The sequence below is a fragment of the Limnohabitans lacus genome (assembly GCF_030053395.1).
Classification (GTDB): Bacteria; Pseudomonadota; Gammaproteobacteria; order Burkholderiales; family Burkholderiaceae_C; genus Limnohabitans_A; species Limnohabitans_A lacus.
The window spans coordinates 1-55,121 of sequence record NZ_JASGBH010000012.1 but is presented as its reverse complement, the minus strand read 5'-3'; the positions used below and the strand labels follow the sequence as shown (position 1 = coordinate 55,121).

The 55,121-nt window shown below is 58.7% G+C and carries 60 protein-coding genes (1 of these 60 running past the window's edge); 23 read left to right on the top strand and 37 right to left on the bottom strand.

From position 1 onward, the window contains the following. The 10 genes from QLQ16_RS14645 to QLQ16_RS14600 all read right to left on the bottom strand — a co-directional run. Positions 1–418 carry the beginning of a serine/threonine protein kinase gene (locus QLQ16_RS14645; RefSeq protein ID WP_283225412.1) on the bottom strand. Its footprint begins 1,028 nt before the window's first position, so the window shows 418 of its 1,446 coding nt (coding positions 1–418); the start codon lies at positions 416–418; the stop codon falls past the left edge of the window. Continuing rightward, complete coding sequence (locus QLQ16_RS14640; RefSeq protein ID WP_283225411.1) at positions 415–1,173, bottom strand: metallophosphoesterase family protein; 759 nt, start codon at positions 1,171–1,173, stop codon at positions 415–417. The genes QLQ16_RS14645 and QLQ16_RS14640 overlap by 4 nt, the downstream gene beginning before the upstream one ends. A 65-nt stretch (positions 1,174–1,238) precedes the next feature. After that, on the bottom strand, positions 1,239–1,880 hold the full coding sequence (locus QLQ16_RS14635) for a 2-hydroxychromene-2-carboxylate isomerase (protein ID WP_283225410.1): 642 nt from the start codon (positions 1,878–1,880) through the stop codon (positions 1,239–1,241). Between the two features lie 35 nt (positions 1,881–1,915). Beyond that, positions 1,916–2,173 (bottom strand): DUF1289 domain-containing protein, encoded by a 258-nt coding sequence (locus tag QLQ16_RS14630; RefSeq protein WP_283225409.1) that lies wholly within the window; start codon positions 2,171–2,173, stop codon positions 1,916–1,918. Then, positions 2,170–2,682, bottom strand: a complete 513-nt coding sequence (locus tag QLQ16_RS14625) for a YbaK/EbsC family protein (protein ID WP_283225408.1) — start codon at positions 2,680–2,682, stop codon at positions 2,170–2,172. The genes QLQ16_RS14630 and QLQ16_RS14625 overlap by 4 nt, the downstream gene beginning before the upstream one ends. A gap of 3 nt (positions 2,683–2,685) precedes the next feature. Next, on the bottom strand, positions 2,686–3,594 hold the full coding sequence (locus tag QLQ16_RS14620; protein ID WP_283225407.1) for a hydroxymethylglutaryl-CoA lyase: 909 nt from the start codon (positions 3,592–3,594) through the stop codon (positions 2,686–2,688). Positions 3,595–3,603: 9 nt separating this feature from the next. Next, entirely contained in the window at positions 3,604–4,524 is a 921-nt protein-coding gene (locus QLQ16_RS14615) for a 2-hydroxyacid dehydrogenase (RefSeq protein ID WP_283225406.1), read from the bottom strand. A gap of 127 nt (positions 4,525–4,651) precedes the next feature. Continuing rightward, positions 4,652–6,736, bottom strand: coding sequence for an acetyl-CoA carboxylase biotin carboxylase subunit (locus QLQ16_RS14610; protein ID WP_283225405.1), 2,085 nt, complete (start codon positions 6,734–6,736; stop codon positions 4,652–4,654). A 99-nt stretch (positions 6,737–6,835) separates the two neighbouring features. Next, positions 6,836–7,618 (bottom strand): enoyl-CoA hydratase/isomerase family protein, encoded by a 783-nt coding sequence (locus tag QLQ16_RS14605; RefSeq protein ID WP_283225404.1) that lies wholly within the window; start codon positions 7,616–7,618, stop codon positions 6,836–6,838. A 10-nt stretch (positions 7,619–7,628) separates the two neighbouring features. Continuing rightward, complete coding sequence (locus QLQ16_RS14600) at positions 7,629–9,236, bottom strand: carboxyl transferase domain-containing protein (RefSeq protein ID WP_283225403.1); 1,608 nt, start codon at positions 9,234–9,236, stop codon at positions 7,629–7,631. Between the two features lie 98 nt (positions 9,237–9,334). On the opposite strand from QLQ16_RS14600, the gene QLQ16_RS14595 reads away from it, so the two are divergent. The 3 genes from QLQ16_RS14595 (at position 9,335) to QLQ16_RS14585 (ending at position 12,529) form a co-directional block, all read left to right on the top strand. Continuing rightward, entirely contained in the window at positions 9,335–10,348 is a 1,014-nt protein-coding gene (locus tag QLQ16_RS14595) for an AraC family transcriptional regulator (protein ID WP_283225402.1), read from the top strand. Between the two features lie 148 nt (positions 10,349–10,496). Beyond that, positions 10,497–10,805, top strand: a complete 309-nt coding sequence (locus QLQ16_RS14590) for a DUF485 domain-containing protein (protein ID WP_283225401.1) — start codon at positions 10,497–10,499, stop codon at positions 10,803–10,805. Between the two features lie 8 nt (positions 10,806–10,813). Next, a complete protein-coding gene (locus QLQ16_RS14585; RefSeq protein WP_431310425.1) occupies positions 10,814–12,529 on the top strand; it encodes a cation acetate symporter in 1,716 nt (571 codons plus the stop codon). 64 nt (positions 12,530–12,593) lie between these two features. Here QLQ16_RS14585 and QLQ16_RS14580 read toward each other — a convergent pair whose 3' ends face one another. Together QLQ16_RS14580 and QLQ16_RS14575 are read right to left on the bottom strand one after the other, a co-directional pair. Then, positions 12,594–12,770: a DUF2256 domain-containing protein gene (locus QLQ16_RS14580; protein ID WP_283225399.1), complete on the bottom strand. Its 177-nt coding sequence runs from the start codon at positions 12,768–12,770 to the stop codon at positions 12,594–12,596. Positions 12,771–12,780: 10 nt separating this feature from the next. Then, on the bottom strand, positions 12,781–13,317 hold the full coding sequence (locus tag QLQ16_RS14575; RefSeq protein ID WP_283225398.1) for an RrF2 family transcriptional regulator: 537 nt from the start codon (positions 13,315–13,317) through the stop codon (positions 12,781–12,783). Positions 13,318–13,424: 107 nt separating this feature from the next. On the opposite strand from QLQ16_RS14575, the gene QLQ16_RS14570 reads away from it, so the two are divergent. The 5 genes from QLQ16_RS14570 to QLQ16_RS14550 all read left to right on the top strand — a co-directional run bounded on the left by QLQ16_RS14570 (position 13,425) and on the right by QLQ16_RS14550 (position 19,024). Next, positions 13,425–14,426, top strand: coding sequence for a MerR family transcriptional regulator (locus QLQ16_RS14570; RefSeq protein ID WP_283225397.1), 1,002 nt, complete (start codon positions 13,425–13,427; stop codon positions 14,424–14,426). Between the two features lie 15 nt (positions 14,427–14,441). Further along, complete coding sequence (locus QLQ16_RS14565) at positions 14,442–14,951, top strand: hypothetical protein (RefSeq protein ID WP_283225396.1); 510 nt, start codon at positions 14,442–14,444, stop codon at positions 14,949–14,951. A gap of 15 nt (positions 14,952–14,966) precedes the next feature. Then, positions 14,967–16,493, top strand: a complete 1,527-nt coding sequence (locus QLQ16_RS14560; RefSeq protein ID WP_283225395.1) for a cryptochrome/deoxyribodipyrimidine photo-lyase family protein — start codon at positions 14,967–14,969, stop codon at positions 16,491–16,493. A gap of 1 nt (position 16,494) precedes the next feature. Further along, positions 16,495–18,042, top strand: coding sequence for a cryptochrome/photolyase family protein (locus tag QLQ16_RS14555; RefSeq protein ID WP_283225394.1), 1,548 nt, complete (start codon positions 16,495–16,497; stop codon positions 18,040–18,042). Positions 18,043–18,214: 172 nt separating this feature from the next. Beyond that, positions 18,215–19,024, top strand: a complete 810-nt coding sequence (locus tag QLQ16_RS14550) for a MipA/OmpV family protein (RefSeq protein ID WP_283225393.1) — start codon at positions 18,215–18,217, stop codon at positions 19,022–19,024. Positions 19,025–19,056: 32 nt separating this feature from the next. Here the strand turns inward: QLQ16_RS14550 and QLQ16_RS14545 are convergent, their stop codons facing one another. After that, on the bottom strand, positions 19,057–20,043 hold the full coding sequence (locus tag QLQ16_RS14545; RefSeq protein ID WP_283225392.1) for a sodium-dependent bicarbonate transport family permease: 987 nt from the start codon (positions 20,041–20,043) through the stop codon (positions 19,057–19,059). Between the two features lie 95 nt (positions 20,044–20,138). Between QLQ16_RS14545 and QLQ16_RS14540 the strand changes: the two genes are divergently transcribed. Then, positions 20,139–21,041, top strand: a complete 903-nt coding sequence (locus QLQ16_RS14540; protein ID WP_283225391.1) for a LysR family transcriptional regulator — start codon at positions 20,139–20,141, stop codon at positions 21,039–21,041. 84 nt (positions 21,042–21,125) lie between these two features. On the opposite strand, the gene QLQ16_RS14535 is transcribed toward QLQ16_RS14540, so the two are convergent. Next, positions 21,126–21,773, bottom strand: a complete 648-nt coding sequence (locus tag QLQ16_RS14535; protein WP_283225390.1) for an HAD family hydrolase — start codon at positions 21,771–21,773, stop codon at positions 21,126–21,128. A gap of 60 nt (positions 21,774–21,833) precedes the next feature. Here QLQ16_RS14535 and gloA2 point away from each other — a divergent pair, with 60 nt between their 5' ends. Next, positions 21,834–22,250, top strand: coding sequence for an SMU1112c/YaeR family gloxylase I-like metalloprotein (gene gloA2 / locus QLQ16_RS14530; RefSeq protein ID WP_283225389.1), 417 nt, complete (start codon positions 21,834–21,836; stop codon positions 22,248–22,250). On the opposite strand, the gene QLQ16_RS14525 is transcribed toward gloA2, so the two are convergent. From QLQ16_RS14525 to QLQ16_RS14485, 9 genes are all read right to left on the bottom strand, one after another. Continuing rightward, complete coding sequence (locus QLQ16_RS14525; RefSeq protein ID WP_283225388.1) at positions 22,226–22,618, bottom strand: YchJ family protein; 393 nt, start codon at positions 22,616–22,618, stop codon at positions 22,226–22,228. The genes gloA2 and QLQ16_RS14525 overlap by 25 nt on opposite strands. A gap of 115 nt (positions 22,619–22,733) precedes the next feature. After that, a complete protein-coding gene (locus tag QLQ16_RS14520) occupies positions 22,734–23,165 on the bottom strand; it encodes a rhodanese-like domain-containing protein (protein ID WP_283225387.1) in 432 nt (143 codons plus the stop codon). 12 nt (positions 23,166–23,177) lie between these two features. Then, complete coding sequence (locus tag QLQ16_RS14515; protein WP_283225386.1) at positions 23,178–24,305, bottom strand: acyl-CoA dehydrogenase family protein; 1,128 nt, start codon at positions 24,303–24,305, stop codon at positions 23,178–23,180. Between the two features lie 20 nt (positions 24,306–24,325). After that, positions 24,326–25,003: an SDR family oxidoreductase gene (locus tag QLQ16_RS14510; RefSeq protein WP_283225385.1), complete on the bottom strand. Its 678-nt coding sequence runs from the start codon at positions 25,001–25,003 to the stop codon at positions 24,326–24,328. 92 nt (positions 25,004–25,095) lie between these two features. Continuing rightward, positions 25,096–26,277, bottom strand: coding sequence for an acetyl-CoA C-acyltransferase (locus QLQ16_RS14505; protein ID WP_283225384.1), 1,182 nt, complete (start codon positions 26,275–26,277; stop codon positions 25,096–25,098). A gap of 44 nt (positions 26,278–26,321) precedes the next feature. Then, positions 26,322–26,990: a carbonate dehydratase gene (can, locus tag QLQ16_RS14500; protein WP_283225383.1), complete on the bottom strand. Its 669-nt coding sequence runs from the start codon at positions 26,988–26,990 to the stop codon at positions 26,322–26,324. 46 nt (positions 26,991–27,036) lie between these two features. Next, positions 27,037–28,218 (bottom strand): isovaleryl-CoA dehydrogenase, encoded by a 1,182-nt coding sequence (locus tag QLQ16_RS14495; protein ID WP_283225382.1) that lies wholly within the window; start codon positions 28,216–28,218, stop codon positions 27,037–27,039. 19 nt (positions 28,219–28,237) lie between these two features. After that, positions 28,238–28,672 carry a PaaI family thioesterase gene (locus tag QLQ16_RS14490; protein ID WP_431310424.1) on the bottom strand — a complete coding sequence of 145 codons (435 nt, stop codon included), beginning with the start codon at positions 28,670–28,672 and terminating at the stop codon, positions 28,238–28,240. A gap of 69 nt (positions 28,673–28,741) precedes the next feature. After that, positions 28,742–29,146, bottom strand: coding sequence for a MerR family transcriptional regulator (locus tag QLQ16_RS14485; RefSeq protein ID WP_283225381.1), 405 nt, complete (start codon positions 29,144–29,146; stop codon positions 28,742–28,744). Positions 29,147–29,269: 123 nt separating this feature from the next. On the opposite strand from QLQ16_RS14485, the gene QLQ16_RS14480 reads away from it, so the two are divergent. Beyond that, entirely contained in the window at positions 29,270–30,358 is a 1,089-nt protein-coding gene (locus QLQ16_RS14480; protein WP_283225380.1) for an MBL fold metallo-hydrolase, read from the top strand. Here the strand turns inward: QLQ16_RS14480 and QLQ16_RS14475 are convergent. From QLQ16_RS14475 to QLQ16_RS14440, 8 genes are all read right to left on the bottom strand, one after another. Next, a complete protein-coding gene (locus QLQ16_RS14475; RefSeq protein WP_283225379.1) occupies positions 30,349–31,278 on the bottom strand; it encodes a M48 family metallopeptidase in 930 nt (309 codons plus the stop codon). The two genes, QLQ16_RS14480 and QLQ16_RS14475, sit on opposite strands and share 10 nt — an antisense overlap. Before the next feature lie 18 nt (positions 31,279–31,296). Next, positions 31,297–32,040, bottom strand: a complete 744-nt coding sequence (locus tag QLQ16_RS14470) for a lysophospholipid acyltransferase family protein (RefSeq protein WP_283225378.1) — start codon at positions 32,038–32,040, stop codon at positions 31,297–31,299. Positions 32,041–32,048: 8 nt separating this feature from the next. After that, positions 32,049–32,618, bottom strand: coding sequence for a D-glycero-beta-D-manno-heptose 1,7-bisphosphate 7-phosphatase (gmhB, locus tag QLQ16_RS14465; RefSeq protein WP_283225377.1), 570 nt, complete (start codon positions 32,616–32,618; stop codon positions 32,049–32,051). Between the two features lie 7 nt (positions 32,619–32,625). Next, complete coding sequence (gene glyS, locus QLQ16_RS14460; RefSeq protein WP_283225376.1) at positions 32,626–34,815, bottom strand: glycine--tRNA ligase subunit beta; 2,190 nt, start codon at positions 34,813–34,815, stop codon at positions 32,626–32,628. Between the two features lie 11 nt (positions 34,816–34,826). Then, a complete protein-coding gene (gene glyQ, locus QLQ16_RS14455; RefSeq protein ID WP_089952531.1) occupies positions 34,827–35,732 on the bottom strand; it encodes a glycine--tRNA ligase subunit alpha in 906 nt (301 codons plus the stop codon). Between the two features lie 96 nt (positions 35,733–35,828). Then, positions 35,829–37,382 (bottom strand): apolipoprotein N-acyltransferase, encoded by a 1,554-nt coding sequence (gene lnt, locus QLQ16_RS14450; RefSeq protein WP_283225375.1) that lies wholly within the window; start codon positions 37,380–37,382, stop codon positions 35,829–35,831. Continuing rightward, positions 37,379–38,266 carry a CorC family transporter gene (locus tag QLQ16_RS14445; RefSeq protein ID WP_283225374.1) on the bottom strand — a complete coding sequence of 296 codons (888 nt, stop codon included), beginning with the start codon at positions 38,264–38,266 and terminating at the stop codon, positions 37,379–37,381. Before QLQ16_RS14445 ends, lnt begins: the two co-directional genes overlap by 4 nt. 74 nt (positions 38,267–38,340) lie before the next feature. Beyond that, a complete protein-coding gene (locus QLQ16_RS14440) occupies positions 38,341–39,072 on the bottom strand; it encodes a GNAT family N-acetyltransferase (RefSeq protein WP_283225373.1) in 732 nt (243 codons plus the stop codon). 161 nt (positions 39,073–39,233) lie between these two features. Between QLQ16_RS14440 and QLQ16_RS14435 the strand changes: the two genes are divergently transcribed. Genes QLQ16_RS14435 through QLQ16_RS14425 form a run of 3 tightly spaced genes read left to right on the top strand, consistent with a single transcriptional unit; the run spans position 39,234 to position 42,271 of the window. Beyond that, on the top strand, positions 39,234–40,919 hold the full coding sequence (locus tag QLQ16_RS14435; RefSeq protein WP_283225372.1) for an AMP-binding protein: 1,686 nt from the start codon (positions 39,234–39,236) through the stop codon (positions 40,917–40,919). A 15-nt stretch (positions 40,920–40,934) separates the two neighbouring features. Continuing rightward, positions 40,935–41,858 (top strand): MBL fold metallo-hydrolase, encoded by a 924-nt coding sequence (locus QLQ16_RS14430; protein WP_283225371.1) that lies wholly within the window; start codon positions 40,935–40,937, stop codon positions 41,856–41,858. Positions 41,859–41,887: 29 nt separating this feature from the next. Then, a complete protein-coding gene (locus QLQ16_RS14425; RefSeq protein ID WP_283225370.1) occupies positions 41,888–42,271 on the top strand; it encodes a BLUF domain-containing protein in 384 nt (127 codons plus the stop codon). A 269-nt stretch (positions 42,272–42,540) separates the two neighbouring features. Here the strand turns inward: QLQ16_RS14425 and QLQ16_RS14420 are convergent, their stop codons facing one another. Beyond that, entirely contained in the window at positions 42,541–42,981 is a 441-nt protein-coding gene (locus QLQ16_RS14420) for a DUF6641 family protein (protein ID WP_283225369.1), read from the bottom strand. A gap of 195 nt (positions 42,982–43,176) precedes the next feature. Here QLQ16_RS14420 and QLQ16_RS14415 point away from each other — a divergent pair, with 195 nt between their 5' ends. The 9 genes from QLQ16_RS14415 to QLQ16_RS14375 all read left to right on the top strand — a co-directional run bounded on the left by QLQ16_RS14415 (position 43,177) and on the right by QLQ16_RS14375 (position 49,900). Beyond that, on the top strand, positions 43,177–44,166 hold the full coding sequence (locus tag QLQ16_RS14415; protein WP_283225368.1) for a dienelactone hydrolase family protein: 990 nt from the start codon (positions 43,177–43,179) through the stop codon (positions 44,164–44,166). 229 nt (positions 44,167–44,395) lie between these two features. Then, the gene (locus QLQ16_RS14410; RefSeq protein ID WP_283225367.1) at positions 44,396–45,520 is read left to right on the top strand and encodes an FG-GAP repeat domain-containing protein; all 1,125 of its coding nucleotides are present in this window, start codon (positions 44,396–44,398) and stop codon (positions 45,518–45,520) included. A 668-nt stretch (positions 45,521–46,188) separates the two neighbouring features. Then, positions 46,189–46,551: a hypothetical protein gene (locus QLQ16_RS14405; protein ID WP_283225366.1), complete on the top strand. Its 363-nt coding sequence runs from the start codon at positions 46,189–46,191 to the stop codon at positions 46,549–46,551. A 9-nt stretch (positions 46,552–46,560) separates the two neighbouring features. Continuing rightward, entirely contained in the window at positions 46,561–46,743 is a 183-nt protein-coding gene (locus QLQ16_RS14400) for a hypothetical protein (RefSeq protein ID WP_283225365.1), read from the top strand. A gap of 302 nt (positions 46,744–47,045) precedes the next feature. Next, entirely contained in the window at positions 47,046–47,396 is a 351-nt protein-coding gene (locus QLQ16_RS14395; protein ID WP_283225364.1) for a site-specific integrase, read from the top strand. Positions 47,397–47,421: 25 nt separating this feature from the next. After that, a complete protein-coding gene (locus QLQ16_RS14390) occupies positions 47,422–47,583 on the top strand; it encodes a hypothetical protein (protein WP_283225363.1) in 162 nt (53 codons plus the stop codon). 68 nt (positions 47,584–47,651) lie between these two features. Continuing rightward, on the top strand, positions 47,652–48,350 hold the full coding sequence (locus QLQ16_RS14385; RefSeq protein ID WP_283225362.1) for an AAA family ATPase: 699 nt from the start codon (positions 47,652–47,654) through the stop codon (positions 48,348–48,350). 105 nt (positions 48,351–48,455) lie between these two features. Continuing rightward, entirely contained in the window at positions 48,456–49,238 is a 783-nt protein-coding gene (locus QLQ16_RS14380) for a hypothetical protein (RefSeq protein ID WP_283225361.1), read from the top strand. 302 nt (positions 49,239–49,540) lie between these two features. Next, entirely contained in the window at positions 49,541–49,900 is a 360-nt protein-coding gene (locus QLQ16_RS14375; protein WP_283225360.1) for a DUF6876 family protein, read from the top strand. A gap of 94 nt (positions 49,901–49,994) precedes the next feature. Here the strand turns inward: QLQ16_RS14375 and QLQ16_RS14370 are convergent, their stop codons facing one another. Genes QLQ16_RS14370 through QLQ16_RS14350 form a run of 5 tightly spaced genes read right to left on the bottom strand, consistent with a single transcriptional unit; the run spans position 49,995 to position 54,727 of the window. After that, a complete protein-coding gene (locus QLQ16_RS14370) occupies positions 49,995–50,720 on the bottom strand; it encodes a DUF6339 family protein (RefSeq protein WP_283225359.1) in 726 nt (241 codons plus the stop codon). Next, entirely contained in the window at positions 50,713–51,546 is an 834-nt protein-coding gene (locus tag QLQ16_RS14365) for a hypothetical protein (protein WP_283225358.1), read from the bottom strand. The genes QLQ16_RS14370 and QLQ16_RS14365 overlap by 8 nt, the downstream gene beginning before the upstream one ends. Then, on the bottom strand, positions 51,536–53,443 hold the full coding sequence (locus QLQ16_RS14360) for a hypothetical protein (RefSeq protein ID WP_283225357.1): 1,908 nt from the start codon (positions 53,441–53,443) through the stop codon (positions 51,536–51,538). Before QLQ16_RS14360 ends, QLQ16_RS14365 begins: the two co-directional genes overlap by 11 nt. Beyond that, positions 53,443–54,486, bottom strand: coding sequence for a DNA cytosine methyltransferase (locus QLQ16_RS14355; RefSeq protein ID WP_283225356.1), 1,044 nt, complete (start codon positions 54,484–54,486; stop codon positions 53,443–53,445). Before QLQ16_RS14355 ends, QLQ16_RS14360 begins: the two co-directional genes overlap by 1 nt. Beyond that, on the bottom strand, positions 54,458–54,727 hold the full coding sequence (locus QLQ16_RS14350) for a hypothetical protein (protein ID WP_283225355.1): 270 nt from the start codon (positions 54,725–54,727) through the stop codon (positions 54,458–54,460). Before QLQ16_RS14350 ends, QLQ16_RS14355 begins: the two co-directional genes overlap by 29 nt. Between the last annotated feature and the right edge of the window lie 394 nt (positions 54,728–55,121).

The window sequence follows — 55,121 nt, the reverse complement described above, 5'->3', positions numbered from 1 at the left end:
CGTTTTGCTGGTGCAGGCTGTGCGCCGCACGTGCCATGGCCGCGCCCAATGCGGCGATGTCCTGCACAGCCAAGGGCTGGGGCCCATCCAACCAATGCTGCAAAGTCTGGCCTTCGACATATTCCATGACCAGATAAGGCACGCGCGACAAATCGCCCGCCGCCACAAAGCGCGGCACATGCGTGCCCTTGAGCTCGGACAGAATTTGCAGCTCGATTTCAAAGCTGACGATGTTTTCTGCGCCATCGCCCGCGGTCATGCGCGGAATCTTCATGGCCATGGGGAACTCGCTGGCACGGCGGCTGCCATCGGCCGCCGGTGCATAAACCACTTTGTACACATGGGCCATGCCGCCCGCGTGCATGCAGGCCTCAATCTCAAAGCCGTCGATCTCGTGTCCGGGGTTCAGCAGTTTCAACGGCCACGCTCCAGTCGCTGTGCAAAAAATTCCGGCATGCCGGCCTGGCGAATCGCCGCCGCCGCTTCGGTGTGGTTGTAGGGCACGCGGTAAAAAGTGATCTTGCGCGCACCCAGGTCATAGACGGTGTACATGGCACGCGGGTCCCCGTCACGCGGTTGACCGCACGAGCCGACACAAGCCACCAGTGGGCGGTGCGGTGACATGGGCACGGCCAGCCCCGGCTTAGGTTCAAACCTCATCAACAATCGGCCCGCACCTTGGTAATACAAGGTCTGGTGGTGCACATGCCCCACCAGCACATGCGCGGCGCCCTGGGCCTGCGCGGCATCCAGACAATGGCCAGCGGCACGTTCGCTGTCCACATAGCGCCAAGTCGCGGGTTGATCGGCGCTGGCGTGTACCAGCAGCAAGGCCTCGCGCTGGATCGTCAAGGGCAATGCGGCCAAAAACGCCTGATGCTCGGCGCCCAGTTGGGCGTGCGTCCATTCCGCGCCTTGGCTGCCCTGCGTCGCTTCGCCACCTTGGGCGGCGGGCGGGTTCAGCGCCATGGCGTCGTGGTTGCCCTGCAGCACCCACGCACCTTGCGCGGCCAATGCCATCACGGTGTCCAGCACCGCCACAGGCTCGCCGCCATAACCCACCAAGTCGCCCAAAAAAGCGAATTGGTCAACACCTTGCTGGCGTGCGTGCGCCAAGCAGGCCTGCAAGGCTTGCCGGTTGGCGTGGATGTCGGAGATCAGGGCCAGTCTCATGGGAGTCTCTGTGGCCATGATGACAGGGCGGGCTGATGCAAAGCTTGCACCAGATCAAACAAGCCTCAGGGCTTGCGCTGCACGCCCACGGGCAGCTGGGCCACACCGGTCCAGTCGGGCGACTGGAACCAAGCATCGCCTTGCAAATACGCGCGCAGCATGGGCAGTGCGTCGTTGCCCCAAAACACCTGACCGTCGACCACCATGCTGGGCACGCCAAACAGGTTCAGCGCAATGGCTTCTTCGGTGTGGGCTTTGAGTTGTTGCTTGACGGTGTCGCTGGCCACATCACCAGTGGGTTTCAGGTCGGCGTTCAAGGCCGCCAGGCGCTCGGCATCGGCTGCCTCTAGGCCGCTGCACCACACATGGCGGAAGATTTTGTCGCACACAAAGCGGTTGGGCGTGCCGTCTGCGTCGCACGCGGTGGCCAAGCGCAGCAAAGCGAGGGAATTGAAGGGGTGGCTGGCGGGCAGCTGCAAGGGGGTGCCTTGGGCGCGGGCTTGCCACTGCACTTGGCGGTAAGTCCAGTCGCGCTTGGACGGGATCTCGGCCGGGCCCAACTGGCCGTGGTGCTTGAGCATGGCGCCAAACACCACCGGCTTGAACACCACGCGGTGGCTGATGCCCTCCAGCGCTTGAGGCAAGGCGTCAAAAGCCAACCAAGCGTAAGGCGAAATGAAGTCCAGATAGAAGTGGATGGTTTTCATGGTCGGGCCTTGGCCTGGGGTGTCAATGATGGGACTCAGAGGTCGCTGGCTTGTTGCTCGCGCAGGCGCTGCGGAATGGCTTGCCAGACGGCGAGCTTTTCGGCGTCGGTGGCGCGGCTCCAGCCGCCGATTTCGGGCAGCGTGCGCAGGCAGCCTTCGCACCAGCCGCCGCTGGGGTGCATCAGGCACAGCGACACGCAAGGCGATGGCACCGAGTTGGGCGCAGGCGGTGTGGGCTGGGCCAACACTTGCTGGGCCAGGGTGCTGAGTTTTTTCCAGTAATGCTTGTTCATGGGGCGACCTCGGGTGCCGATTGCACCACATCGGCCACGTCTGCGCCGGTCAGGGGTTTCAGGTCTTCAGGCAACAAGCGAAAGACCGCGTGCGGATGGCCCGCTGCGGCCCAGATCTCGTCAAAGCGCCACAGGTCTTGGTCGAGCAGCGTGACGGGCGGGAACAGGTGCGCCACGGGCGAGACGCCACCGATGGTGAAGCCGGTGTGCGCTTTGACAAAGTCGGCATCGGCGCGGCCGATTTTGCCGACCAAGGCCGAGACCTTTTTCTCGTCCACCCGGCGGTCGCCCGAGGTGACCACCAGCACGGCCACGCCGTCTTGCTTGCGCTTGAAGATCACGCTCTTGGCGATCTGTCCCAGCTGCACGCCCAGGCCGTCGGCGGCCTCTTGGGCGGTGCGGGCGGCGCCATCCAGCATGAGCGGCGTGTGCGGGTGGTTGGCATCTTGCAAAGCCCTGGCCACGCGTTGAACGCCTTCGGGCAGGGCATGGAGTTCAGCGCCGCACATGGTTCAGCCCAAGCGTTTGTTGAGGATGGCTTTGGCCACGTTGGAGTTGGGCTGGCGGCCCAGAAAACCGCTGATGAACGCGCCCGCGTCGACCAGCTTGTCCAGATCGATGCCCGTCTCGATGCCCATGCCGTGCAGCATGTAGACCACGTCTTCGGTGGACACATTGCCCGTGGCACCTTTGGCGTAAGGGCAGCCCCCAAGGCCTGCGACGGAAGACTGGAAGTTCCACACGCCCATTTGCAGCGCGGCCAGGGTGTTGGCCAAGGCTTGGCCATAGGTGTCATGAAAATGCCCGCAGATGTGGTCCACATCGAAATACGGCAAGGTGGCCTCGATGGCTTTTTGCACCTTGAGCGGCGTGCCTGCACCGATGGTGTCGGCCACGTCCACGCGCTGCACGCCGATCTGCTTCATCAGGCCCGCCAGATAGGCCACGCGCTCGGGGGCGACCTCGCCCTCGTAGGGGCAGGCCACGGTGCAGCTCATGGCACCGCGCACCGCGATACCCGCCGCCAATGCGGCCTGCACCACGGGGGCAAAGCGCTCGATGCTTTCGGCGATCGAGCAGTTGATGTTTTTGTGGCTGAAGGCTTCGCTGGCGGCGCCAAACACCACGATCTCGTCGGGCCGTGTTTTGCTGGCGGCTTCAAAGCCTTGCGCATTGGGCGTGAGCACCGAGTAGCGCACGCTTGCCTGGCGCTGGATGCCGTTCATGACCTCGGCGTTGTCGGCCATTTGTGGCACCCATTTGGGGGACACAAAACTGGTGACTTCGATCTCGGTCAGGCCTGCAGCTTGCAGGCGGTGCACCAGCTCGATCTTGACCGCAGCGGGCACGGGCTGCTTTTCGTTTTGCAAGCCGTCGCGGGGGCCGACATCGATGAGTTGAACGCGTGAAGGAAGTGTCATGGTGTGCTTTCAATAACCGCGCTGAGGATCGACCACGCCGTTGATCGGCTCCCCGCGCTGCAAGGCTTGGATTTTGCCGACGATTTGCGCGATGCTTTCTTCGCGCAGCGTGCGGGCAGAGGTGTGCGGGGTGACGGTGATCTTTGGGTGTTGCCAAAAAGGGTGAACGGCCGGCAAGGGCTCGGTGCGGAACACATCCAGGGTGGCCCCAGCCAGGTGGCCACTGTCAATCAGATGGATCAGGTCCTCTTCGACCAAATGTTTGCCGCGTGCCACGTTGATGACATAGCCGCCTTTTTGCAACTGCGACAAGGTGGTCTGGTTCAGGATATTTTCGGTCTCGGGCGTGAGGGGCATCAGGTTGACCAGCACCCGCGTGGAGGCCAGGAATTCGGACAAGCCCTGCGCCCCGCTGAAGCAGCGGATGCCGGGCAGGTCTTTGGCGCTGCGGCTGTAGCCGTTGACGGGAAACTCGAACAGCTGCAGGGCTTTGGCCACACGCTCGCCCAACACGCCAAGGCCCATGACGCCGACCGCAAAGTCAGCGCGGCTGCGCGGCTTGCGGTAGGACCATTTTCCCGCTTGGGTGTCGGCGTCGTAGCCGTCGAACTCGCGAAAGTGGCGAATGACCGCGTGACAAACGAATTCGGCCATCTGCACCGACATGCCCGCGTCGTCCAGGCGCACCACTTTGAGGCTTGGCGGCAGCTTGAGCTGGAGCAAGGCGTCCACACCCGCGCCGATGTTGAACAGGGTTTGCAAGCCAGTCTGCTCGTCGATGAACTGCTGGGACGGCGCCCAAACGATGGCATGGTCGGCGGGCGCTGCGCCCGGCGTCCAGGCCGACACCGTTGCGCTGGGGAAAGCGTGTTGCACAGCCTGAACCCAGGACTCAGGCGGCAGGCCGGCAAAACAGATGGTGATGTTCATGGGTGGATTTTGTCAGCAAGGCCATGACCGGGATGTCGCATGCGTTGGCCGGCGACTGATCGCTTGCAGGGCAAGCTCCTACACGTGGGAGCCAGCCCTGCTGGCGATCAGTTGGCGAGGTGGGAGCTCACGCGGCCAGTTTGAGCAGTTCGGCGCCTTCGGTCACTTGGTCGCCTGGGGCGTAGAGCAACTCGGCCACGGTGCCATCTTTCGGGGCGCTGATGGTGTGCTCCATCTTCATGGCCTCCATCACCGCCAAGGCTTGACCGGCTTTGACCTTGTCGCCCGCCTTGACGGCGAACGACACCACCTTGCCGGGCATGGGCGCTGTCAGGCGGCCGCCTTCTTGCGCGGCCTCACCGGCATGGGCCAGCGGGTCGAGCAGATGGATGCGGCTTGCGCCTTGCGGGGCGAACACATGGCGCACCTCACCTTGCGCGTGCACCGTGCTGTGGATGCGCTGGCCGTTGAACTGCACCCACAGGCCATCGCCCTGGGGCGTGAACTCCAAAACGGATTCAGCGCCCTCGCCCACTTGCAAGCGCAGCTGCGGGCCGTAAGTCAGCACCGAACGCACGGGCTGGCCGTCGTATTCGAGCTCGAAGCGCCGGCGCGTGGTGCCGTGCGACTGCCAGCCGTCACGGCGGCTGAAGGGGTCTGCGCCTTGGGCGGCGGCTTCGGCCTGCAAAGCATCGGCGATCACCGCCGCTGCAGCGGCTTGCAGGCCCACGTGGTCTTGCTTGAACAGCACGGCGCTCTCGCGCTGGATGAGTGCGGTATCGAGTTGGGCCGTGGCAAAAGCGTGGCATCGCACCACATGGCGCAGAAACTGCACATTGGTGTTCAGGCCCACGATCTGGGTCTGCGCCAATGCGGTGTCCAGTCGTGCCAAGGCCTGCTCACGCGTGTCGCCATGCACGATGAGCTTGGCCACCATGGAGTCGTAAAACGGGCTGATGGTGTCGCCTTCACGGACGCCGTCGTCGATGCGGATCGTGCTCCGTTCAAAGCTGGCCGCTTGTGGCTTGCGGTAGACCTGCAAGGAGCCGGTCGCGGGCAAGAAGTTGTTGTCGGGGTTCTCGGCGCAGATGCGCGCTTCGATGGCGTGGCCCGTCATGCGGATCTCGCTTTGCTGCAGCGGCAGCGGCTCGCCACTGGCCACGCGCAGTTGCCACTCCACCAAATCGAGGCCCGTGATCGCTTCGGTCACCGGGTGCTCCACCTGCAAGCGGGTGTTCATTTCCATGAAGAAAAATCGTGCCCCCACGCTCCCCTCTGCGTGTGGTTCGCTGCCCCCCGAGGGGGCTGTTTCGCCTTGGGGCGGCCCGGCGGTGAAACCTTCATCGGCTCCGGCCAGTCCGTAAGCGCCGACCTGCTCGACGATGAATTCCACCGTGCCCGCGCCCACGTAGTTCACGGCTTTGGCTGCGGCCACAGCGGCTGCGCCCATCTGCGCACGCAGGGCTTCGGTCATGCCGGGGGCCGGGGCTTCTTCGAGCACCTTTTGGTGACGGCGCTGCACCGAGCAGTCGCGCTCGAACAAATACACACAGTTGCCCTGCGTGTCGCCAAACACCTGGATCTCGATGTGGCGTGGGCGCTGCACGTACTTTTCGATCAGCACCGCATCGCTGCCAAAGCTGTTGATGGCTTCGCGCTTGCAACTCGCGAGCGCTGCGGCGAAGTCTTCAGACTTCTCAACCACGCGCATGCCCTTGCCACCGCCACCGGCGCTGGCTTTGATGAGGGCGGGGTAGCCGATGCGGTCGGCCTCGCGCTGCAGCAGCGCGGGGTCTTGATCAGCCCCGTGGTAGCCGGGCACCAGCGGCACACCGGCCGACTCCATCAATCGCTTGGACTCTGCCTTGAGGCCCATCGCCAAAATGGCCGAGGCAGGTGGACCGATGAACACCAAACCGGCCGCAGCACAGGCTTTGGCAAAGTCTTCGTTCTCGCTCAAAAAGCCGTAACCGGGGTGCACCGCCTCTGCGCCGGTGTCCTTGGCGGCTTGCAAAATACGCTCCCAACGCAGGTAGCTGTCTTTGGGGGCTGAGCCGCCCACATGCACCGCTTCGTCGCAGGCTTGCACATGCTTGGCGCTGGCGTCAGCGTCGGAATACACCGCCACGGTTTGGATGCCCATGCGGCGGGCAGTGGCCGCGACGCGGCAAGCGATTTCGCCACGGTTGGCGATCAAGATTTTTTTAAACATCGAAAACCTCATTCAGTGTTCTGTAGGAGCGAGCCCTGCTCGCGATGGGCGCCAGATGCAGATCGCTTGCAAGGCAAGCTCCCACATAGAGAAACTGGGTCAAGCCAGCCAACCGGGCTGACGCTTGTCCAGAAAGGCCGAGAGGCCGTCTTGCGCTTCAGGGGTGGCACGCAAACCGGCGATGCGCTGTGCGGTGTCTTCCACCACGGCGTCGTTGATCGGTTGGTTGTCCACGGCGCGGATCAGGTCTTTGGCGGCAGCTTGCGATAGCGGCCCGCCCTGGATCAGTGCGTCCACAATCTCTTGGACCTTGGCGTCCAGCTGCTCGGGCTCGACCGCTTCGTGCACCAGGCCCAGCTCACGCGCTCGCACAGCATCGATGCGCTCGGCCGATTGGAAGTAACGGTAGCTTTGGCGCGCACCGATGGCCCGCACCACATAAGGGCTGATGGCGGCGGGGATGATGCCGAACTTGACCTCGGACGTGGCAAACACCGCCTTGGTCGACGCCACGGCGATGTCACACGCGGCGGTGAGGCCCGTGCCGCCGCCCAGCGCAGCGCCTTGCACGCGGGCAATGGTGGGCTTTTTCATTTCGGCCAACACGCGCAGCATGCGGGCCAGTGCGCGGGCGTCACGCAAGTTGTCTTCCACGCCGTTTTGTGCGGCGCGTTTCATCCAGTTCAGATCAGCACCGGCCGAAAAGCTCTTGCCGCGCCCGGCCAACACGACCACACGCACGCTGGCATCTTGGTCCAGCGCTTCGCAAGCAGCGGTCAGCTCAGCGATCAGGGTTTCGTCAAAGGCGTTGTGCACATCGGGGCGGTTCATCCACACGGTGGCGACGCGGTTGCTGCGTTCGATTTCGAGGGTTTGGTACATGGTGAACTCCTTACATGCGGAACAGGCCGAACTTCGTCTCAGGGATCGGTGCATTCAGTGATGCACTCAAGCCCAGCGCCAGCACGCGGCGGGTGTCGGCGGGGTCGATCACGCCGTCGTCCCACAGGCGGGCGGTGGCGTAGTAGGGGTGGCCCTGCACCTCATACTGTTCTTTGATGGGGGCCTTGAAGGCGGCTTCTTCGTCGGCGCTCCACTGGCCGCCTTTGGCTTCGATGCCGTCACGCTTGACGGTGGCCAAGACGCTGGCGGCCTGCTCGCCGCCCATGACGGAGATGCGGGCGTTGGGCCACATCCACAAAAAGCGGGGGCTGTAGGCGCGGCCGCACATGCCGTAGTTGCCCGCGCCAAAGCTGCCGCCAATGATGATGGTGAACTTGGGCACAGCGGCGGTGGCCACGGCGGTGACCATCTTGGCGCCGTTGCGGGCGATGCCTTCGTTTTCGTATTTGCGCCCGACCATGAAGCCGGTGATGTTTTGCAAAAAGACCAGCGGGATCTTGCGCTGGCAGCACAGCTCGATGAAGTGCGCGCCCTTCAAGGCCGACTCGCTGAACAAGATGCCGTTGTTGGCGATGATGCCCACCGGCATGCCTTCGATGCGGGCAAAGCCGCAGACCAAGGTGGTGCCAAAGCGCGATTTGAATTCATCAAACTCCGAGCCATCCACGATGCGGGCGATGATCTCGCGCACATCAAAAGGCTTGCGGGTGTCGGTCGGGATCACACCGTAGAGCTCTTTGGCCTCGTATTTGGGCGGCACGGGCGCGTGTGTGGCGATGTTGGGCGCCTTTTGGGCGTTCAGGTTTTTGACCGCCTGACGCGCCAAAGACAAGGCATGCACATCGTTTTGAGCCAAATGGTCGGCCACGCCCGACAGGCGGGTGTGCACGTCGCCGCCGCCCAAATCTTCGGCACTGACCACCTCGCCGGTGGCGGCTTTGACCAGCGGTGGGCCGCCCAAAAAGATGGTGCCCTGGTTCTTGACGATGATGGTCTCGTCGCTCATGGCGGGCACATAGGCGCCACCGGCTGTGCACGAGCCCATGACCACGGCGATCTGCGCGATGCCTTGGGCGCTCATATTGGCTTGGTTGAAGAAGATGCGGCCAAAGTGGTCGCGGTCGGGGAAGACCTCGTCCTGGTTGGGCAGGTTGGCACCGCCCGAGTCAACTAAGTAAATGCAAGGCAAGCGGTTTTGCTGCGCGATCTCTTGCGCGCGCAAATGCTTTTTGACGGTCATGGGGTAGTAGGTGCCGCCCTTCACTGTGGCGTCGTTGCAGACGATCATGCAGTCCACACCAGCCACGCGGCCGATGCCCACGATCACGCCCGAGCTGGGCGCATCGTTGTTGTACATGCCCAGCGCAGCCAGTGGCGCGACTTCGAGGAATGGTGTGCCGGGGTCGAGCAGCATTTGCACACGGTCTCGCGGCAGCAGCTTGCCTCGGGCGGTGTGCTTGGCGCGGGCGGCTTCGCCGCCGCCTTGGGCCACGCGCTCCAGGTGGGCACGCAGGTCATCGACCACGGCCTGCATGGCGGCGGCGTTGGCCACGAATTCGGCCGATCGGGCATTGAGTTGGGTTTGCAAAACGGTCATGGTGTTTCCAGTGGATTCGCTTGTAGCCGCCAGCATAAGGGGCCGCCTGCGCTGGCGGATGCCAAGCAGGTTGCAAATCCTGCCAAAATACGCACCATATGGCCACCACCCTCTCCTCGCGCGCAGAGACCCCCATCGCCTTCATCAAGGCCATGGTGCAAGCCTACGACTTGCGCGGCATGGACCCCTCTGGAGCCTTGAAAAAGGCACAAATTGCGCCAAAAACTTTGCAGCAAAGCGATGCCCGCGTGACGGCGTTGCAGATGGAGTGGATGAGCGAGGCCGCCATGCGCGAGCTGGACGACGAAGCGCTGGGCTGGTTTCGCCGCCGGCTGCCTTGGGGCAGTTACGGCATGTTGGTGCGCGCATCGCTGACCGCGCCCACCTTGGGCGTGGCGCTCTCGCGTTGGTGCCGCCACCACAACCTGCTGACGGACGACATTGCCTTGGTGCTCACGCAGTCCGAAGGTTTGGCGCACATCGAGCTGCATGAACAGCACGACCTGAAAGGGCTGCGCGAGTTTTGCACCGTGTCGGTCTTGCGCAATGCGCTGGGCGTGGCCTGCTGGTTGACCGACTCGCGCATTCCGCTGGCCGCCACCCACTTGCACTTTGCCCCGCCGCCGCATGTGGAGAGTTACCAAGTGTTGTTTGACGGGCCCAGCCACTTTCATGCGCCGCACAGCCGCCTGAGCTTTGACGCGGGTTACCTGCAGCTGCCCCTGCGCCGTGACGAAGCCGCGCTGCAGCGCATGCTGCAACGCGCCCTGCTGCTGACCGTGCGCCCCTACCGGCGCGACCGCTTGCTGGTCGAAAAAGTGCGTCAGACCCTGGCCGAACACCCCCAGCACAGTCGAAACGCCGACGACCTGGCCGCTTGGCTCAACCTGTCGCCCCGCACGCTGCACCGGCAGCTCAAAGAAGAAGGCGCCAACTTGCAAGCCCTCAAAGACAGCGTGCGCCAGCAACGCGCCCGTGAGTTGCTGCTGCGCACGTCCAAACCCCTCAAACAGATCGCCGCCGAGGTGGGGTTTCACAACGAAAAGAGTTTCATGCGGGCCTTCAAGGGCTGGACGGGCCATGCACCCGATGCTTTTCGACAAATTTCTTGACGTAAATCAAGAGCAAAAACCCTTGGAGTAAGCCGAAGGTCAGTCCCCTCTGCGACATTAGCCAGCAGGCAGACATACAAATCACTCAGATTGAAAAATCGGGTGACTTGGGTGTCTGCCTTTTTTGTTTTTTAAGCAGGACATAACAATGATTGACCCCGTGATCGCCAAGATCCAAAGTCACCCAAAGTACGCACAGCTGCGCAAGCAGCGCAATACTTTTGGCTGGCTCCTGACTGTGTTGACCCTGGTCGTGTACTACGGCTTCATCGCACTGATCGCCTTCAACAAACCTTTTCTCGCACAGCCCTTGGGCACTGGCGTGACCACGATTGGCATTCCGCTCGGCATGGGCGTGATTGTGTTCACCATCGTGATCACCGGCATCTATGTCAACCGCGCCAACAAGCGCTATGACGCGCTGACGCAAGCCATTTTGAAGGACGCCACCAAATGAACAAGGAGATGCAATTTTTCCTGGGCGCTTTGGCCCTGATCGCGGGCAATGCCGCTCTGGCTGCGGGCGCGGACATTGGCGACGCGGCCAAACAGTCCACCAACTGGACCGCCATTGTGATGTTCGGCACCTTTGTGGTCGGCACGCTGTGGATCACCAAATGGGCAGCGGCCAAAACCAAATCAGCTGCAGACTTTTACACCGCCGGTGGCGGCATCACCGGTTTCCAAAACGGCTTGGCGATTGCGGGCGACTACATGTCGGCCGCGTCTTTCCTGGGCATTTCGGCAGCGGTGATGGCTTCGGGCTATGACGGCCTGATCTACTCCATCGGCTTTTTGGTCGGTTGGCCTGTGATCACCTTCTTGCTGGCCGAGCGCCTGCGCAACCTGGGCAAGTTCACCTTTGCCGACGTGGCCGGTTACCGCTTCAAGCAAGCGCCCATCCGCGCGTTTGCCGCTTCGGGCACTTTGGTCGTGGTCGCGTTCTACCTGATCGCCCAAATGGTCGGTGCTGGTCAACTCATCAAGCTGCTGTTTGGCCTGGAGTACTGGATGGCAGTGGTCATCGTCGGTGCGCTGATGATGGTGTACGTGCTGTTTGGCGGCATGACCGCCACCACCTGGGTGCAGATCATCAAGGCTTGCTTGCTGCTGTGCGGCGGCACCTTCATGGCCATCATGGTGTTGGCGCAGTTTGGCTTCAGCCCTGAAGCGCTGTTTGCCAAAGGCGTGGCTGTTAAATCTGCCATCGCTGAAGCCGGTGGCAAGACCCCCGAAGAAGCGGCCAAAGCTGGTCTTTCGATCATGGGCCCCGGTGGTTTCATCAAGGACCCAATCTCGGCCATTTCGTTTGGCATGGCGCTGATGTTCGGTACCGCCGGTTTGCCCCACGTGCTGATGCGCTTTTTCACGGTGCCTGATGCCAAGGAAGCCCGCAAGTCGGTGTTCTGGGCGACCACTTGGGTGGGCTACTTCTTCATCTTGATCTTCATCATCGGCTTCGGCGCGATCACCCTGGTGCTGACCAACCCCGAGTTGGCCGACACCGCCAAGGGCGTGATCAAAGGCGGCGCGGGCACCGCCAACATGGCAGCCGTGCTGGTGGCCAAGACGGTGGGTGGCGATGTGTTCTACGGCTTCATCTCGGCCGTGGCGTTTGCCACCATTTTGGCGGTGGTGGCGGGCCTGACGCTGTCGGGGGCATCGGCCGTCTCGCACGACCTGTACTCGACCGTGTTCAAGAAAGGCAATGCCGACAGCGCGTCTGAGTTGCGTGTCTCGCGCATCACCACCTTGGCTTTGGGTGTGATTGCAGTGGGTCTGGGCATCGCGTTTGAAAAGCAGAACATCGCCTTCATGGTGTCGCTGGCTTTTGCGATCGCGGCTTCGGCCAACTTCCCGGTGCTGTTCTTGTCGGTGCTGTGGAAAGACTGCACCACACGCGGCGCGGTCGTGGGCGGCTTCTTGGGCTTGATCTCTTCCGTGGGCCTGACCGTGGTGTCGCCTGCGGTGTGGGAAGTGACCTTGGGCAACCCCAAGGGCTCGGCCTGGTTCCAGTACAGCTCGCCAGCCTTGTTCTCGATGACCATTGGCTTTGTGGGCATCTGGCTGTTCTCGGTCCTCGACAAGAGCGAGCAAGCCAAAAAAGAACGCGCAGCCTTCCCGGCCCAACAAGTGCGCTCCGAAACCGGCTACGGCGCTGCCGCCGCATCGGACCACTGATTTTTCAGCCCACGCTGAAAAAAACCAAGGGCGCTTCGGCGCCCTTTTTTCATGGCCAAGCAGGTCAGGCCTTGGCCCGCAGCGCCGCTGGGCGCTTGGCGGCGCTGCGGCAGGCGTCAGAGCAGTATTTGACCTCGTCCCAGTTCTTGGCCCAGGCCTTGCGCCAAGTCATGGCCCGCTGGCATTGCTGGCAGGTTTTGCTGGGCAATTGCACTTTGTTGCCCTTGAAGCTTGCGGCCATGCGCGAGCCTTCAAACGCGCCAGGCCGCTGCCGGTTTGGCCACGGGCTTGACCACGAATTGCGACAACTGGAACACCGAGTTGGGGGCCTCTGGCCGCCAAGGCTGCACCATGGGCTTGAAGCCAAAGTCCCAGACCTTGGCCTTGCGGGGCAGTGACAAGGCGCTGTCTTCGTTGGCGTAGTCTGCGATGAAGGTGTTGCTCAGGAAAGCTTTCAGCTCGCGCTCGATCGACTGACCCAGGGCTTGTTCCAGATCGATTTGCGCATCGCCTTCGAGCGCTGGCGTCTGGGGGTAAGGGTCCAGCGCGTCCACCACCGACCACACGCTCATGCGCTGGGCCGACATGGCCAGGTCATAACCGCCACCGGGGCCGCGTGTCGCACGCACAAAACCATGCTCGCGCAGCGCTTTGAGCAGGCTTTCCACATAGGACACCGACAAGCCCACTTGGCTGGCCAACTCGGCGGTGGTGATGGTGTTGCCCGCAGGCAGACAGGCCATGACCACCAAGGCATTGACGGCGTGAAAAACTTTTTTGCTCAACATGGAACCTCCTCAAGTTGACGCGAATCTATCACCCATCACCCCAATATCTACTCAATTTTTAATTTATTCATAAAATCCAACTCAATATCTACTCAAAATACCCAACCATGAGCCAAGCCATCGCCAACCACCGCATCGGTGCCATCTCGGCCCTCAGTGGCGTGCCTGTGTCCACCCTGCGGGTTTGGGAGGTGCGGCACGGCGCGTTCACCCCCGCCAAATCAGAGGGTCGCCACCGGCTGTACTCGGACGAAGACGCGCTGCGGGCGTCCTTGATCCGGCAGCTGACCGACAGCGGTCACAGCATCAGCACCCTGGCCAAGCTGCCCGCCACCCAGCTCAATGAACTGCTGCACCAGCAGCGCAACACGGGCCAACGCAGCCGCCCTGCCGCCGCGCCGCAGTCCGCCATCACCGTGGCGGTGGTGGGGGTGGGCATGGCCGCGCGCATGGCCTCTGGCCAACTGGGGCTGGGCTTGAGCGACAAGCCGATCCAGATCACCGAGATCTTGGAAGACCTGGACGAAGCGGCCAAAGCCCCCATGTCCTCGCGCCCGCAGGTCTTGGTGGTGCGGGTCAACTCCTTGCACGTGCTGGCGGGCAACGACATCCAGCGTCTGGTGCATGCCCACCCCTTTCAGCAGGCCATCGTGCTCTACAACTTTGGCCAAGAGCCGGTGATTGCGGGCCTGAAAATGGCCGGCATCAAGGTGCGCAGAGAGCCGATCTCGAATGCCGAGCTGGGCGAGTTGATCAATTCCGTTTTGTGGCTGGACCACACGGCAGAAGCCAGCGATGTGCAGCGCAGCGGCCTGGTGCCCCCGCGCAAATACAGCGACGCCACTTTGCAGCAGGTGGCCAACAGCCCCAACCAGGTGCTGTGCGAATGCCCACGGCACGTGGCCGAGCTGATCTCGCAACTGGCGAGCTTTGAGCAATACAGCCAAGAGTGCCTGAACAAAAGCGCCGAAGACGCCCATTTGCACGCCTACCTGAGTTCGGTCTCGGGCTCAGCCCGCGCCCTGTTTGAAAAAGCCTTGGAGATGGTGGCCCAGCACGAGAACATCACGCTGCCGCAAATCCCATCTTGGGGCGCGCAGTCGTCTTGACGGCCATCGCTTGCCATGAAACGCCATGTTGCCCTGACTGCCCTCGCCCTCACGGCGCTGGGGGTGGGCCTGAGCCATTTGCAGTGGATGCCCACAGACAACGGCCACTTGCTGGCCATCGACGGGCGTGCGGTGGATGTGCAAGGCTGGGTGTCCGACACCGCCAATCGGCTGCAGCGCGACTGTGCAGTGGTGCAAAAACTGAACGCACAAGACGCCTTGCACGCGCAGGCCTTGGCTGCGGTGCGGGCCTACAGCCCACCCGCGTCCAACTCGGCCCGCTTTCAGGCAGCGTGGCGTTCAGGCCCATGGGTTTTGGTGGAGGCGCAGTTTGACGCGCTGCTGCCCTCGGTGGTGCTGTTGCGCGATGTGGCAGGGCTTGTGCAGATCGAGCCGCAAGGCATCTGGAGTGGCCAGACCCACCCTTGGCGTGCTGCGCCTTTGATCCGCCGCTATCTGGCGCAACAAGTGCCCACGGCGCCACCGGCGCTGCTGGCTTGCTTTGAGCCGCAGCTGGTGCATTGAAGGGCAGCACCCACCATGGGCACTCAACTGGTTTGGTTCAAACGAGATTTGCGCGTGCATGACCACGCCGCTTTGGCGCAAGCGGCCGCACAGGGGCCGGTGCTGTGCCTCTACATCATCGAGCCCTCGTATTGGTCGGCGCCCGATGCCTCGCAAAGGCAGTTCGACTTTGTGCGCGAATGCCTGCGTGACCTGTACCGCCAGCTCAAGGCCTGCGGCCAAGTGCTGCATGTGCTGACCGGTGAAGTGACCGAGGTGCTGGAACAACTTCACCAGCAGCAGGCCTTCAGCCATTTGCACTCGCACCAAGAAACCGGCAACGGCCTGACCTACCAGCGTGACCTGGCGGTGGCGCAGTGGTGCCAAGCACGGGGCGTGGTGTGGCAAGAGCAGCGCCAACACGGCGTGGTCCGCCGCCTGCCCAGCCGCGACGTGTGGAGCGATCACTGGCAGCAGCTGATGGCCGCGCCGCCAGTGCCCACACCCGCCCTGCAAAGCGCCCAGTGGCCTTGGGCGCCACAAGCCTTTCCTGAATGGCAGGCCTGGGGTCTGCCCACAGACCAAGCTCCTGAGCGCCAAACCGGTGGGCGCAGCGAAGGCTTGCGCACACTGCACAGCTTTTTGCAAGATCGCAGCAGCCAGTACCGAGGCGGGATTTCCTCGCCCCTGAGCGCCGAAACGGCTTGCTCTCGGCTCTCGCCCTATTTGAGCTGGGGCTGCCTGAGCCTGCGCGAGGTGGTGCAAGCCACCGAGCAAACCTTGCGCGCACCCAGCACTGACGCATGGACGCGCAAGGGGCTGAACGCCTTCATGAGCCGGCTGCATTGGCACTGCCATTTCATGCAAAAGCTCGAAAGCGAACCCGCCATCGAGCACCGCAACATGCACCGAGGCTACGACGGCCTGCGCGAAAACGACTGGAACGCAGAACACTTTGAACGCCTGCGCACCGCCACCACAGGCTGGCCGCTGGTCGATGCCTGCGTGACCATGCTGCAACACACCGGCTGGCTCAACTTCAGGATGCGCGCCATGCTGGTGTCGGTGGCCGCGTATCCGCTGTGGCTGCACTGGCGCGAAGTGGGCCACTGGCTGGCCAGGCAATTTGTGGATTACGAACCGGGCATCCACTGGAGCCAGATGCAGATGCAGTCGGGCACCACCGGCATCAACACCACACGGGTGTACAACCCGATCAAACAAGCGCAAGACCAAGACCCGCAAGGCGTGTTTGTGCGGCGCTGGCTGCCGGTGCTGCGCCGAGTGCCCGACACCTGGCTGTTCGAGCCTTGGAAAATGCCGCCTTCGGTGCAGGCGCAGTGCGGCGTGACGGTGGGCCGCGATTGGCCCTTGCCCGTGGTGGACCTGGCCGAGGCCACACGCAGCGCCAAGGCGCAATTGCATGCACGGCGCAACACCGCGCCGGTGCGCCAAGCCAAACAAGCGGTGGTCGACAAGCACGCTTCACGCAAACGCCCAGAGGGCACCCGAAAACGCCGACCACCCACCGCGCCCAAGGCGCAAACCACACTGGACTTTTGAGATGCAACACCCCACCCCGCCGATACGCCACCTGGTTCTGGTACTGGGCGATCAGCTGGACCTGAACGCCAGTGCGCTGCAAGACTTTGATCCACTGCGTGACGTGGTCTGGATGGCCGAGGTGATGGAAGAGTCCACCCATGTGCCCTCAGCCAAGCAGCGCACCGCTTTGTTTTTGAGTGCCATGCGTCACTTTGCGCAAGCCCTGCGAGCGCAAGGCTGGCCCGTGCATTACACCGAGCTGGACGACCCGCACAACACCGGCACGCTGGCAGGTGAGTTGGCCCGGGCCATCGCCCATTGGCAGCCCGAGGCCCTGTGCATGGCCGCGCCGGGCGACTGGCGCGTGCTGCAGGCTCTGCAGGCCACCGCCAAGGTGCAGGGCAAGCCCTTGGCGATGCGCGATGACCTGAGTTTTTTCACCACGGTGCGCGACTTTGCGGCGCACGCCAAAGGCCGCAAACAACTGCGCATGGAGTATTGGTACCGCGAGCAACGCCAGCGCTTTGGCGTGCTAATGGACGGCGGCAAGCCCGTGGGCGGTCAGTGGAATTACGACGCGGACAACCGCGCATCTTTTGGCAAACAAGGCCCGCAAAACCTGCCCGCACCCCAGCGCTTTGCGCCCGACGAAACCACGCAAGCGGTGATCGATCTGGTGACGCGGGCCTTGCCCGATGCACCTGGGCAACTGCAAGACTTTGCCTGGCCCGTGACACGCGCCCAAGCACTGCAAGCCCTGGACGACTTCATCACCCACCGGCTGCCGCTTTTCGGGCAGTACGAAGACGCCATGTGGGCGGGCGAGCCGTGGCTTTACCACTCGATGTTGTCGGCGTGTTTGAACCTGAAACTGCTCTCAGCGCAAGAGGTCGTGCAAGCGGCCGAGCAAGCCTGGGCCCATGGCCAAGCGCCCCTGGCGGCGGTGGAAGGTTTTGTGCGGCAGATCCTGGGTTGGCGCGAATACGTGCGCGGCATGTACTGGACGCAGATGCCCAACTACCTGACGCGCAACGCTTTGGACGCACAAGAAGATTTGCCAGCCTTCTTCTGGACCGGCGAGACCGACATGGCCTGCCTGCGCGACGCCCTGCAGCAAACCCTGCGCCTGGGCTATGCCCACCACATCCAGCGGCTGATGGTGCTGGGGCTTTACGGCCTGATGCGGGGCGTGCACCCGCAACACATGCACAGCTGGTTTTTGAGCGTCTATGTGGACGCGGTGGAATGGGTGGAACTGCCCAACACCCTGGGCATGTCGCAGTTTGGCGATGGCGGGCTGATGGCCAGCAAGCCCTATGTGGCCACGGGCAAATACATCCAGCGCATGAGCAACCACTGCCAAGGTTGTCGCTATGACCCCGCGCAATCCACAGGCCCCAAGGCTTGCCCGTACACCACGCTGTATTGGGATTTTTTGATGCGCCACGAGACGCTGCTCAAGACCAACCCGCGAATGGGGATGCAGCTGAAAAACTTGTCGCGCTGGACCGAAGAAGCTCGGCAGGCTGTGCAGCTGCAGGCCAAAGCACACCGCGACAACGCTTGACCCATCGAGGAAATCTGGCAGACAGATCGATGCCGGTGGCTGCACCCAGCAGCAGGGTTCACGCTTGCATCATCCAACTTTACACAAGCCGTACAAGGCCTTGACTTGGGTCAAACACAATCGCCGTCGATCACTGCAACTGTCTTGCGGCGACACAACACCCAGAGGTTCCATGCCATCACCCACACCCCCCACCCTCACACACGCCAAGCTCTTGCTGGCCATCAGTTGCATCGGTTTGACAGTGGCTGCACACGCGCAAGCTGTGGATGAAGAAGCCTGGCGATTCAGTGTCGGCATGGGCCTCATCTCGCAACCCAAATACCCGGGCAGCAGCGAAACACGCGTGGGCGCCATGCCCACCTTCAGCGCCAGTCATGGCCGATGGCAGATCGGCGCCTTGCCCGGCGCCGGTGTGCCCGTGGGTGTGAGCTACACCTTGATGCAAGACGGCCCATGGCGTTTGGGCGTGGGCGTAGGCACCAGCTTGGGCAACCCGCGCAAGGGCAACGAGAACAACAACTTTTCTCAACTCGGCACGATCGAGCAAACCACCTTGGGCACCCTCACGGGCAGTTACACCGAGGGCGCCTGGGCAGCAAACGCCAGCATCGTCAGCGATGTGGGCGGACACGCGCAGGGCACACGGGCCATGTTGGATGTGATGTACCGCATCCGCCCCACCGACCGCTTGTCTTTGAGCGTCGGCCCAGGATTAACGTGGGTGGACAGCCGCTACGCCAGCACCTATTACGGCGTGAGCGACACACAAAGCGCCAACACCGGCTATGCCGCCTACAAAGCCGGTGCGGGCTTGAGCGCACTGCGCCTGTCCGCCGGGGCCGACTACCAACTCACCCGTGAATGGAGCCTATCGGCCAAGCTGGGCCTGACCCAGCTGCAAGGCGATGCAGCAGGCAGCCCCACGGTGGACAAGAAGAATCAGGCCAGCTACGGCCTGTTTGCCAACTACCGTTTTTGAGCCACCCCGGCGCGCACGCAGGGCCTGCCGACTCAAGCGCCCAATGCCCAAGCAGCGAGGCGCGTGTACAACGCGATCCCCAACAAAATGTTGAAGGGGAACGTCAGCCCCAAGGACAAGCCCACATACAAGGACGGGTTGGCCTCGGGGATGGCGTAGCGCAGCACGGCGGGCACCGCGATGTAGGAGGCACTGGCGGCCAGTACCATCAAAAGCACCGCATCGCCCACCGGCACCGCCAGCAGCCAGCACAAACCCAGGGCCACCGCTGCGTGGCACAAGGGGGCCAACAGGCCATAGGCCACCAACCACACCGACTGCCCACGCAAGCCCGGCAGATTGCGCGCGGCCATCAGGCCCATGTCGAGCAAGAAAAAGGCCAGCATGCCTTTGAACAAGTCCACTGAAAAAGGTTGCATGGCGGCACGTCCCGACTCCCCGCTGAACATGCCGATCAGCATCGCGCCCAAAAGCAGCAACTGCGCGCCATCGGTGAACGATTCATGCAAGATCTTGCCCATCGACACGTGGCTAGTGGCGGGCTTGCCGTGCGCCACGCCTGCGAGTTCGGTCTGCTTGCGCAAGCGGTTGGCCATGAGCACCGCAAAGATGATGGCCGGCGACTCCATCAAGGCCATGGCTGCAGCCATGTGCCCGCCGTAGCTCAGGCCATGGCTTTCCAAATGGTTCATGGCCGTGATGAAAGTCACGGCACTGACCGAGCCATAAGTGGCGGCCAAGGCAGCGGCATCAAAGCCACCCAAGAACCGGCGCAGCACGGTGTAGCTCACCCAGGGCACGGCCATGGCCAAGCCCACCGCCAGACTCAAGCCGATGGCGACCTGGGCCGTCAGGCCCGATTGGGCCAAGGCAAAGCCCCCTTTGAGGCCCAAGGCCATGAGCAGGTAGAGCGAGAGAAAACGGGAAATGGCCGGTGGGATTTCCAGATTGGATTTGACCAGTCCGGCGAACACGCCGAACACAAAAAACAAAATCGCGGGGTCAACAAGGGCAGGCATCGGACATTCTCATGTTTGGTTTTGCCTGCGATTTTGGTCAAATAAATTCATCAAGTAAAATCGATTTTTAAATACATATACATCAGTAAAAATCTATGAACATCACTTTCCGTCAATTGCGCCTGTTTCTGGCCACGGCGGAAACCGGCAGTGTCAGCGCCGCCGCACGCGCACTGCACGTGACGCAACCGACCGCATCGATGCAGCTGCGCGAGATCACCGAGTCGGTGGGCATGCCGCTGTACGACATCATCGGGCGCAAGCTGTACCTGACCGATGCTGGGCAAAAGCTCGCCCAGACGGCGCGCCAGATCGTGGACGAGTGGGAGCGCTTTGAGCAAAACATCCACGCCATGCAAGGCCTGACGCAAGGCCGTCTGCGTGTGGCGGTGGTGAGCACCGCCAAGTACTTCGTGCCGCGCTTGCTGGGCCGCTTTTGCGAAAGCCATCCGCACATCGACATCTCACTCGAAGTGCTCAACCGCGATGGGGTGGTGCAGCGTCTGCGCGACAACCGCGATGACCTGTACGTGATGAGCACACCCCCTGCCGACATGGAACTGGAAGACCAAGTATTTCTGGACAACCCTTTGCTGCTGATCGCCCCGCATGGACACCCCTTGGCTGCGCGCAAGCGGCTGACGCTGGGTGCGCTGAAAGGCGAGCGGTTTTTGTTGCGCGAACGCGGCTCGGGCACACGCCTGGCGACCGATCGGTTTTTCGAGTCACAAGGTTTTGAGCCCGATTCAAGGCTGGAACTGGGCAGCAACGAAGCCATCAAAGAAGCGGTGGCGGGCCACTTGGGCGTGGCCGTGATTTCCAGACACGCCCTGAAAAAAACCGAGCTCAGCAAAGACCTGTGTCTGCTGCCCGTGAGCGGCACACCGATCCCCTCGCAATGGCACTTGGTCTATCCCAAGGCCCGGCAGATTTCGCCGATTGCGGCGGTTTTTCGCAGCCACTTGATGCAAGAAGCCCAGCGCTGGGCCAAGGGCTGAGCACTCGGCCATTGAGCGGCCATTGAGCGGCCATTGAGCGGCCATTGAGCGGGCATGTACGCTGGCATGACCAGCGTCAGACCTTCAGGACAAACGCAGCGCGTGCATGCCCGTGAACACCCGCGCAGCACCGGCTTGCAGCAGTGGCTCGTGCGGCGCTGGTGGCGCGGCATAAGCCCACACCGTGGCGCCAGCGGCCACACCCGCCGTGATGCCCACTGTGGTGTCTTCGACCACCAGGCAGTGTGCCGGGTCCACTTGCAAATGCGCGGCAGCGGCCAGATACACATCGGGGTGCGGCTTGCTGCGCGGCATCTCGTGGCCGCTGAAAATGCGGCCTTCAAAAAAATCATGCAGGCCCACCTGCTTGAGCATCATCTCGACCTTGAAACGGTCAGCGCCCGAAGCCACCGCGATGCGGCCCTGGCAATGGTCATGCAAATGCGCCACCGCTTCGTGCACGCCTTCGATGGCGGTGATGCTTTCTTGCAAGCGCACATTGCGGCGCTCAAAAAACTGCTGCAACCATTCATCGGTGAGCGGCTGGCCGGTGTTCGCCTCGATGGTCACGCGCTGGCTTTTGACGGTGTGGCCCACAAAGCGCTGCATGCACTCGGCCAGGGTCATGCGCCAGCCTTGCTCTTCAAACATGTCGCGCAGCACGCCGCAGGTGATGGCTTCGCTGTCCACCAGCACGCCGTCGCAGTCAAACAAAATGGCTTGGAATGTCATGCGGGGATCATAAGGGCTGCGCTTGCAGGCACACTACGGGGCTGACTTGTTGACCAGCCCATGACGCCTCTGCTTCGCATCCACCACGCCGCCATCATTTGCTCGGACTATGCGCGCTCCAAGCGCTTTTACACCGAGGTGTTGGGTCTGAAGATGCTGGCGGAGAACTACCGCCAGGCACGAGACTCCTGGAAGCTGGACCTGGCGCTTCCCGATGGTGGACAGGTGGAATTGTTCTCTTTCAAAGGCGCGCCAGCCAGGCCCAGCTACCCCGAAGCACAGGGCCTGCGGCATTTGGCGTTTGCGGTCAACGATGTGGACGCATGGCAGGCGCATCTGGCATCACATGGTATCGCCGTTGAAACCATTCGCACCGACGAATACACCGGCCAGCGCTTTGTGTTTTTTGCAGACCCAGACGGGCTGCCGCTGGAGCTGTACGAAGTGCCCGCTCAGAGCACGTCGCCATCGACGTAATACCAGCGGCCCTCTTCCCGCACGAAGCGGCTGCGCTCGTGCTGACGGATGGCCTTGCCGCCCACACGAAAGCGGGCGACGAATTCCACCTCAGCGGTGTGCTCACCTGTGATGCGGTGTTGTTTGATCTCAAGACCCAGCCATTTCGCACCCGCTTCCAGTTCGAGCGTGGCGGGCCGCTGGCTGCCGTGCCAAGTGGCCAGCAGATACGGCACATCGCCTCGCACAAAGGCGCTGTAGCGTGAGCGCATCAGGCTTTCGGCATCGGGCGCGGCTTGGCCTGCGTGGTAGGGGCCGCAGCAAGCCTCCAAGCTCAGTACTTGGCCTTTGGGGTTCGTGCGACCACAGGGACAGGGTGTCAAATTCATGGGCTGGATTCGTCGTTAATTTCAGGCTGAGCTGTAGGTCGGCGGCTTCAGACCCGACGAATTTGGGTGGTTCAGCTTGTCGGGGCTGAAGCCGCCGACCTACGGGGATCAGACATCAAGCGCCTTTGCGCGAAGCGCTCTCGGCCTTGTGCTGCTCGAGCGTGACCATCGGCGCGTGGGCTTTTTTCCAGGCGGCGTAACCGCCGTCGATGTGGGCGACATTGGTCATGCCCATGTCTTGCAAGGTTTGGGTGGCCAGCGCACTGCGCCAGCCCGCGCCGCAAAACAAGATGAACTCTTTGCTTTCGTCGGCAAACACCGGCTTGAAGTACGGAGACGCCGGGTCCACCCAGAATTCGAGCATGCCGCGCGGCGCGAGCAAGGCGCCGGGCACTGTGCCTTCGCGCTCCAATTCGCGCACATCGCGGATGTCCACGATCTGCACATTCGGCTCGGCCAAGCGGGCACGGACTTGGTCCACGCTGTAGGTCGTGACCTGGGCCATGGCCTCGTTCACAAGCGCCTGAAAACCTTTGGTGATGGGCATGCTGGGCTCCTCTTACAGCGCGCGCTGGATGATGATTTTTTGCACGTCGCTGGTGCCTTCGTAGATCTGGCACACGCGCACGTCGCGGTAGATGCGCTCGACCGGGAAGTCGCTCACATAACCGTAGCCGCCCAGGGTCTGGATGGCAGCGGAGCAAACCTTTTCGGCCACTTCGCTGGCGAACAGTTTGGCCATGGCGGCTTCTTTCAGGCAAGGACGGCCCGCGTCACGCAGGCTGGCCGCATGCCAGATCAGCTGGCGTGCGGCTTCGAGTTGCGTGGCGCAGTCGGCCAAGCGAAAACCCACGGCCTGGTGGTTGAAGATGGCGGTGCCGAAGCTCTCGCGCTGCTTGGCGTAGTCAATCGCCACATCAAGTGCGCTGCGGGCCATGCCCAGGCTTTGCGCGGCGATGCCGATGCGCCCGCCTTCCAAGCCGCCCAGGGCAATGCCATAGCCTTCGCCTTCTTTGCCAATCAGGTTTTCAGCCGGGATGCGGCAGTTGTCAAAGTTGATCTGTGCGGTGTCGCTGCTGTGTTGGCCGAGCTTGTCTTCCAGACGCGCCACCACATAGCCTGGGGCATTGGTGGGCACCAGAAAGGCGCTCATGCCTTTTTTGCCTGCGCCCTTGTCGGTGACGGCGATGACGATGGCCACATCACCATTCTTGCCACTGGTGATGAACTGCTTGACGCCATTGATGACGTAGCTGTCGCCGTCTTTCACCGCCGTCGTGCGCAAAGACGACGCATCGCTGCCCACATGCGGCTCGGTCAGGCAAAACGCGCCCAGCATGTCGCCGCGCGCCAGAGGTTCGAGCCACTGCTTCTTTTGCTGCGCGTTGCCAAACTTCATCAAGATGGCGTTCACGGGACAATTGGTCACACTGATGACGGTGCTGGTGCCGCCGTCACCGGCCGCGATCTCTTCGAGCACCAGCGCCAGCGTCACATAGTCAAGACCTGCGCCGCCCAGCTCTTCGGGCACGCAGATGCCATAAGCGCCCAATTCGGCCAGACCCTTGTGCACGTCTTTGGGGAAGTGGTGTTTTTTATCCCACTCGGCGGCATGGGGCCACAGCTCGCGTTGTGCAAAGTCGCGCACGGCGTCGCGGATCATTTCCTGGTCGGAGGTCAACAGCATGTCGGTCTTTCTTTATCGGCTCACCACGGCAGCGGCTGGCCGTGGTGGTTCAAAAATGCGCCTCGGTGTTTCGGGTCGCGTTGTTCAAGAATATGGTTCAAGGTCTGCCGCAAGCTGCTCGCGCTTTGCTCAGGCGTGAGGGGCGCTTGTGCACCGCCCATGTCGGTCTGCACCCAGCCGGGGTGGATGGCCAACACGGTGATGCCCGGCTGCTCGGCCTGCGTGCAACGCACCACCATGTTGAGCGCGGCCTTGCTCACGCGGTAAAGCGCAGCATGGCCGCTGGTGGTCTCTTGCATGCTGCCCATGATGGAGCTGATGCAGGCGATCACGCCTTGCGCCTCTTGCACCATGGGCACGATCTGGGGGATGACCTGCATCGCACCCATCACATTGGTGTGCATCACGGCATCAAAGCTGTCGCGGGTGGGCGGCGTGCTGGCACTGGCGCGGTCCATCGCGCCCGCGACGTAGATGGCCAGGTCGATTTTTTCACCGTCGAGTTGCCAAGACAGGCCCGAGTTGCTGGCCGGGTTGGCCACATCGAGACGCAGGGTTTGCGCGCCGAGCGCCTTGAGGCTCGAAAGCCCTTCGTCAGAGCGGGCCGTGGCGATCACGCGCCAGCCGTCTGCAAGGTACTGACGGGCCAGTTCGTGGCCGATGCCGCGTGAGGCGCCGATGAGGAGGACGGTGTTCATGTTGGCTTGTTTTTGTAGGAGCCAGCCCTGCAGGCGATGGGTATCGGATAAACCACCCATCGCCTGCAGGGCAGACTCCTACAAGAAAACCATCAAACCAATTCCAGCGCCACCGCCGTGCCTTCGCCGCCGCCGATGCACAGCGTGGCCAAGCCCTTCTTGAGGCCACGGGCTTTGAGCGCATGGATCAGGGTGACCATGATGCGGGCGCCCGATGCGCCGATGGGGTGACCCAATGCGCAAGCGCCGCCGTTCACGTTGACCTTGTCGTGCGGCACGTTCAGCTCTTTCATGAGCGCCATGGGCACCACGGCAAAGGCTTCGTTGACTTCCCACAGATCAACGTCTTCAACTTTCCAGCCGGCTTTGGCCAAGGCTTTTTGCGTCGCGCCCACGGGGGCGGTGGCAAACCACTCGGGCTCTTGCGCGTGGGTGGCGTGGCTCACGATGCGGGCCAGAGGCTTGCAGCCCAACTTGGCGGCGGTGCTCTCACGCATCATGACCAAGGCTGCTGCGCCATCGTTGATGGACGAGCTGCTGGCGGCGGTGATGGTGCCGTCTTTCTTGAAGGCGGGCTTGAGCGATGTGATTTTGTCGAGCTTGACTTTGCCGGGACCTTCGTCGATGGACACCACGCGCTCGCCGCTGCGGTCTTTCACCGCAACGGGGGTGATCTCGGCGGCAAAGGCGCCCGACTCGGTGGCGGCCTTCGCGCGCTGCACGCTGGTGGTGGCAAAGTGGTCTTGCTCAGCGCGGGTGAAGCTGTATTTGGCCGCGCAGTCTTCGCCAAAGGTGCCCATGCTGCGGCCGGGTTCGTAAGCGTCTTCCAGGCCGTCGAGCATCATGTGGTCAAAGATGCGGTCGTGGCCCATGCGGTAGCCGCTGCGGCCCTTGAGCATGAGGTAAGGCGCGTTGGTCATGCTCTCCATGCCACCGGCCACCAGCACGTCGTGCGTGCCAGCCACCAACATGTCGTGCGCGAACATCGCGGCACGCATGCCCGAGCCGCACATCTTGGACAAGGTCACCGCACCCGCGCTCTTGGGCAAGCCGCCTTTGAATGCCGCTTGGCGAGCAGGCGCTTGGCCTTGACCGGCCATCAGGCAGTTGCCAAACAGCACTTCGGTGACCAGTTCTGGGCTGATGCCTGCACGGTCAACTGCGGCCTTGATGGCGGCGCCACCCAGGTCGTGTGCAGACAGGCTGGCGAAGTCGCTTTGAAAGCTGCCCATGGGGGTGCGGGCAGCGCTGACGATGACGATGGGGTCGGACATGGTTTTCTCCAATCAGTAAAAAATCACCACGCCACCCGACAGGGTCACGCGGCAGGCAGCATGCCACCACGGGGGTAGCGTTTGAAAGCGTTGCGGAACACATCGACCACTTCACCGGCGTGGCTCATGCTCACACCGAGGTCTTTGACCAGGCCGTTGTCCAGGCCATAAATCCAGCCGTGCACGGTGACCTTTTGGCCCCGGCTCCAGGCGTCTTGCATGACGTTGGACAGCGCGACGTTGCCCACTTGCTCGATGACGTTCATCTCGCACAGGGCGGTTTCCAGTTCGGCTTGCGCGAGATGGTTCAGGCGCTGGCGATGGCGCAAATGCACGTCTTGCACATGGCGCAGCCAATTGTCGGCCAGGCCCACGCGCATGCCGCGTGCGGCGGCCAACACACCACCGCAGCCGTAATGGCCCACCACCATGATGTGCTCGACCTTGAGGGCATCGACCGCGTACTGAATGACCGACAAGGCGTTCAGATCGGAATGCACCACCAGGTTGGCCACGTTGCGGTGCACAAACACTTCGCCCGGGTCCAAGCCGGTGATCTGGTTGGCGGGCACGCGGCTGTCAGAACAGCCGATCCACAAGTACTTGGGGTTTTGCTGGCTGGCCAGGCGCGAAAAGTAAGCAGGGTCCTGCCGGACCATGCTTTGCGCCCAAGCGCGGTTGTTGTCAAAAAGGTGCTGTAGTGATTCGCTCATGCGTCGATTGTCGCAGTGCAGCAAAGACGTGGGTTACCAGCGGATTTCAGCAAGTCTCGGCGAACAACTCGCGGCCGATCAACATGCGGCGAATCTCGGAGGTGCCCGCGCCGATTTCGTACAACTTGGCATCGCGCCACAAGCGGCCCAGCGGGTATTCGTTGATGTAGCCGTTGCCGCCAAAAATCTGCACGCCTTCGCCCGCCATCCAGGTGGCTTTTTCGGCGGTCCACAAAATCACAGAAGCGCAGTCCTTGCGCACTTGGCGCACATGCTCGGCGCCCAGCAGGTCCAGGTTCTTGGCCACGGTGTAGGCAAAACTGCGACCGGCTTGCAACACGGTGTACATGTCGGCCACTTTGCCCTGGATCAGCTGGAACTCGCCAATGCTCTGGCCAAACTGCTTGCGGTCGTGGATGTAGGGGATCACGTTGTCCATGACCGCCTGCATGATGCCCAGCGGGCCACCGGTCAGCACGGCGCGTTCGTAGTCCAGGCCGCTCATCAGCACCTTGGCGCCGTTGTTGAGGCCGCCCAAGATGTTTTCGGCCGGCACTTCCACGTTCTCGAACACCAGCTCGCCAGTGTGGCTGCCACGCATGCCCAGCTTGTCGAGCTTTTGCGCGATGGAAAAGCCCTTCATGCCCTTTTCGATCAAAAAGGCCGTCACGCCACGGGCGCCCAGCTCGGGCTCGCTCTTGGCATAAACCACCAGCGTGTCGGCGTCGGGGCCGTTGGTGATCCACATCTTGTTGCCGTTGAGCAGGTAGTAGCCGCCTTTGTCCTCGGCCTTGAGCTTCATGCTCAACACGTCCGAGCCTGCACCGGGTTCGGACATGGCCAGGGCGCCGACGTGCTCGCCACTGATCAGCTTGGGCAGGTATTTGGCGCGCTGGGCTTCATTGCCATTGCGCTTGATCTGGTTGACGCACAGGTTGGAGTGGGCGCCATAAGACAGGCCCACCGAAGCGCTGGCACGCGAGATTTCTTCCATGGCCACCATGTGGGCCAAGTAACCCATGTTGGCGCCGCCGTATTCCTCGCCCACGGTGATGCCCAGCACGCCCAGATCGCCCATCTTGCGCCACAGGTCCATGGGGAACTGGTCGTTGCGGTCGATCTCGGCGGCGCGGGGGGCGATTTCGGCTTGGGCGAAGTCACGCACCGCGTCGCGCAGGGCGTCGATGTCTTCACCGAGTTGGAAATTCAGGCCGGGCAGGTTGTTCATGGGGAGTCTCCAGAGGTTCTCAATAGGTTTGCGGCACGGGGGCCAGTGTTTGTTGCATCACCGCGCATGGTGAGCTTTTGCCGTCGGCATCGATGTGCACGACCTCGGCAGAGGTGACCACCACGCGGCGGCCGGCCTTGATCACCTTGCCGATGGCGCGGATTTCGCCGCCTTGGTGGCTGGCCAGAAAATTGATCTTGTATTCCACCGTCACGACTTCCATGCCTTCGGGCATGACCGTCAAAGCCGCATAGCCACCGGCGATGTCGGCCAGTGCGCCGATGGCGCCACCGTGAAAGCCGCCTTGCTGCTGCGTGGTCTTGTCGCTGTAGGGGATGGCCAACTCGACATGGCCTTCGCTGGCGGACAACAAGCGCACGCCCAAATGTTGCATCAGGCCTTGGCGGGCCAGGCTGCGGGCAACGCGTTCGCGGGCAGAAACAGGAGGGGTCACAGCTGTGGGATGGTGAAACTTCAGAAGCCCTGACTGTAATTGACGTTTACGTAAACGTCAATCAGGGTTTTACCCGCCCGAGGCCATTTTGGAGGCCTTGGTCAGCAGGGTTTTGGTTTCTTTTTCGTGGGTTTTCACCTCGTCCAGCGTGGCCTCCAGATCGGCCAGCTGCGATTCGAGTTGCTGGCGGTGTTCGGCCAGCACGACCAAAAACTTTTTCAGCTGCGGCACGGTGTCGCGCGGGCTGTCGTACATGTCGATCAGGTCTTTGGCCTCGGTGAGCGACAGGCCCAGGCGCTTGGCCCGCAACGTGAGTTTGAGGCGCGTGCGGTCACGTGACGAATACACCCGGTTGCGCCCCCCCGGCCCGGAGCGCTCAGGCTCGAGCAAACCCATGTCTTCGTAAAAACGGATCGCCCGCGTGGTCAGGTCAAATTCCTGAGCGAGGTCGCTGATCGTGTAGGTGCTGGCCATGGGGGTACTCCGACTTTGCGCACTGGGGACAGGTCCGCGAAGGGGCGCCCACCTAGAATGCTTTTCACGTTTGACGTTAACGTAACGTCAATTGAGCGAATGCTAACCCAAACCACTGCCTGCATGTCCAACTCCGCCCCCTCTTCCACGCTGGACTACCCGTTTGGCGACCAGCTGCCCGAGACTGGCAGCGTGATCGAGGTCGCCCCGGGCGTGCTGTGGCTGCGCATGGGCCTGCCCTTTGCGCTGGACCACATCAACCTGTGGCTGCTGCGTGACCGCTTGCCGCACCCCAGTCAGGCCGGCGCCGAGCAAGAAGGCTGGACCGTGGTGGATTGCGGCATCGACAACCCCGCCACGCGCGAGGCCTGGCTGAACATCGAAGCCACGCACTTGCAAGGCTTGCCCATCTTGCGCGTGATCGCGACCCACATGCACCCCGACCACATGGGCCTGGCCCACTGGCTGTGTGAGCGCTGGCAAGCCCCCTTGTGGATGAGCACCAGCGAATACCAATCGGCGGTGATGGCGCAGTCGGGCGTGTCCAATTTCGGGGGCGAGCCGACCGTGAAGTTCTATGCCGCCCACGGCTGGAACAAAACCGATGACCTGGCCCAGATCAAGGCCCGCGTGGGCTATTACCCCAGCATGGTGCCGCAGGTGCCAGCCGCTTATGTGCGCTTGATGGCGGACCACACGGTGCGCATTCGCGGCCAGGACTGGCGCTGCATCAGTGGCTTTGGCCACTCGCCCGAGCACATGGCTTTGCACTGCGCCGAGCGAGGCATCTTGATCAGTGGCGACATGTTGCTGCCCTCGATCTCGACCAATGTGAGCGTGTACGCGCAAGAGCCGCAGGGCAATGCCTTGCAGTTGTTTTTGGACTCGCTGACAAAAATGCAGGACCTGCCCGACAGCACCTTGGTGCTGCCTTCGCATGGCCGACCTTTCAGGGGTGCGGCGCTGCGCATTGCGCAGCTGCGTGCTCACCACGACGAACGCCTGAGCGAGCTGCTGCAGGCCTGCACCGCGCAAGCCTTGTCGGCCCACGACGCGTTGCCCGTGCTGTTCAAGCGCCCATTGAATGTGCACCAAATGACCTTTGCCATGGGCGAGTCGGTGGCGCACCTGCACATGCTGTGGCTGAGTGGGCAATTGCAACGCGAGCTGCAAGCCGACGGCGTTTACCGCTTCAAAACTGCTCAGTCCTGAGCCAGCCCCACCGGGGATTCTTTGAGGGCCTTGCGCCGCTGCGCGTAGTCGGGCATCACTTCGCCCACCGTCTCCCAAAAGCGGGGGCTGTGGTTCATCTCGCGCAGGTGGGCCAGCTCGTGCACCACCACGTAATCGATCTGGCTGACCGGCAGATGGATGAGCCGCCAGTTCAGGCGAATGTGCCCGTCGCTGCGTGCGCTGCCCCAGCGGGTGCTGGCGCTCGACAGACTGAGCTTGCGCCACTGCACCCCCAGCAAGGGCGCGAAGTGCTGCAAACGCTGCTCAAACAAGGTGCGGGCTTGCTTTTTGAGCCAGGCCTCGGCCACCTCGCGCACCTGCGTGGCCGAAGCGCCAGGCGGCACACTCACAGGCAAACGCTGCACGTCTGCGGCTGCGGCTTGCGGGGTGCCGCGCTCGAGCACGCACAGCTGCACCGTGCCGCCCAAAAAGGGCACGTGCGCCCCATGTGTCCATTCGATGGCTTGCTGAAATTGCTCGGTCTGGCGCTGCCGGGTTTGCTGCAGCTTGGCGACGATCCAGGCGCCTTTTTCTTGCACGGCCGCGTCCACCTCGCGCAAAGTGACCCAGCTGGGCGCACGCACCACCAGCCCTTCGGCACCGACCATGAAGCCGATGGTGCGGCGGCGCGAGCGCTCGAACAAAAACGACACGGTCATGCCATGCAAGACGGCATGGCGGTTGGCGGCGGGGTGGCTAAAGCCCGAGGGCTCGGGCAAAGCCTGCGGCGGCGTCAAATCAGATGGGGGTTTGGCTTGGGGTGCGGCCCGGGGCTCGGCCGATGGCGGCAGGTTGGCCACAGCACCGGCAAGGTCGGTGGGTGCCGCTTTGTGCGGCGCAGGCAGCACCGGATCGCCTCCGGTGAAAAAGTCCAGCACAAACTGCAGTGGCGCGCGCATGCTTCGCCCCGTCTTCGGTCAGTTGGAGGCGGGGTAAGCCTCGGGGTCGAGCCGGTGCATTTCGGCTTCGATCCAGTTTTCGACTTCGCGCATCAACTCGTCGGCGTCGCGCCCCACGCTGGGGATGGCTTGGCCAATCGAGATGTCCACCACGCCGGGCTTTTTGACGAAGGCCTTGGTCGGCCAGCAACGCGCCGAGGTCACCGCGATCGGGATCACCGGCACGCCGGCCGCGATGGCCAAGCGGGCGCCGCCGGTTTTGTACTCGCCTTTTTGGCCGCGCGGGATGCGCGTGCCTTCAGGAAACATGATGACCCACACGCCCTCTTGCATGAGGCGGCGGCCTTGCTGCACCACCTTGGCAAAAGCGCGAGAGCGCTGCTTGCGGTCGATGTGGATCATGTCCAGACGGCCCATGGCCCAACCGAAAAACGGCACGCTCAGCAGCTCTTTTTTGAACACATAGGCCAGCGGGTGCGGCATGATCACCGGCATCACAAAGGTCTCCCAAGTCGACTGGTGCTTGACCAGCAAGACTGCCGGATCTTTCGCGCCTTGGGGCAGGTTGTCCATGCCCTGGATGCGGTTTTGGATGCCCAAAATTCGGGTGCCACTGTTCACCGCCAAACGCAGCCAAGCGGCGCAAATCCAATACAGGCGTGTGCTGCTGACGAAGTAAGAAACCACCACCACAAACAGCGCCCAAGGAATGACCGTGATGGCCATCCAGAGCATGTGGATTACAGCGCGGATGAAATTCATGGGGGCACTCAATTGGAAGACGTTTCACCCAGCAGGTGATCGACAAAGGCGGCCAGATCGGCGTGCACCTGGGTGCCCGCCGGGAAGGTTGCGGGCAAGGCCTGCCCCTGAACATCGGGATGGCGGCCGGTCAGCACCAAGTGCGGCGCGCAGCCTGCCGCGTGTGCTGCCTCCATGTCGCGCAGGCTGTCGCCCACATAGGGCACGCCCTTGAGGTCGATGCCGTAACGCTCTTGAATTTGGTGCAGCAAACCCGGTGCAGGTTTGCGGCAGCTGCAGCCTTCGTCGGGCGCATGGGGGCAATAGAAAATCGCATCGATGCGCCCACCGGCGGCGGCCAATGTCTTGAGCATGTGGGCATGCACAGCGTTCAGTGCGGCCATGTCAAACAGGCCGCGCCCCAAACCCGACTGGTTGGTGGCCAACACCACATGAAAGCCCGCATGGTTGAGCCGGCTGATCGCCTCGAGCGAGCCGGGCAGCGGCTGCCATTCCTCGGGCGACTTGACGAACTCTTCGCTCGCCCGGTTGATGGTGCCATCCCGGTCCAAAACGACGAGCTTCATGTGGGTGTTCATGGGGCGATCAAGCGGCCAGACGCGACAAGTCGGCCACGCGGTTCATCGCCACGTGCAGGCTTTTGAGCAGGCCTTGGCGGTTCAGGCGCAGGTCCATTTCTTCGGCATTGACCATCACGTCGTCAAAGAAAGCATCCACCGGCGCGCGCAGCGCGGCGAGGGTTTGCAAGCTGGCGGTGTAGTCACCGGCTTTGAACTGCGCCTCGGATTCGGGCAACAGCTTTTGCATCACGGCGTGCAGGTTTTTCTCGGCGTCTTCTTGCAGCAGCGCGGGGTTGACGTGGGCGTCCACCTCACCAGCTTTCTTCAAGATGTTGCCGATGCGCTTGTTGGCGGCCGCCAATGCGGGGCTCTCGGGCAAGGCCGCAAAGGCGCGCACGGCCGACAGGAACTGGCTGACCTGACCCAAACGGGCGGGACGCAAGGCCATGACGGCATCGACCTCTTGGGCGCTGAAGCCTTGCTCGCGCAGACTGCCCGACAAGCGGTCGTAGACGAAGTTGGCGACCAGCTCTGGCGTTTCCAGATTAAAGGCAGTCACCGAGCCTGCAACGGCTGCACGATCAGCAAGTTCTGTCGAGTGTGCTGCATGCTCAAAACTACCAAATGCTGTGCGCAGCAAAGTTTGAATATCTTGCTCCGGCAAGCGTTCAAGCAGCATGCGGATCACCCCCAGCGCGTGGCGGCGCAGCGCGAACGGATCTTTGTCGCCGGTGGGCACATTGCCGATGCCGAACATGCCGACCAGGGTTTCCAATTTGTCGGCCAGCGCCACCACCAAGCCGACGTTGTTGCGGGGCAACTCGTCACCGGCAAAGCGGGGCTTGTAGTGGTCTTCAATCGCCTCGGCCACCTCTGGGCTCAAGCCATCGTGGCGGGCATAGTAGCCGCCCATGATGCCTTGCAGCTCAGGGAACTCGCCGACCATGTCGGTCAGCAAATCGGTCTTGGCCAAGCGTGCGGCCTGCTCGGCTTGCGCCGCCAGCGCATCGCCACCCACTTGCTGACCAATGGCACGGGCGATGGCGCAGACACGTGCCATGCGCTCGCCTTGTGTGCCCAGCTTGTTGTGGTAGACCACTTTGGACAAGCCTTCGACGCGGGATTCGAGCGTCTTTTTGCGGTCTTGGTCAAAGAAGAATTTGGCATCGGCCAGACGCGGGCGCACCACGCGCTCGTTGCCACCGATCACCAACGACGCGTCGTCGGGGGTGATGTTGCTCACCACCAAGAAACGGTTCGTCAGCTTGCCTGAGGCATCGATCAGCGGGAAGTATTTCTGGTTGGCCTTCATCGTCAGAATCAGGCACTCTTGCGGCACATCCAAGAACTCGGTCTCGAACTGGCAGGTCAGCACATTGGGGCGCTCAACCAGTGCGGTCACTTCGTCGAGCAAGGCCTCGTCTTCGATCGGACGAGCGCCGTTGCCCACTTTGGCGGCGGCGGCTTGGAGCTGGCGCACGATCTCAGCGCGGCGCTCGGCGAAGCTGGCAATCACAGAGCCATCGTTCTTCAAGGTCTCGGCGTATTGGTCGGCATGTTGCAACACCACGGGCGAGACTTTGGCTTCAAAGCGGTGGCCTTGGGTGCTGTTTCCAGCAGTCAGGCCCAGGGCCTTGACAGGCACCACGGCACTGCCGTGCAAAGCGATCAGGCTGTGCGCGGGGCGCACAAAGTTCACGCTGCTCCAGCCCGGCAACTCGCAATCGGTCTCCAGCTGGTACTGCATCACTTTGGGAATCGGCAGTTTGGCCAAGGCTTCATCGAGCGCCTTTTGCAGGCCCGCAGCCAAGGTCGCGCCCTTGACCACGCTGTCGTAAAACAGGGCTTCGGCCTTGCCGTCGGGCGCACGCTTCAAAGCGGCCACGGCCGCAGCCGGATCGCTCACGTCGGCGCCCAAGGCTTGCAGTTTTTTCAGCAAGGCGGGGGTCGCATTGCCCGCCGCGTCCAGGCCCACCGTCACGGGCATCAGCTTTTGTTGCACCGCTTTGTCAGCGGCCTGCGCCAGCACGCCGGTCACATGGGCGGCCAAGCGGCGGGGCGAGGCAAAAGCAGTCACCACCGCATCGGCAGAGGCCAGGCCCTGGGCCTTGAGTTGTTCGGCCAGCACACCCGCGAAGGCCGCGCCCAATTTGTTGAGCGCCTTGGGCGGCAGCTCTTCCACAAACAATTCCACCAGCAAATTTTGTGTCGTCATGTCGTTCTCCCTCACGCGGCTTTCTTGGGCATCTGAGCCACCCATTCACGCGGGGCCATCGGGAAGTCCAGACGTTCGCGGCTCTCGTAATAGCTCTGCGCAACGCTGCGGGCCAGATTGCGGATGCGGCCGATGTAGGCGGCGCGCTCGGTCACGCTGATCGCGCCACGCGCGTCCAGCAGGTTGAAGGTGTGCGCGGCCTTGAGCACTTGCTCGTACGCGGGCAATGCCAGCTGTGCGCCCATGAGGTGCTGCGCTTGCTTTTCGTGCGCACCAAAGGCGGTGAACAAAAACTCGGCATCGCTGTGCTCGAAGTTATAGGTCGATTGCTCGACTTCGTTTTGTTTGTACACGTCGCCGTAGGTCAAGCCGTCGGTCCATTGCAGGTTGTAGACGTTGTCCACGCCTTGCAGGTACATGGCCAGGCGCTCCAGGCCGTAGGTGATCTCACCGGTGATCGGCTTGCAGTCGATGCCGCCCACTTGCTGAAAGTAGGTGAACTGCGTGACTTCCATGCCGTTGAGCCAGACTTCCCAGCCCAGGCCCCAAGCACCCAGTGTAGGGTTTTCCCAGTCGTCTTCGACGAAGCGGATGTCGTTCTTTTTCAGATCAAAACCCAGCGCTTCGAGGGAGCCCAAATACAGCTCCAGGATGTTGCTGGGCGCGGGCTTCAAGACCACCTGAAACTGGTAGTAGTGCTGCAGGCGGTTGGGGTTCTCGCCATAACGGCCATCTTTGGGGCGGCGGCTGGGCTGCACGTAAGCGGCCTTCCAAGGCTCGGGGCCAATGGCGCGCAAAAACGTGGCGGTGTGGCTGGTGCCCGCGCCCACTTCCATGTCGTAGGGCTGAAGCAAGGCGCAGCCCTGGGCGTCCCAGTACTGCTGCAATTTCAAAATGATTTGCTGGAAGGTCAACATGGCCGAAGCGTGGCCAGCAGCGAGCTGGCCAAAGTGAGATGGGCGCAAGCTTTGCGCAAACCCTTGATTTTACGGTCTTTGCAGGTGAAAAACCCGTCAGGCCAGCCGTCTGCGCACCGCCCCGATCAAGACGATCACCCCACACAGGCCCCACAGGGGCAAGAGCCCCCAGGCGGCTGCCCAACGGGCGTAGGGCGTGAGGCCTGTGCGGCCTTCGTAAGAGCCCACCAGCGTGCCTCGGGTAAAGCGCGGCAATTGCTGCGTGACGCGGCCTTGGTGGTCGATGATGGCCGTCGCACCGGTGTTGGTGGCCCGCAGCATGGGCCGGCCCAGCTCCATGGCCCGCATGCGCGAGATGTTCAGGTGCTGGTCCACCGCGAGGGTGTTGCCAAACCAGGCGATGTTGCTCACGTTGACCAAGACCGTGGGGGCCTTGGCCCCGTCCTTGAAACGGGCGGCCAGCTCTTCGCCAAACAGGTCTTCGTAGCAAATATTGGGCGACAAGCGCTGGCCTTGCCAAGTGATCGACGGCTGATCGGCCCGGCCCGAACTGAAGTCGCCCAAGGGGATCTGCATTTGACGCACAAACCAGCCAAAGCCCGGTGGGATGAACTCGCCAAAGGGCACCAAGTGGTGTTTGTCGTAGCGGTAATCGGTTTGGCCCTCTGGGCCCAATGCCACCACGGCATTGGCATAACCTTCGGACAGGGAGCCCAGCGGCACGCCCACCAAGGCCAAGGGGCGATCAGGCTGGGCGAAGTGTTTTTGCAAACCGGGCCAATAGCCCTCTGGCAAATACTGCCGCAGCAAGGGGATGGCCGTCTCGGGGGCCACCACCAGTGCTTGCTGGCTGGCCCGCAGGCGCTCGTCGTACCACTGCAATGCGTCACGGATGCCGCTGCGCACATCGAACTTTTCGTTTTGGGTGATGTTGGCCTGCAACAGCTCCACCTGGCCAGAACCGGCCGAAACCGTGAACGCGGGCGACCAGGCCTGCACCGCCCAAGACAACAGCCCCACGAGGGCCAAGGGCCGTATGGCGGCCAGGCGCCAGCCGGTCAATGCCAGCCGCATGGCCAATAGCGCGGCCACAAAGCCCAAGCCATAAACACCAACCCAAGGCGCCCAGACCGAGAGCACACCGTCAACGTGCGCGTAACCACCCGCACCCCACGGGAAACCGGTGAACCATTGCCCCCGCATGAGTTCGGCCAAGGTCCACACAGCGGCAAACAAGACGCTGCCGAACCAGGGGCGTGACTGTGGCGAGACCGAAGTACTCAAGGCCACCCAAGCCGCAGCCGCTGCGGCATAAAACAAGGACACGGCCGATGCCAAGGCCAGCACCGCCAAGGCCGCCAAGGGCGCAGGCAGCCCGCCCACATCGTGCATGGAGACGTACAACCACCAAAAGCTGCCACCCAACCAGAAGGTGGCAAACACGCCCGAGAACCATGCAGCGCGGCGCACCCCCAGCGCAATAGGCACGCCCCATGAAGCGATGCGCATCAAACCGTTTGCCAGGATGGCCAGGCTCAGGACCTGCAGCCAACCGTGCGCCTGACCACTGCTGGGCAGGGCGATCGACGCGGCCTGCGCCAAGCCTGCCAATGCAGGCCACAGCAAAGGCCGGCCGTGCAGCAGCTTCATGCAGGCGTGACGGTTTCGCTGGCCACCGGGGAGACCTTGAACCAGCGCACAGCGCCTGCACGGGTGTGCAACACGACAAACTGCAAACCGGCGAGGATGTGCTTTTCACCACGGCGGGGCACGTGGCCCATCTCGTGCGCGATCAGGCCGCCGATGGTGTCAAAGTCGGGGCCTTCGCTGTCTTCGCGGGCTTCTTGCAGGTTGACGCCAAAGGCCTCGCTCACGCGCTCGAGTGAGGTGTCGCCGCTGACGCGGAAGGTGCGGTCAGGCAGGCCAAAAATATCGCCGTCGTCATCGGCGATGTCGAACTCGTCTTCGATCTCGCCCACGATTTGCTCGAGCACGTCTTCGATGGTGATGAGCCCGGCCGTGCGGCCAAACTCGTCGATCACGATGGCCAAGTGGTTGCGGTTGTCGCGGAACTGGCGCAGCAAGTCGTTCAGGCCTTTGCTCTCGGGCACAAAGACAGCCGGGCGCAGCAAGGCGCGGATGTTCAGCTCGGGGGCGCGTTGCAGCTTGAGCAGGTCTTTGGCCAGCAAGATGCCAATGATGTTTTCTTTCTCGCCTTCATAAACCGGAAAGCGCGAGTGCGCGGTCTCGATCACCTGGTGCAGGAACTGGTCAAACGGGTCGTCGATGCACAGCAAGTCCATGCGGGGCGCGGCCACCATCACGTCGCCAGCCGTCATGTCGGCCATGCGGATGACGCCTTCGAGCATCAGGCGGCTTTCGGCATTGATGATGTGGTTGTCCTCGGCCTCGGCCAGGGTTTCAATCAACTCGTCAGCGGAATCGGGGCCGGGATGGATGAATTCGGCCAACTTTTGCAGAAAACTGCGCTTGTCTTCGCGCTCAGCGGGGCGCGCAGGGTGAGGGTCTGACACAGTCAATGGATGCAGGACATGCCGTTATTGCGAAGCCACAAGGATAGCGGATTCATATGACATCAGCTGAAAACTCAGGGTGGGTCGCTGTGGTGGCGGGCGCCGCGCACCCCCTGGCGGATCTCTTGCACCGTGGCCAACCATTCGCGGAACTGCTTGGCCTGCATTTTGAGCTGGTAGTCGATCTCGGCCATCTGGTCTTGAAACAAACCGCTGACTTGGCTGTCTAAAGTGGCCTCGGGCACAGTCAGGTAGGCCTCGCTTTCGCTGCCGTCGCGCTCGACCCGCGCACCGGCATGCCGCGCGATCTTGAGCATGGCCACGTTTTCGCTCAGGGCGTGCACAAACAACATGCTGACGCCTTCGTTGCGGGCGTGGTTGACGGCATGGCGGAACAATTTGGCGCCCAGGCCCCTGCCCCGCTGGCGGGTGTCCACCGAAACACCAAATTCCGCGCAAGTGGCCCATTGGGGATCGACCGAATAGGCCAGGTGGGCCATGGCCACGATCTCCAAGCGGCGGTTGAAGACGCCAAAAATTTCATCGCGAACGAAATTGAGCCCCGACACATAGCGCTCGATTTGCTCATCGGTGGCGGGGTAGCCAAAGCGCAAATAGCGGTCTTGTGGTGCCAGCGCCAGCAAGTGCTTGAGGATGCGGGGCTTGTGCCGCACCGCTAAGGCCCGGATGGGGATCCAGCGCGAAGCCGCAGGGGTGCTGCCTGCCGGCACCAAGTCCACAGCCGAAAGCACGCGAAGCCAAAGTCGTCGAAAAAATCCGGGGTTGGGCGTTGTGGCGGGGGTCATGGTGTTGCCTAGGGTATTCCCTGATTTTGCCTCCAAATGCTGGCCGCTGCCAATACCGGTAATTTGTCGCGTGAGAGACCTTTTTTCAGGCGACCAAGGGCTTGCCCGATCACACCTCGTGCGCGAGCTGACGACAATGTCTGCACAGGAGAGAAATGCACATGGAACGTATTTGGCAAAAGAACTACCCCGCAGGTGTCCCCCATGAAGTGGACGCCAGCCAATACAGCAGTCTGACGGACTTGCTGGAAACGGCATTTCGCCAGCATGGCGACAGCCCTTTCACGGTTTGCATGAACCAATGGATGAGCTACAAAGAGCTCAACCAGCTGTCCACCGCACTGGGCGCGTGGCTTCAAAGCAAGGGCCTGCCGCCCGGCAGTCGCGTGGCCATCATGCTGCCCAATCTGCCTCAATTTGCCGTGACCATGGCCGCTGTATTGCGCGCCGGTTACACCTGCGTGAACGTCAACCCGCTGTACACCGCCCGCGAACTGCAGCACCAACTCAAAGACTCCGGCGCCACCACCATTGTGGTTTTGGAAAACTTCGCCGCCACCTTGCAAGAGGTGCTGGAGCACTCGGCCATCCAGCACGTGGTGGTCGCCTCCATTGGTGATTTGCTGGGCACTTGGTATGGCCGCTGGTTGACCTTTGCAGTGCGTCATCTGGCCAAGCTGGTGCCCGAGTACGAGCTGTCCTTGGAAGGCGGGCGCACGGTCACAACGTTCAAGAAAGCCATTGCGCAAGGCAAAGGCATGAGCTTCAAAGCTGTGCACCAATCGCTGGACGACATCGCCTTCTTGCAATACACCGGCGGCACCACCGGCCTGAGCAAAGGCGCTGTGCTGACGCACCGCAACGTGGTGGCCGCCATGCTGCAAGCCGAAGCCTGGTTCTCGCCAGCACTGGCCGACATTGGCGACCTGCGCAAAGTCAACAGCATTGCCGCGCTGCCGCTGTACCACATCTATGCGCTGACGCTGTGCCTGCTGGCCATCCGTCAGGGCTCGCACATGACGCTGGTGCCCAACCCGCGTGACTTCGGCAAGTTCATCGAGGTGCTCAAGCAGCGCCCCTTCCACATGCTGCCTGGCGTGAACACCTTGTTCAACGCCCTGATGCAACACCCGATGTTCAAGACCATCGACTTTTCGTCGCTCAAGCTGACGCAAGCTGGCGGCATGGCCGCATCGGCGGGCACGGCCCACCACTGGCAAGCGGCCACGGGCAGCGCCATGATCGAAGGCTGGGGCATGAGCGAGACCTGCGCCATCGGCACCAACAACCCGGTCACGCAAAAAACATTCAGCGGCAACATCGGCCTGCCCCTGCCCAGCATCGACATCGCCATCAAGGACGACGAGGGCAACTCCTTGCCCGTGGGCAGCTCGGGCGAAATCTGCATCCGTGGCCCCAACGTGATGGTGGGTTACTACAACCAGCCCGAAGAAAACGCCAAAACCTTCACAGCCGATGGTTTCATGCGCACCGGCGACATTGGTGTGATGGACGACGGCGGTTACACCCGCATCGTGGACCGCAAGAAAGACATGATCATCGTCAGCGGTTTCAACGTCTTCCCCAACGAGCTGGAAAACGTGATCTCGACCTGCCCCGGCGTGGTGGAGTGCGCGGCCGTGGGCATTGCCGATGCCATGCAAGGCGAGGCCATCAAGGTGTTTGTGGTGCGCAACGACCCTATGCTGACCGAAGAGGCTGTGGCCCGCTTTTGCCACGAAAACCTGACCGGCTACAAGCGCCCCAAGTACATCGAGTTCCGCGACGAGTTGCCCAAGACCAACGTGGGCAAGATCTTGCGCCGCGAACTGCGCAGCAACAAGTAAGGCACACGATCTCCCATGAGCACACAGCCTGCCCTGCCCACTGGCGTCACCGTCATCGAGCGTGGCTGGCTGTCGGCCAACAACATCTTGCTGCAAGGCGCTGACAGCGCCACTTTGGTGGACAGCGGCTATGTCACGCACCAGGCTCAAACGCTGGCCTTGGTAGGGCATGCGCTGAACGGCCGCACGCTGGACCTGCTGGTCAACACCCATTTGCACAGCGACCATTGCGGCGGCAACCAAGCGCTGCAAGCGCACTACCCTGCGCTGCAAACTTGGATCCCACCGGGCCTGGCCAGTGCCGTGCAAGGCTGGCAAGAGGACGTGCTGAGCTACAAACCCACAGGGCAAAACTGCCCGCCCTTTCACTTCAACGGATTGCTGCAACCGGGCAGCACCCACCGCTGGGCCGACATGGACTGGCAGGTGCATGCCGCGCCTGGACATGACCCGCATTCGGTGATTTTGTTTGCACCCGAGCACCGCTTGCTGATGTCGGCCGATGCGCTTTGGCAAAACGGCTTTGGCGTGGTGTTTCCTGAACTGGTGGGTGTGGATGCCTTCGACGAAGTGGCCCAAACCTTGGACCTGATCGAGCGCCTGAACCCGGCCACCATCATCCCGGGGCATGGCGCGGTCTTCACCGAGGTCGCGCCCGCACTGGCCTTGGCACGCAGCAAGCTCGAAGGCTTTGCGAAAACCCCCGAAAAACACGCCCGCTATGGCGCCAAGGTTTTGCTCAAATTCAAATTGCTGGAGTGGGGCCAAATTTCTCGCACAGACTTTGATGCTTGGTCAACTCAAGTGCCCTACTTGGGCGACTTGCACGAACGCTTTGGCATGGGCCATGACCGCAAAACCTGGCTGGACATGATGCTGGCAGAGCTCGAGCGCAGCGGGGCCATGCAGGTGCAAGAAGGTATTTTGATCGACGTCTGACGTACCAGGCGCGTTGTATCATTTAAAGCATGCTTGAATGCATTCTTTACCAATCCACGCCGGCCCAAGAATTCGGTGCTCAGGCGCTTTTTCAACTGCTGACGCAAGCCCAGCTTCGCAACGCATCACTGGACATCACAGGCCACTTGCTTTTTGTGAATGGTCAGTTCACGCAATGTTTGGAAGGTCCTGCCAACCGCATCGAGCCATTGTGGCAAACCATCCAAAGCGATCCTCGACACCAGAGCGTCGAATTGCTGATGCGTCGAACCATCGACAAACGCCGCTTTCCCGAATGGAGCATGGCTTTTTCAACCTACAGCACCTACTACGTGCACGGCATGCGCGGCTTTTTCCCTGTGGATGCCGATGCCCCATCGCCCTTGGTGCAGCTGTGTAGAGAAGCCACATGATGATGCCGCAATAAAAAACCCCACTGGCGTGAACCAATGGGGTTTTAATTTGGTGGCCTGGGACGGAATCGAACCATCGACACGCGGATTTTCAACGCACCTCTCCAAACTGCGAACCGTGCAAAGTCAAAGTTCAAAAGCGGCCAGGCCAAAGTGGTGTGCGTATTTTGTGCGATTGCAGACGCTGGGACGAAGTGAGTACCTTTCCACAAAGTTGCACTCACTTGCCCACATTTAGCTGCCACTTGAGTGTGGTTTAACACGACGCATCACCGTGCAAAGCCTGCACGAAGCTTGTTTGACGCTGTGTCAATAGCGGTATCAAGTTCCCCTGCCAAAACTGCTTCTTTGATGACTTCCAGAGTGGGCACAAGCTCCTTTTCGCTGGCAAGTTCAACAGCGAACTTGCCCTTTGCCAATTCCAGCAAACGAGCGCCGTAACGTACGCTCAGCGCGAGCTTGCCGCTGTCAGTAGTAAACCACCACTGCTTAACCCGCTTGTTGACCTCGACCTGCTTGCGCAGCCCAGTGTCGTTTTCCACGACAGTGCGGAACTTGGTTGCCGTGAACTGCGTGCCTGCTTGCTGTGCTTTCGCCAGTTCTGCTTGTTCCCACAAGCGCTTGGCCAGTTTGTTGCGCCGCACTTGGACAGCGGGCATATGTGTAGGTTTGACAGCTGTGCTCAGCTTGAGTGATGCGAGGGTTGCCATGTGCTTTTCCTTTCAGTTGTTGATAAAGCACAGACAAGTATGTGATCGACCACGGGGATTGGGCGACCTGAAACCCGCCAGATTGGACGGACATGGGTACAGGTGTCGTGTTACCCACGATGGCTACGGATAAGTTGCCTTGATTCTTACCTTGATAAGCGTCAAAATGCCCCAGACTTCTAACAAAAGTAATTAATGAAATATCTCAAGTCGTTTTTACTCTGTAGTTTTTTCCTGTGGGGCACTGCTTGGGCTCAAGCGGATTGCAGTCCCTTCAACCCTGAGAACACAAAAATTGTTGATCGCGGACCTGTAAAGACAGTCACTGGTCCACTGGCAGATTTTGATCCATGTCACAAATCTGTTCGACTGGATACCCCTTCATTTTTTGCAAAAAAACGAGGCGATAAACCACCACTGGTCATCATTGCTCATGGTGGTGGTGGCTTAGGTGCTTACGAGCGCGAATTCGCCAAATTGATGAATCAGCAAGGATTTGCAACGCTGATTTTCGACGCGTTCGAGATGAATGGACTGGTTCCACAGTCTGACCTGCTGGTTTATTTTATGAGTAACGGCGGTCGACAGCGGATGATCTACAAAGCCACCTTGGGCGCTTACCAGTGGGCCATCAAGAATGAAAAAATTGACGCAAGCAAGATCTTCATTCAAGGACTATCGAATGGAGCCGCTGTTGCCATCAATATGGCTGGTGCAGTGGATGCAGCCAATGTACGTGGCGTCGTTGCAGAAGGTGGCCCATCGGCGGGTATTGGCTTTCCCGATGACATCAAAGTGCCCTTGTTGCTGATTTACGGCGGAGGTGACAACTACGGTGGCTTACAGCAGGATGATTGGATGCACCTGCGTGGGATGCCATGTAGTTACAACGAAAATTACCGCTTAGCTCCAGCTGGCTTTACACAAACCTGTAATCGTTTGGCGAACCCAACTGAGCCAATGCCTTCTCCGCAAAAATGGTATGAGGGCATAAAAGCCAAGGGGCACGATATTCGCCTAGAGTTGATTGAAGGAGGTGGACACGGCATGATGTTTGCCGATTTTTCATCATCCTCAAGGCAGCTCGCGGGTGGCAGGATGTTCTATCGATCTCAAGGGGCATCAGCAGATGCAAGACAAAAACTGCAACGGCTCGTTCTTGAATTCATTGAGTCCAAGCTCTGACTTGTGTCGCAATACAACAGGATTAAAGCGACTATGGCGGCGGATCAGTTGACTTGAGCGTCTATTTGCTGGGCACGGTGAATGTAGTGTCGTGAAAAACGACTCCTACAACAGCTAGCCCATATCCACGATTGAACAATAACTGCGCCGATTGATCTGTGCAACATCACCTTTACCAGTGTCAATCGACGCCGTTACCCACTAAATTGCAGGTAGACAACCAAACATCATGTCTATAGAGTTTAAAGTCATCCTTGTACCGCAGAACCAAATGAAAAATTCAATACTTGTAGCCTGGGCATTTTTGTTGATTTTTCCAATTGCACACGCATTCGACAGAATAAGCTCTTATCAGAACGCCAAACATCCACCATTTTATTCTGAAACATTCCCTCTCGACTCTTGGGGGCGTACGCCACAATTAGCGGAGGCAAGAGCTTTTTTCAAATACGCCGATGGCAATAATGGCCTGATTGCAAATGAGCACGGATATCAAACACACAATCACACTTTGCAACAAGCGAAACCTGGCATAGTAAATTTTTATGTGATGAAGGATTCAGCGTGGGTCAAAGCAGATGTAAAAATAAATTACAAATCAGAGACATGCATCCATGCAAGAAAAATTATTTCCGCTGACTTCAACAATGACAACGTGATTGACTTCGCATTTATGTGTCAGGGTTATGATGCCATGCCATTTCCTGGCGAGAAAATGAAAATTCTACTAAGCAAATCAAATCACGAGTATGACTTTCAAGTCTTGCACGATGACATTGACTTCTTTCACGGGGGTGCAAGCGAGGACTTTAACGGAGATGGACTGCCGGATCTGTTTGTCGGGACAATGCATAGTCCAAAGTTATATCTAAACATTGGCGATGGAAAATTCAAATATGAAAAAACCTACAGTCAAATAAAAAGAGCCTTTTCAATTGAATTGGTAGATGTGAACGGAGATGGAAAATTTGATATTGTCTCTGGCGCACATGAGTGGGAAACACCAACTACAATTTATTTAAATAAAGGCAGTAATGATTTTGGATATTTCGACGGATTAACCATTCCCCCCGTCCCTGGTGCTGGCAATATATTGGATTTCATAGTATCAAAAAATGATAATTGCTTGTACATCATGAGAACTGGAGGAGAGAAGGGCAATAGAGCAGTCTGGTACAAAGGCGTTTTTATACAAAAACTATGCGGAAAAAGTTCAGAAGTAATTTACGAAAATAAAGACTGGGTAGACCCAACTCGAAAAAGTTATAAATTCACATCGATGCGATGGATGATTGAATCCGAAGGGGCTCTGATATCTGACTGGGGTGGCTTTCTTAGAGTTCCAATTAAATAAATTCAAGCGGATTCATACACTTCATCTCAATATTCAATAGCTGGCGCTCATCAATTTCACCGAAAATTCCTGCTAAACCCAACATGCGCGCATTGTTAGTATAAATACTTTATACGAACAAGATGAAGGTTGCTCGCCGATTGAATTGAGCTGATAAACCCGTTCTGATGTGTGACGGTAAAGAAGGCGTAGCTTGTTGCGCTGATTCATTGCACTACCCCGCTGTGATGGCGGGATGCTTTAAACGCCGCCCCTTTGTGGCCGTAACGTTTGCAATGTCTTAACAGTTGTCATCAAGTCAAACAGGCTTGAGAAAAAGTGAGTGGGAGGCCACGCTCGAAAGAGTACCCCACATGGCACGAACAATGGCTGTTGCATAGGCCGTTCGTTGCTAGCGTAAGGACACGCACCTAAAAGGATGATCGCAAAACCTGCCTTTTCCAGTTCAGTCTGGTTGTGCATATGCAGTATGAATAACCTCAGTGAATGTCGCCGCGCCTTTACGGCGTGGCATATGGATTCCTAGTGAATATCAGTATCTAAGTTGATCAATATAAGGATCAATGTGAGTTAAAGAAATTTGCAGTTGAAATGAAGCGAAGGCTGTGCCTGAAGCGCAATGAGAACTGCGGTTCGCAGAGCGAACCAAATAAGTGAAGGAGTATTAAATGAATTTCACAAATCAAATCTATGCACATCTCAGTGCATCAATGCCTTGCATGACAGCAAGAAAATTTAGCGGGTATTGCGGCATGAGTGAAGGCTACTTTGGGAGCATTACGGCTCAAGGACTGGAGATGTCTACAAATGCACTGTTCCATCTGGCTGAGGTGATTGAGCAGAAAAACCGATTAGACCCATCAGCTGAGTTGCATCGCTCTATTGAAATCATTGCCACGGAAATCGCACGACGCATGAATGACATGCCATCAGCGAGTTATGTCATACGAAAGCAGGTCATTGGCGCACTTGGAAGGGCGTATGCAAAGCGCGAACTCGAGTTTTCCGCGCCACCAGTGCTGATAGGTTAAGGGGCAGACATGAAGATCGAAGAAATTATCGGCACCATCAAGCCACTTAAGCCACTCTCCCCTGCGGATGCCCAAGTTGACTCGCTCAAGCGACAAGAAAAACAGCTGGCTACAACGGTCAAACTAACTCGAGTACGAAGCGCCATCGCAAAAAAACGTCAACAGCTGTCCAAACTGCTGAGCCCCAAGTAGTAGGGGATCAAAACAGCGCTACAAGCAACTTTTTCTACCGCATTGCGGGGTGCATAGCTGGCCCACTGCTCAAACGCTTGTGCGCTGTTTAAAGCTTCGCAGCCAATTTCAGTCGTCTTGATCCCACAGATCGACGACTTTATAAGCCCAATTTCGCGCCAAAGAAAAGTACGCTTTTCTTAACCACGTTGATTTCATTGAGGTTTTTTGCCCCGCCAGTTTTACGGGGTAAAGGTCGCCCAAAAACAGCAAAGAAAACACACTTACAGGAGCGAAATTATTTAAGTAAACGAGACCACATCATGTCCCAAGCCAAGACACTCACTCCTGCAGAAATTGATCACATGCTCGCATTCGTCGCACAGCGCAGTTTTGCAATCCGCAATCGCGTGATGCTACTCACAGGTTTGTGGTCAGGCATGCGTGTGGGGGAAATCGCCAGCTTGTCCGTAGGCGATGTGACCAACGCAGATGGCAGCATCCGCGCAGAAGTGCGCTTGACTGCAGAGCAAACCAAGGGACGTCAGCCACGCACGGTGTTTTTGCCTCAAAAGTTACGGGATGAGTTGGCTACATACATGGCACTGCGTAACGGAGCTCGACGCTGGAAACATTGGCAAAGCTGTTGTGCTTATTGGGACTTGGCAATCTGACGGTAGCGTCATTGTTCGCAGTGTCGTGGAAAACGACTCTGCAGTGAATGTTGCTCTAGCATGTCACTACAGTGCCAACAAAAGCGAGGTTAAAGAAACCGCAACCCAAAAGCAGGCTGCTAATGACGAACAAGTCAAACAAGATGCCATTACAGAAGTTGCTAAATTCGCTTTAGTCAATGCCTGAAGCATAACGGGCAGCAAATTTGCTGCCCGTTTTTTATCTAAAAATTTTTTCAAGAAATGGACTACCCCATGTGGAACCCTAAAGACTTTGAAGCAACCTACAGCCCCAAATCAGTTGATGACATCGTTTTCCCAAACGAGATCAGCAAAACATTAATAGGGGAACTCGTAACTGGAACACGCCCCTTCCCCATTCCAGAGGGCAAATGTGGAATCTTGCTCTACGGCATCCCTGGAACTGGAAAAAGTGCACTCGCCAAGCTATTACCTGATGCGATGGAGTTTCATCGTAACGGTGGCAACGCTCAGCAAGACACGCTTTATCTTCGCGTTCAGCAAGGCAACAACGGCGTCAAGCTATTGGAAAAAATTGATTCCAACGCCCGTCAGTACACCATCAGCGCAAGCCATCACTACTACGTGCTTGACGAAGTAGACAACCTGAATGACCAGGCCATGAAAATGCTGAAATCCGTGATGAACGTTCCTGGATGTGTATTCATCCTGACCACAAATAATTTCAGCGACATTGAAGTTGGGGTACGTAGCCGTTGCCATTGCATCCCCTTTAATTCAGCACCACCTGAAGGGTGGTTGCCGCTAGCCAAACGCATATTGAGCGATGCAGGCATATCTGGAATTAGCGATAAGCAGTTGCTCGCAGTGATCGAAACAGGCAACGGCAGCGCTCGTGACATTCTGAACGCGATCGTGGGCATCGTGCTGTCCGTCCACCAGCAACGTTCTAGTCAGACGGGTGTCACTTAACACGACATATTCACATTAAAGCCTGCACATGTGCAGGCTTTTTTGTTACGCTTGTGAGATAAATATCCTGGACATTTTAATGAAGTCAAATTCTTAAGGATCAATATGCCCTACACAGATGGAACGCACGCGGCGCAAGGGTGCATCAAGCAACTCACGGAGTTAGGTGCACTTGTGGACGTCTACTCCAAGCAATGGCTCGAAGCTCACCCAAATTTTCCCTACTGCAGTGCTGACGATCTGGCTGAATACCAAGCTACATCCAGCAATGCATGCGAAGGTCATTTGTTGATCATCTCAGCGAGTCTTGATGAGTCTGTAGTTGCTGAGCAGTTGATGACTGCATATCCTGGATTCGAGTCTGTCCTTGGGAAAAATGCACCTTTCCACAAGCCTGATCTCATTTTCATCAACCTTGCGACTCAGCAAATTCTGTGCGTTGGCCTAGGAAGAAAGAATCGGATTTTTGGCTATGCCATAGGAGAAAAAGCAGTAGAAATCGACGACGACAACGTGCAAGACGTCACTTCCACTGATCAAATAGATGATGCTGGCACCCCTACGCTTCAGTTTATACGCAAGTTTGTTCAGCACGACTACGCAGGCATTGTGACCAGATTGATTGACTCACTTTATGAGTTTGGTGTTGCTGCCTGTGAATGGGATCATCTTCCACTGTATCCAGAGCTTATCGAAGAAGCTCTTGCCCAAGGCCCAGATGAAGATGGATTATTTGATATTGACGACGAGATGATGACACTTGAGGAGGCCCGTAGCGTCATCGCTAAATTTGAATCAGCTGATAGCTGGGGCAAGGAAAACCTCTCAACCCTTCAAGACCTATTCCCAGAATTAACATGGGCTGACCTTAGTACAGGTGACTACTGAGATCAGCCCTGCGACAACTAAAGCCCGTCACCGTGCGGGCTTTTTTTCGTCTGCAATTCGGGGCTGCGCCCTGCTGGGCGCAGCTACTGTCGTGTCAAACACAACACCACACATCAAGCGGCGCTCAAATCCCCTGCACAGCACCCCGCACGCCCCAGCCTTTAACGGAACGGTACTGATGCTGGTCACGCGCCGCTTACAGGGATTGCAACAGGAAACCCGCCAAAGTGGACGGACTCTGGTCGTCCAAATCGCCAATCGAAAACACACTGTGTCCATAGCAACCAACAAAGGACACAACGATGGACGAAAATTACGACCTTTCCCGCCTATGCCTGTTCACAGGGACAGAGCACTACCACCGCCTCAACCGCCGTTGCCTGCTCACAGATGGTGCCAAATATCTTGCGGAAGGCGCAGGAGCGTTTTGGCTGATGGATGCGGCAGCCAGCTACTTGCTTGAACTTGGCACGTCGGACTGGTTTGTGCAGGTCCGGCTTGTGGTCACTGGCTCAACTGCCGTGCTGACAATGGAAGATGGCAATGGTGCAGTAAGGGCAAGACAGGTGATTCCTTATACGGATTTCCCGATCCCACATTACACCCTGTATGCCTGCTGGAATGGCAGTGATTGGGTGATCATGTTGACGAGCGAGTATTGAAGATGTCGTGTTACACGACATTGGCTCAATACCCAGCAAGTTTTTTATACCTACTGGGATTATGAGCACTGAATGTCATGTTACACGACGTCCTTCATTTAGATACTTTCTCGACGAGTTTTTTAAGTTCTTTGCTGCCAAGAACTTCTAGAAGACGAACGCCACCTTCTAAATTCAAGTTCTTCATGACTGCGCGAAACTTTTCGCGCTCATATAGGGCCTTGTCGCCGTTGTACGACTCATGCAATTTATTAACTACTGAAGATAGTAGCGTTGCATTCTGGGATGTCGTGGGGCGCTCAACGATGTTGGCTCGTACATCAGATTGATGTAGGAAGGCAGTAAGCGCCTGATCCAAAGGTAGGCCTTCAACCTTGTTGCAAATGGTAGCCATCCACCAAAGCCGTGAGGCAGCATTATCTCGCTCAATCCCACGCGCACCTTTAGCGAAAAAATGCTTCTTGATGTGCGTCACTGCTTTTTCGTCGTTAGCAGGAATGGGCCAGCGAGTGCGGGCGTACTCCAATAGCTCGATGTGGCAGAGACGTGCCCATAGTCGTTCGTCTCGTGCAAGGTATGAGCTAACACCCCCAATGGCTTGAAGGATGTGCAAACAGCAGGCCACCTCGTTGTCATTTTCTTTGGTGGAAGTAATTTTTTTTAAGGCCTCTTCATCCGTCGTGCATGAGGAGTCTAGAAAGTGAGACTGATCGTGAAGAAGATCAGTAAAGTCTCCAGAACGATAGAGGTCCAAGTTCTTTGCGACATCTGCAAAAAGCTGGGCAACGGTTTGAGCACGGAACAACTGCAGGTTAGACATTTGATTCTCCCTGGAAGACATTTGCACGCAATACGTTAAGTGGGTGCTTCATTAGCTCTTGAGCTATGACGTATGCATCTTGTGATTCAACGTCTAGCCCTTTATTGTGGATTTGTTGGGACATGACACGTGCCCACTTGAGATCACCAAAGTCGCCTACATCCTTCAACATTTGGATTGCTTGAGTTACCGCCGAGAAATACAGTGAGTTGATTAAAACGGCACGACTGGTTTTGCTGTTTCTTGCGTTATCAATCGACTCTTTCATTTCAGGGCTAACCTCGATTTGAACGTTGTCCTGATCTACACCAACCTTCCACTTGCCACCAGACAGTTGCTCATTTTTGACGAGCTCAAAAACTGAAGACAGGGGTTTGAACAACTCTCTATCGATGTAAATGGCATTTGTTTCATCTTGAGCAAGAATTTGTCCTGCCGTAAAGAAGAAAGCTTCTTGACCAAACTCTGGGTTGATGTCCTGGGATCTAAACCCGTTAATGTCTTTGACTGCGACGATATACGAGTCCACAAGAACTTCGCCACGTAAAGAATCGGCATCGAGCTTTACTGAGAATGCTTGCTGATCAGTCTGTATGACTTTTCGAAAATAGGTGTCACGACATGAAACTATGGACACAAACTTGGCAAAACCCTTATCAATCTCTGCTTGCAGTTCCTCAGATGAGGTGATAAATGTGCAGTCAAGTGCTATCTCGTTTCCTGAGATGGTGAATTCAGTATTGGTCTGGAAGTCAACATCGAGATAGTCATCGCTGAATGGACGCAATACTGGGTAAGGAAAAGTTTTTTGTCTATCAAATTTCATGACCAGCCACCTTCAATGCACCTGTAAAGTTTTCGCTGAGAGTGATGTCAACTGACTCTCGCTCACCCTTCGTTACGGGAAGTTGAACCTTTCCGTGCTTGATATTTCCCTTGCCACAGGCGGTCGCCGCAATCAGATAATCGCTATCAGCCCCAACTTCAAACAAGCTAAGCTCGATAGTCCCGCTCACCAGAGGGGTAAAGGATATACGGCGACTTGTCCCGCTAGTCACTACAGCACGCAAATTAGACAATCCTACGGTTGGTTTCGCCGTGGCAGAGCCAGTTCCTCCTTTCGAGGTACCTTTGCCACCTTGGCCGTCGCCACCGCCAGCGCCTTCTGCGCCACCGCCACCTTCTCCATCTTCACCATCAGTGCCTTGACTAGAGCCTTCTTGTTCAGGAACCTGAACTTTCGACATTCGTACAGGAATAGGCTTCGCTTTTATGGTGATCGAACCGTACGGGTTAATTTCTTCTGATCCGTTCCCTTCACCTGAATTGCCTTCTTCTGCAAAGAAGTCTTTCAGTTCATCCAGCTTTGTGATTTCTGATACGGGATCTTTCGCATGGCGTTGCAGCCGTTCTCGTATCCAGCGAGCAACTCCTCTTAGTGCTTTGCGTCCTCGGTCTTGAGCATCTTTAGTTGGGAGTCTCTCTGGTTCAAAGTCATCGTGTCTTGGTGGTTCCATAGCACGAAGAAGCTCAATACCTACTTTGCTCTTGCATTGAAAAACTGCGACAAACTCTTTGAAATCGGAGAAGCTTTTCAAGCCTTGGATATTGAGTGAGTCTGAAATGAACATGCCATTTCGCAAGAAGGCCACCTTTTTGGGCATGCCATCACCCACAAAGATACGGAGCTCACATAAACCTAGTATTGGGTCTTGCTTAGGTTCAATAATGACAGCGGCACTCTCGCCCAGACACTCCAAATAATTTTGGCTGTGCTCGAATTGTTCGGGTTCATTTTTTTGATCCTCAATTGCAGATTTGATATCAGAAGAGGCAAAAATTGAGTCAATCGAGTTGGCAGTGATCGCGTATTTGTCACCAATTCGTACTTCTAGTTTCCCTTCCTTGATGGATCCGAAGAAGTTTTCCACAATCGAAGCAGCCAAGTTTTCTTCCCAGCCTTCTTCATCATTGAACCCCAAAATTGTCAGGTTAGTGCCGACATGTTTTTTGTAATCAGCGGTGGATGAAGAGCATCGAAGCCAATCTGAAATCTTAGGATCGATGCCGTCGATTGGCTGGCACTTTTCTTTGATACCCCAAAATCCAATCCCCTGTCGTCGTTGCCCAGCCTTGTCATCGTGAGACATTAAGATGGACTTACCTTGAGTAAGTTGCTGATATTTTCCGTCTTCGTCTTCGAAGACGGTTGATACAAATACAGTCCTTAATTTTGAAACGGCATAGGGTGCGAACTTACCAATGCCAAAAGACCCTGTCGCTGTTTCTGATGCCTTTTTGCTTTGCCCTTTGGCTTTTATGAAGGCGTAAAAGGGCGATCCATTTCGAGAGGGTCCTTTAATGCCCTTAGTGTTGTAGTCCGCAATCTCGAGTACTGTAATTTTCTTGGAACTCAGCTCTTTGAGTGCAGTCTCGAAAAAAGACTTCGACTTGGCGCTTTCGTTCTCGGCAGCATTGTTGCAGAAAGCAAATGTCTCTCGTAGTTCATCGAGTGATGGAATAGATTGAGTTGAAATCGAGCGCTTTTTAAACTCAACGATCACGGGCTTGGAACTTCTCTCATCGTGTGAATCAAGCGAGTTTTGGTTTACTTCTCGCGCAAGGTGCCTTATCGGACTACCAGAGAAATGCTCAATGCCTGGCTCGTTGAAGCCGTCCCATTGGTCGGCATCGTCTACGGGGTGATTCCATCCAGTTGTCATTAGATTCTCTCACTTTCAATTTTTTCTTTGATTGAATTTGCAATGATGTTGATCAAGGGTGGAACTACTGAGTTTCCAACCTGCTGATATCTTTTTGGACGAGATACATCACTAGGGAAGAAGTAGTCAAATGGGAAGCCTTGCATTTTCAGGCATTCAAATTCTGTCAACTTTCTTAATCCCTTTTTGTCAAAGATGAACGGGACGTTATGCCCACCAAGCCCCATATTTGCCGTCAATGTTGGGCATACATTTACCCCTTTATCTCTCACTAGATACTTTCTAAGTTGGTATATTGACCTTCTGTCATCAACCTTCTCTGTGATCATTTGAAAGTATTTGTTGTCTTCATCTAGGTAGTAGGAGTCATCTGCGATTTCTCCATCAAAATCAATGTACTTAGAAAGATCTTTTTCGTCTGCATGTGGGGTGGGAGAGATTGATATCTTTCCGTTCTTAAATCGATTTGTTGCAAAAGCAATCATGAACAAGCGTTTTCGCTTTTGCGGTGTATAGGTGTAATCGTACGAATCAAGCTCGATAGCATTTGACTCACGAAACCAATAACCAGATTTTTTGAGTTGGGAGCTCAACTCCATAAACCAGCTACCACCATCTCCAATTTTTAGATTGGGTGAATTTTCTAAAAGCAAAACACTGGGCCTAGACTCGCCAAACTCTTTGATTAATCGAATGATTTGGTAGAACAACTGGCCACGAGGGTCGTTAAAGCCCTTTCGCTCACCCGCGACAGAGAAGCTCTGGCATGGAAACCCTGCATGAAGTACATCTACTTGTCCGAGCCTGTCGCCAGCAACGCTTACATCGATGATGCTCGCAGGTACATCGCCGTGACGGACAATTTTCCCTTTGCCAATGTTGGCCTCATAGGTGTTGACTGCGGCGGAATCTAGTTCCACAGCCCACTCAGTGGGTATGCCAGCTTCGCGAAACCCAACACAGAAGCCACCAATACCTGCGAACAATGCGCCCGCTCTCAGTTCATTTGTCATCTCAGAGTTCGAAGTTGGCTTGTTGGCCATGAATTCCTGAAAGGAAACTAGCCTTGACTTGATCCACGCTGGCTTGCAATGCTTTTATGATTTTTTTTGCTTGCTCTTCGTTGTACGTGTAATTTCGTCGATTAGCCAAGTTGCCTATCAATGAGATGTCTTTAACTGCTTTATTAACCCTTTTGTTTGCCAATTCTACAAACTTTGCCCCCTTGTCTCGATCCTGAGCGTCAGTTTTAGTTGAATTTTTCATGCTGCCCTCTGATTCCATGTGACTACATTTTTCAAATGTAGCACATTTAAGATATTTTTGACAAGCATAGATGAAATGTTGGCAATATTTGCCGTTTGCAACATCTTCATGAATTGATTGAGATGCGAGGATCTGTCGTGTAAAACGACACCTTAAGCCAACCTCTCAGCCGCCATAGTTGCCGTCAACTTGGAATAATGACGCTCAATCATTGCCGCGCTATTGCCCATTTGTTTCGACAGTGTGTGGATGTCAACTTCCCCGCGCAACATCTCCAAAGTGGCATAGGTCCCTGATGGCCACCCAAATTCCCCCACTTATGGCCACCTCAAACTCCCCCACCTGAATTGATCGGGGACAGGGTCTCAACGCCGACACCGTCGGCACCTGTGGGCAGGACGCATGTTCCGGC

Coding starts and splice junctions, on each gene's coding strand:
- QLQ16_RS14640 (WP_283225411.1), bottom strand. CDS start 1,173: ATGAGACTGGCCCTGATCTCCGACATCCACGCCAACCGGCAAGCCTTG.
- QLQ16_RS14635 (WP_283225410.1), bottom strand. CDS start 1,880: ATGAAAACCATCCACTTCTATCTGGACTTCATTTCGCCTTACGCTTGG.
- QLQ16_RS14630 (WP_283225409.1), bottom strand. CDS start 2,173: ATGAACAAGCATTACTGGAAAAAACTCAGCACCCTGGCCCAGCAAGTG.
- QLQ16_RS14625 (WP_283225408.1), bottom strand. CDS start 2,682: ATGTGCGGCGCTGAACTCCATGCCCTGCCCGAAGGCGTTCAACGCGTG.
- QLQ16_RS14620 (WP_283225407.1), bottom strand. CDS start 3,594: ATGACACTTCCTTCACGCGTTCAACTCATCGATGTCGGCCCCCGCGAC.
- QLQ16_RS14615 (WP_283225406.1), bottom strand. CDS start 4,524: ATGAACATCACCATCTGTTTTGCCGGCCTGCCGCCTGAGTCCTGGGTT.
- QLQ16_RS14610 (WP_283225405.1), bottom strand. CDS start 6,736: ATGTTTAAAAAAATCTTGATCGCCAACCGTGGCGAAATCGCTTGCCGC.
- QLQ16_RS14605 (WP_283225404.1), bottom strand. CDS start 7,618: ATGTACCAAACCCTCGAAATCGAACGCAGCAACCGCGTCGCCACCGTG.
- QLQ16_RS14600 (WP_283225403.1), bottom strand. CDS start 9,236: ATGACCGTTTTGCAAACCCAACTCAATGCCCGATCGGCCGAATTCGTG.
- QLQ16_RS14595 (WP_283225402.1), top strand. CDS start 9,335: ATGGCCACCACCCTCTCCTCGCGCGCAGAGACCCCCATCGCCTTCATC.
- QLQ16_RS14590 (WP_283225401.1), top strand. CDS start 10,497: ATGATTGACCCCGTGATCGCCAAGATCCAAAGTCACCCAAAGTACGCA.
- QLQ16_RS14585 (WP_431310425.1), top strand. CDS start 10,814: ATGCAATTTTTCCTGGGCGCTTTGGCCCTGATCGCGGGCAATGCCGCT.
- QLQ16_RS14580 (WP_283225399.1), bottom strand. CDS start 12,770: ATGGCCGCAAGCTTCAAGGGCAACAAAGTGCAATTGCCCAGCAAAACC.
- QLQ16_RS14575 (WP_283225398.1), bottom strand. CDS start 13,317: ATGTTGAGCAAAAAAGTTTTTCACGCCGTCAATGCCTTGGTGGTCATG.
- QLQ16_RS14570 (WP_283225397.1), top strand. CDS start 13,425: ATGAGCCAAGCCATCGCCAACCACCGCATCGGTGCCATCTCGGCCCTC.
- QLQ16_RS14565 (WP_283225396.1), top strand. CDS start 14,442: ATGAAACGCCATGTTGCCCTGACTGCCCTCGCCCTCACGGCGCTGGGG.
- QLQ16_RS14560 (WP_283225395.1), top strand. CDS start 14,967: ATGGGCACTCAACTGGTTTGGTTCAAACGAGATTTGCGCGTGCATGAC.
- QLQ16_RS14555 (WP_283225394.1), top strand. CDS start 16,495: ATGCAACACCCCACCCCGCCGATACGCCACCTGGTTCTGGTACTGGGC.
- QLQ16_RS14550 (WP_283225393.1), top strand. CDS start 18,215: ATGCCATCACCCACACCCCCCACCCTCACACACGCCAAGCTCTTGCTG.
- QLQ16_RS14545 (WP_283225392.1), bottom strand. CDS start 20,043: ATGCCTGCCCTTGTTGACCCCGCGATTTTGTTTTTTGTGTTCGGCGTG.
- QLQ16_RS14540 (WP_283225391.1), top strand. CDS start 20,139: ATGAACATCACTTTCCGTCAATTGCGCCTGTTTCTGGCCACGGCGGAA.
- QLQ16_RS14535 (WP_283225390.1), bottom strand. CDS start 21,773: ATGACATTCCAAGCCATTTTGTTTGACTGCGACGGCGTGCTGGTGGAC.
- gloA2 (WP_283225389.1), top strand. CDS start 21,834: ATGACGCCTCTGCTTCGCATCCACCACGCCGCCATCATTTGCTCGGAC.
- QLQ16_RS14525 (WP_283225388.1), bottom strand. CDS start 22,618: ATGAATTTGACACCCTGTCCCTGTGGTCGCACGAACCCCAAAGGCCAA.
- QLQ16_RS14520 (WP_283225387.1), bottom strand. CDS start 23,165: ATGCCCATCACCAAAGGTTTTCAGGCGCTTGTGAACGAGGCCATGGCC.
- QLQ16_RS14515 (WP_283225386.1), bottom strand. CDS start 24,305: ATGCTGTTGACCTCCGACCAGGAAATGATCCGCGACGCCGTGCGCGAC.
- QLQ16_RS14510 (WP_283225385.1), bottom strand. CDS start 25,003: ATGAACACCGTCCTCCTCATCGGCGCCTCACGCGGCATCGGCCACGAA.
- QLQ16_RS14505 (WP_283225384.1), bottom strand. CDS start 26,277: ATGTCCGACCCCATCGTCATCGTCAGCGCTGCCCGCACCCCCATGGGC.
- can (WP_283225383.1), bottom strand. CDS start 26,990: ATGAGCGAATCACTACAGCACCTTTTTGACAACAACCGCGCTTGGGCG.
- QLQ16_RS14495 (WP_283225382.1), bottom strand. CDS start 28,218: ATGAACAACCTGCCCGGCCTGAATTTCCAACTCGGTGAAGACATCGAC.
- QLQ16_RS14485 (WP_283225381.1), bottom strand. CDS start 29,146: ATGGCCAGCACCTACACGATCAGCGACCTCGCTCAGGAATTTGACCTG.
- QLQ16_RS14480 (WP_283225380.1), top strand. CDS start 29,270: ATGTCCAACTCCGCCCCCTCTTCCACGCTGGACTACCCGTTTGGCGAC.
- QLQ16_RS14475 (WP_283225379.1), bottom strand. CDS start 31,278: ATGCGCGCGCCACTGCAGTTTGTGCTGGACTTTTTCACCGGAGGCGAT.
- QLQ16_RS14470 (WP_283225378.1), bottom strand. CDS start 32,040: ATGAATTTCATCCGCGCTGTAATCCACATGCTCTGGATGGCCATCACG.
- gmhB (WP_283225377.1), bottom strand. CDS start 32,618: ATGAACACCCACATGAAGCTCGTCGTTTTGGACCGGGATGGCACCATC.
- glyS (WP_283225376.1), bottom strand. CDS start 34,815: ATGACGACACAAAATTTGCTGGTGGAATTGTTTGTGGAAGAGCTGCCG.
- glyQ (WP_089952531.1), bottom strand. CDS start 35,732: ATGTTGACCTTCCAGCAAATCATTTTGAAATTGCAGCAGTACTGGGAC.
- lnt (WP_283225375.1), bottom strand. CDS start 37,382: ATGAAGCTGCTGCACGGCCGGCCTTTGCTGTGGCCTGCATTGGCAGGC.
- QLQ16_RS14440 (WP_283225373.1), bottom strand. CDS start 39,072: ATGACCCCCGCCACAACGCCCAACCCCGGATTTTTTCGACGACTTTGG.
- QLQ16_RS14435 (WP_283225372.1), top strand. CDS start 39,234: ATGGAACGTATTTGGCAAAAGAACTACCCCGCAGGTGTCCCCCATGAA.
- QLQ16_RS14430 (WP_283225371.1), top strand. CDS start 40,935: ATGAGCACACAGCCTGCCCTGCCCACTGGCGTCACCGTCATCGAGCGT.
- QLQ16_RS14425 (WP_283225370.1), top strand. CDS start 41,888: ATGCTTGAATGCATTCTTTACCAATCCACGCCGGCCCAAGAATTCGGT.
- QLQ16_RS14420 (WP_283225369.1), bottom strand. CDS start 42,981: ATGGCAACCCTCGCATCACTCAAGCTGAGCACAGCTGTCAAACCTACA.
- QLQ16_RS14415 (WP_283225368.1), top strand. CDS start 43,177: ATGAAATATCTCAAGTCGTTTTTACTCTGTAGTTTTTTCCTGTGGGGC.
- QLQ16_RS14410 (WP_283225367.1), top strand. CDS start 44,396: ATGTCTATAGAGTTTAAAGTCATCCTTGTACCGCAGAACCAAATGAAA.
- QLQ16_RS14405 (WP_283225366.1), top strand. CDS start 46,189: ATGAATTTCACAAATCAAATCTATGCACATCTCAGTGCATCAATGCCT.
- QLQ16_RS14400 (WP_283225365.1), top strand. CDS start 46,561: ATGAAGATCGAAGAAATTATCGGCACCATCAAGCCACTTAAGCCACTC.
- QLQ16_RS14395 (WP_283225364.1), top strand. CDS start 47,046: ATGTCCCAAGCCAAGACACTCACTCCTGCAGAAATTGATCACATGCTC.
- QLQ16_RS14385 (WP_283225362.1), top strand. CDS start 47,652: ATGTGGAACCCTAAAGACTTTGAAGCAACCTACAGCCCCAAATCAGTT.
- QLQ16_RS14380 (WP_283225361.1), top strand. CDS start 48,456: ATGCCCTACACAGATGGAACGCACGCGGCGCAAGGGTGCATCAAGCAA.
- QLQ16_RS14375 (WP_283225360.1), top strand. CDS start 49,541: ATGGACGAAAATTACGACCTTTCCCGCCTATGCCTGTTCACAGGGACA.
- QLQ16_RS14370 (WP_283225359.1), bottom strand. CDS start 50,720: ATGTCTAACCTGCAGTTGTTCCGTGCTCAAACCGTTGCCCAGCTTTTT.
- QLQ16_RS14365 (WP_283225358.1), bottom strand. CDS start 51,546: ATGAAATTTGATAGACAAAAAACTTTTCCTTACCCAGTATTGCGTCCA.
- QLQ16_RS14360 (WP_283225357.1), bottom strand. CDS start 53,443: ATGACAACTGGATGGAATCACCCCGTAGACGATGCCGACCAATGGGAC.
- QLQ16_RS14355 (WP_283225356.1), bottom strand. CDS start 54,486: ATGGCCAACAAGCCAACTTCGAACTCTGAGATGACAAATGAACTGAGA.
- QLQ16_RS14350 (WP_283225355.1), bottom strand. CDS start 54,727: ATGGAATCAGAGGGCAGCATGAAAAATTCAACTAAAACTGACGCTCAG.